This is a genomic window from Myxococcus sp. SDU36, from assembly GCF_030168875.1.
Taxonomy (GTDB): Bacteria; Myxococcota; Myxococcia; order Myxococcales; family Myxococcaceae; genus Myxococcus; species Myxococcus vastator.
The window spans coordinates 8,798,028-8,855,698 of sequence record NZ_CP077414.1 but is presented as its reverse complement, the minus strand read 5'-3'; the positions used below and the strand labels follow the sequence as shown (position 1 = coordinate 8,855,698).

39 protein-coding genes, 6 tRNA genes, 1 other RNA gene and 2 pseudogenes (1 of these 48 only partly in view) are annotated in these 57,671 nt (G+C 69.0%); 31 read left to right on the top strand and 17 right to left on the bottom strand.

The annotated features are described in order from the left end of the window. The first annotated feature begins 95 nt into the window (after positions 1-95). From KGD87_RS36065 to ffs, 9 genes are all read left to right on the top strand, one after another. Positions 96-4,805, top strand: coding sequence for a tetratricopeptide repeat protein (locus KGD87_RS36065; protein ID WP_284665424.1), 4,710 nt, complete (start codon positions 96-98; stop codon positions 4,803-4,805). Between the two features lie 116 nt (positions 4,806-4,921). Beyond that, the gene (gene serS / locus KGD87_RS36060) at positions 4,922-6,202 is read left to right on the top strand and encodes a serine--tRNA ligase (RefSeq protein ID WP_284668737.1); all 1,281 of its coding nucleotides are present in this window, start codon (positions 4,922-4,924) and stop codon (positions 6,200-6,202) included. 93 nt (positions 6,203-6,295) lie between these two features. Beyond that, positions 6,296-6,382 (top strand) — tRNA-Ser (locus tag KGD87_RS36055). 44 nt (positions 6,383-6,426) lie between these two features. Next, positions 6,427-6,516: transfer RNA gene (locus KGD87_RS36050), tRNA-Ser, on the top strand. 29 nt (positions 6,517-6,545) lie between these two features. Then, positions 6,546-6,622: transfer RNA gene (locus KGD87_RS36045), tRNA-Arg, on the top strand. 20 nt (positions 6,623-6,642) lie between these two features. Beyond that, positions 6,643-7,107, top strand: coding sequence for a tRNA adenosine(34) deaminase TadA (gene tadA / locus KGD87_RS36040; protein ID WP_163783333.1), 465 nt, complete (start codon positions 6,643-6,645; stop codon positions 7,105-7,107). Positions 7,108-7,112: 5 nt separating this feature from the next. After that, a tRNA-Ser gene (locus KGD87_RS36035) sits at positions 7,113-7,199 on the top strand. Positions 7,200-7,211: 12 nt separating this feature from the next. Beyond that, positions 7,212-7,298: transfer RNA gene (locus tag KGD87_RS36030), tRNA-Ser, on the top strand. A 30-nt stretch (positions 7,299-7,328) separates the two neighbouring features. Then, positions 7,329-7,421, top strand: an RNA gene (ffs, locus tag KGD87_RS36025) — signal recognition particle sRNA small type. A 65-nt stretch (positions 7,422-7,486) separates the two neighbouring features. On the opposite strand, the gene KGD87_RS36020 is transcribed toward ffs, so the two are convergent. Next, positions 7,487-8,947 carry a glycosyltransferase family protein gene (locus KGD87_RS36020; RefSeq protein WP_502887986.1) on the bottom strand — a complete coding sequence of 487 codons (1,461 nt, stop codon included), beginning with the start codon at positions 8,945-8,947 and terminating at the stop codon, positions 7,487-7,489. A 157-nt stretch (positions 8,948-9,104) separates the two neighbouring features. On the opposite strand from KGD87_RS36020, the gene dnaX reads away from it, so the two are divergent. From dnaX to recR, 4 genes are all read left to right on the top strand, one after another. After that, positions 9,105-10,313: a DNA polymerase III subunit gamma/tau gene (dnaX, locus tag KGD87_RS36015; RefSeq protein WP_284665423.1), complete on the top strand. Its 1,209-nt coding sequence runs from the start codon at positions 9,105-9,107 to the stop codon at positions 10,311-10,313. Positions 10,314-10,335: 22 nt separating this feature from the next. Then, a complete protein-coding gene (locus KGD87_RS36010) occupies positions 10,336-11,244 on the top strand; it encodes a DNA polymerase III subunit gamma/tau (RefSeq protein ID WP_284665422.1) in 909 nt (302 codons plus the stop codon). 94 nt (positions 11,245-11,338) lie between these two features. Beyond that, the gene (locus KGD87_RS36005; protein WP_163783332.1) at positions 11,339-11,656 is read left to right on the top strand and encodes a YbaB/EbfC family nucleoid-associated protein; all 318 of its coding nucleotides are present in this window, start codon (positions 11,339-11,341) and stop codon (positions 11,654-11,656) included. Positions 11,657-11,662: 6 nt separating this feature from the next. Continuing rightward, complete coding sequence (recR, locus tag KGD87_RS36000; RefSeq protein ID WP_163783331.1) at positions 11,663-12,256, top strand: recombination mediator RecR; 594 nt, start codon at positions 11,663-11,665, stop codon at positions 12,254-12,256. Between the two features lie 39 nt (positions 12,257-12,295). On the opposite strand, the gene KGD87_RS35995 is transcribed toward recR, so the two are convergent. From KGD87_RS35995 to KGD87_RS35985, 3 genes are read right to left on the bottom strand one after another with little or no spacing between them, the layout of a single operon-like run. Further along, the gene (locus tag KGD87_RS35995) at positions 12,296-14,152 is read right to left on the bottom strand and encodes a protein kinase domain-containing protein (RefSeq protein ID WP_284665421.1); all 1,857 of its coding nucleotides are present in this window, start codon (positions 14,150-14,152) and stop codon (positions 12,296-12,298) included. A gap of 2 nt (positions 14,153-14,154) precedes the next feature. Further along, entirely contained in the window at positions 14,155-16,125 is a 1,971-nt protein-coding gene (locus KGD87_RS35990) for a FecR family protein (RefSeq protein ID WP_284665420.1), read from the bottom strand. Then, positions 16,122-17,642, bottom strand: coding sequence for an MSCRAMM family protein (locus KGD87_RS35985; RefSeq protein ID WP_284665419.1), 1,521 nt, complete (start codon positions 17,640-17,642; stop codon positions 16,122-16,124). Before KGD87_RS35985 ends, KGD87_RS35990 begins: the two co-directional genes overlap by 4 nt. 327 nt (positions 17,643-17,969) lie before the next feature. Here KGD87_RS35985 and mglB point away from each other — a divergent pair, with 327 nt between their 5' ends. The 12 genes from mglB (at position 17,970) to KGD87_RS35925 (ending at position 31,878) form a co-directional block, all read left to right on the top strand. Then, the gene (gene mglB, locus KGD87_RS35980) at positions 17,970-18,449 is read left to right on the top strand and encodes a gliding-motility regulator GTPase-activating protein MglB (RefSeq protein ID WP_002637270.1); all 480 of its coding nucleotides are present in this window, start codon (positions 17,970-17,972) and stop codon (positions 18,447-18,449) included. Between the two features lie 11 nt (positions 18,450-18,460). Beyond that, entirely contained in the window at positions 18,461-19,048 is a 588-nt protein-coding gene (gene mglA / locus KGD87_RS35975; RefSeq protein WP_002637269.1) for a gliding-motility regulator Ras-like GTPase MglA, read from the top strand. A gap of 121 nt (positions 19,049-19,169) precedes the next feature. Continuing rightward, positions 19,170-19,865, top strand: coding sequence for a dihydrolipoamide acetyltransferase (locus KGD87_RS35970; protein ID WP_284665418.1), 696 nt, complete (start codon positions 19,170-19,172; stop codon positions 19,863-19,865). Positions 19,866-19,876: 11 nt separating this feature from the next. Further along, on the top strand, positions 19,877-22,306 hold the full coding sequence (locus KGD87_RS35965; RefSeq protein WP_284665417.1) for a tetratricopeptide repeat protein: 2,430 nt from the start codon (positions 19,877-19,879) through the stop codon (positions 22,304-22,306). Beyond that, positions 22,306-25,638 carry a tetratricopeptide repeat protein gene (locus tag KGD87_RS35960; RefSeq protein WP_284665416.1) on the top strand — a complete coding sequence of 1,111 codons (3,333 nt, stop codon included), beginning with the start codon at positions 22,306-22,308 and terminating at the stop codon, positions 25,636-25,638. The genes KGD87_RS35965 and KGD87_RS35960 overlap by 1 nt, the downstream gene beginning before the upstream one ends. Beyond that, positions 25,635-27,092 (top strand): tetratricopeptide repeat protein, encoded by a 1,458-nt coding sequence (locus tag KGD87_RS35955; protein ID WP_284665415.1) that lies wholly within the window; start codon positions 25,635-25,637, stop codon positions 27,090-27,092. Before KGD87_RS35960 ends, KGD87_RS35955 begins: the two co-directional genes overlap by 4 nt. A 7-nt stretch (positions 27,093-27,099) precedes the next feature. After that, positions 27,100-27,375, top strand: a complete 276-nt coding sequence (locus KGD87_RS35950) for a hypothetical protein (protein WP_163784540.1) — start codon at positions 27,100-27,102, stop codon at positions 27,373-27,375. A 4-nt stretch (positions 27,376-27,379) separates the two neighbouring features. Continuing rightward, positions 27,380-28,723: an AgmX/PglI C-terminal domain-containing protein gene (locus KGD87_RS35945; protein ID WP_284665414.1), complete on the top strand. Its 1,344-nt coding sequence runs from the start codon at positions 27,380-27,382 to the stop codon at positions 28,721-28,723. Positions 28,724-28,765: 42 nt separating this feature from the next. After that, positions 28,766-29,212, top strand: a complete 447-nt coding sequence (locus KGD87_RS35940) for a cyclic nucleotide-binding domain-containing protein (protein ID WP_284665413.1) — start codon at positions 28,766-28,768, stop codon at positions 29,210-29,212. An 87-nt stretch (positions 29,213-29,299) separates the two neighbouring features. Further along, positions 29,300-29,863 carry a hypothetical protein gene (locus KGD87_RS35935; protein WP_284665412.1) on the top strand — a complete coding sequence of 188 codons (564 nt, stop codon included), beginning with the start codon at positions 29,300-29,302 and terminating at the stop codon, positions 29,861-29,863. A gap of 111 nt (positions 29,864-29,974) precedes the next feature. Continuing rightward, complete coding sequence (locus KGD87_RS35930; RefSeq protein WP_284665411.1) at positions 29,975-31,240, top strand: hypothetical protein; 1,266 nt, start codon at positions 29,975-29,977, stop codon at positions 31,238-31,240. A 23-nt stretch (positions 31,241-31,263) separates the two neighbouring features. After that, entirely contained in the window at positions 31,264-31,878 is a 615-nt protein-coding gene (locus KGD87_RS35925) for a polysaccharide biosynthesis/export family protein (protein ID WP_284665410.1), read from the top strand. A 9-nt stretch (positions 31,879-31,887) separates the two neighbouring features. Here KGD87_RS35925 and KGD87_RS35920 read toward each other — a convergent pair whose 3' ends face one another. The 6 genes from KGD87_RS35920 to KGD87_RS35895 all read right to left on the bottom strand — a co-directional run bounded on the left by KGD87_RS35920 (position 31,888) and on the right by KGD87_RS35895 (position 38,201). Continuing rightward, positions 31,888-32,709 (bottom strand): inositol monophosphatase family protein, encoded by an 822-nt coding sequence (locus KGD87_RS35920; protein WP_284665409.1) that lies wholly within the window; start codon positions 32,707-32,709, stop codon positions 31,888-31,890. 13 nt (positions 32,710-32,722) lie between these two features. Beyond that, positions 32,723-33,253 (bottom strand): TlpA family protein disulfide reductase, encoded by a 531-nt coding sequence (locus tag KGD87_RS35915; protein WP_284665408.1) that lies wholly within the window; start codon positions 33,251-33,253, stop codon positions 32,723-32,725. A gap of 1 nt (position 33,254) precedes the next feature. Next, on the bottom strand, positions 33,255-34,727 hold the full coding sequence (mpl, locus tag KGD87_RS35910; RefSeq protein ID WP_284665407.1) for a UDP-N-acetylmuramate:L-alanyl-gamma-D-glutamyl-meso-diaminopimelate ligase: 1,473 nt from the start codon (positions 34,725-34,727) through the stop codon (positions 33,255-33,257). Next, positions 34,720-35,901, bottom strand: coding sequence for a serine hydrolase domain-containing protein (locus tag KGD87_RS35905; RefSeq protein WP_284665406.1), 1,182 nt, complete (start codon positions 35,899-35,901; stop codon positions 34,720-34,722). Before KGD87_RS35905 ends, mpl begins: the two co-directional genes overlap by 8 nt. Beyond that, on the bottom strand, positions 35,898-36,809 hold the full coding sequence (locus tag KGD87_RS35900; RefSeq protein ID WP_284665405.1) for a S66 peptidase family protein: 912 nt from the start codon (positions 36,807-36,809) through the stop codon (positions 35,898-35,900). Before KGD87_RS35900 ends, KGD87_RS35905 begins: the two co-directional genes overlap by 4 nt. 108 nt (positions 36,810-36,917) lie before the next feature. Continuing rightward, a complete protein-coding gene (locus KGD87_RS35895; protein WP_284665404.1) occupies positions 36,918-38,201 on the bottom strand; it encodes an RsmB/NOP family class I SAM-dependent RNA methyltransferase in 1,284 nt (427 codons plus the stop codon). Positions 38,202-38,252: 51 nt separating this feature from the next. Between KGD87_RS35895 and KGD87_RS35890 the strand changes: the two genes are divergently transcribed. The 3 genes from KGD87_RS35890 (at position 38,253) to KGD87_RS35880 (ending at position 40,563) form a co-directional block, all read left to right on the top strand. Next, positions 38,253-38,325 (top strand) — tRNA-Asn (locus KGD87_RS35890). 436 nt (positions 38,326-38,761) lie between these two features. Then, positions 38,762-39,940 (top strand): AAA family ATPase, encoded by a 1,179-nt coding sequence (locus KGD87_RS35885; protein ID WP_284665403.1) that lies wholly within the window; start codon positions 38,762-38,764, stop codon positions 39,938-39,940. Then, positions 39,937-40,563 carry a DUF4276 family protein gene (locus KGD87_RS35880; protein WP_284665402.1) on the top strand — a complete coding sequence of 209 codons (627 nt, stop codon included), beginning with the start codon at positions 39,937-39,939 and terminating at the stop codon, positions 40,561-40,563. The genes KGD87_RS35885 and KGD87_RS35880 overlap by 4 nt, the downstream gene beginning before the upstream one ends. A gap of 346 nt (positions 40,564-40,909) precedes the next feature. On the opposite strand, the gene tnpA is transcribed toward KGD87_RS35880, so the two are convergent. From tnpA to KGD87_RS35870, 3 genes are all read right to left on the bottom strand, one after another. Next, on the bottom strand, positions 40,910-41,044 hold the full coding sequence (gene tnpA / locus KGD87_RS37130; protein WP_502887985.1) for an IS66 family insertion sequence element accessory protein TnpA: 135 nt from the start codon (positions 41,042-41,044) through the stop codon (positions 40,910-40,912). 163 nt (positions 41,045-41,207) lie between these two features. Beyond that, positions 41,208-42,146 carry an IS21-like element helper ATPase IstB gene (gene istB / locus KGD87_RS35875; protein ID WP_284665401.1) on the bottom strand — a complete coding sequence of 313 codons (939 nt, stop codon included), beginning with the start codon at positions 42,144-42,146 and terminating at the stop codon, positions 41,208-41,210. Further along, the gene (locus KGD87_RS35870) at positions 42,133-42,798 is read right to left on the bottom strand and encodes a Mu transposase domain-containing protein (RefSeq protein ID WP_284665400.1); all 666 of its coding nucleotides are present in this window, start codon (positions 42,796-42,798) and stop codon (positions 42,133-42,135) included. The genes istB (KGD87_RS35875) and KGD87_RS35870 overlap by 14 nt, the downstream gene beginning before the upstream one ends. Before the next feature lie 550 nt (positions 42,799-43,348). Between KGD87_RS35870 and istA the strand changes: the two are divergent. Beyond that, positions 43,349-44,892 (top strand): annotated as a pseudogene (gene istA, locus KGD87_RS35865) (IS21 family transposase). A 142-nt stretch (positions 44,893-45,034) separates the two neighbouring features. Then, positions 45,035-45,793: an IS21-like element helper ATPase IstB gene (istB, locus tag KGD87_RS35860; RefSeq protein WP_284665399.1), complete on the top strand. Its 759-nt coding sequence runs from the start codon at positions 45,035-45,037 to the stop codon at positions 45,791-45,793. A 109-nt stretch (positions 45,794-45,902) separates the two neighbouring features. Here istB (KGD87_RS35860) and tnpB read toward each other — a convergent pair whose 3' ends face one another. Both tnpB and KGD87_RS35855 read right to left on the bottom strand, forming a co-directional pair. Next, positions 45,903-46,052 (bottom strand): IS66 family insertion sequence element accessory protein TnpB, encoded by a 150-nt coding sequence (tnpB, locus tag KGD87_RS37015; RefSeq protein ID WP_350102639.1) that lies wholly within the window; start codon positions 46,050-46,052, stop codon positions 45,903-45,905. Positions 46,053-46,069: 17 nt separating this feature from the next. After that, positions 46,070-46,393: a hypothetical protein gene (locus KGD87_RS35855; protein WP_284665398.1), complete on the bottom strand. Its 324-nt coding sequence runs from the start codon at positions 46,391-46,393 to the stop codon at positions 46,070-46,072. Between KGD87_RS35855 and KGD87_RS35850 the strand changes: the two are divergent. Beyond that, positions 46,387-47,004: pseudogene (locus KGD87_RS35850) on the top strand (phage portal protein); the annotation flags it as partial. The gene KGD87_RS35855 and the pseudogene KGD87_RS35850 sit on opposite strands and share 7 nt — an antisense overlap. An 870-nt stretch (positions 47,005-47,874) precedes the next feature. On the opposite strand, the gene KGD87_RS35845 reads toward KGD87_RS35850, so the two are convergent. Both KGD87_RS35845 and KGD87_RS35840 read right to left on the bottom strand, forming a co-directional pair. Continuing rightward, a complete protein-coding gene (locus KGD87_RS35845; RefSeq protein WP_284665397.1) occupies positions 47,875-48,333 on the bottom strand; it encodes a hypothetical protein in 459 nt (152 codons plus the stop codon). A 70-nt stretch (positions 48,334-48,403) separates the two neighbouring features. Continuing rightward, positions 48,404-57,671, bottom strand: partial view of an RHS repeat-associated core domain-containing protein gene (locus KGD87_RS35840; RefSeq protein ID WP_284665396.1) — the 3' portion only. It continues 59 nt past the right edge of the window; only the last 9,268 of its 9,327 coding nucleotides appear in the window; its start codon lies off the right edge, out of view; the stop codon is at positions 48,404-48,406.

The following is a 57,671-nucleotide window of genomic DNA, read 5'->3' as shown; positions in this document are numbered from 1 at the left end:
CTCCTCGTGCGCGTTCTTTCCGGGCTGGAAACGCCTCTGGTAGCCTGCGCGCACCGCGAAGGCGCTCGGTCCCCCTCTCGCGAGCTCGGAACCCCATGAAAGTCTCCTGCCCGTCTTGCCAGACGAACTACAACATCGATGACAAGCGGATCCCTCCGGGCGGCGCGAAGCTCAAGTGCGCCCGGTGCCAGACCACTTTCCCCATCAAGTTCGAAGCGGTGAGCGCGCCCGCTGCGCCTGCTCCCGCCGAGCACGCCGTTCCGCTGCCGGGTGCCGCCGCGCCCCAGGCCGCCGCCATCCCGCTGCCCGGCGCCGCGCAGGCCGCCGCCATCCCGCTGCCGGGCGCCGCGCCCGCGCAGGCCGCCGCCATCCCGCTGCCGGGCGCCGCGCCCGCGCAGGCCGCGGCCATTCCGCTGCCGGGTGCCGCGTCCGCGCAGGCCGCCGCCATTCCGCTGCCGGGTGCCGCGCCCGCGCAGGCCACCGCGATTCCGCTCCCCGGCGCTTCCGCGTCCACGGGGGCCATCCCGTTGCCAGGTGCCGCGCCGGCCCACGCCGCCGCCATTCCGCTCCCAGGTGCGCCCGCGGGAGCCATCCCGCTGCCGGGCGCCCCCGAGGCGCTCAGCGCAGCACCTCACACCGCCGCGATTCCCCTTCCCGGAGCAGCCGCGCCCCAGCCCGCCGCCATTCCGCTGCCCGGGGGCGCCCCGGAAGCCGATCCGTTCGCCTTCGACATGAGCGAGCCCGCCCAGGCAGAGGCCATCCCGCTGCCCGGAGGCGCTCCGGAAGCCGATCCGTTCGCCTTCGACATGAGCGAGCCCGCACAGGCCGAGGCCGCCTTGCCCCTCCCGGGCGCCGCGCCCGAGGAGGACGCCTTCGCCTTCGACATGAGCTCGCCCGCGGAGGCCGCCGCGGCCATGCCGCAGGCAGGTGGCCCGTCCGGCATGGACGCGTTCGGTGACGACTTTGGCGAGCCGGCCCAGGACACCCACGAGGTGACGCGCGTCGTCTCCATTCCGCTGCCGACCGACGCCTACCGCGAGCCGACCGACGCTCCGTCGTCGGGCTACGGCGTGAATGAGCCCGCCGGAACGGCGCGCGACTTCGACTTCGAGACCGTCGAAGCCCCCGACGAGGACGCCGCGCAGGGCTACGGCGTGAACGCGCCCGCGGGCACCGCCAGGGACTTCGACTTCGCCGAGGACGCCCTGCCCGTTCCCGTCGAGGCGCCTCCCGCCGAGGACGCGTTCGCCTTCGACATCGAAGCCCCCAGCGGTGCCGCCCAGGCCCAGCCGCCCCAGGCGGACCCCTTCGCCCTGCCGCCCCCTGAGGCCTACGCTCAGCCGGCCGCGCCGTTGGACGACCCGTTCGCCCTGCCGCCACCGGAGATGGCGCCCCAGACGGACGCGTTCGCGCCGGACGCGTACGCGATGCCGTCCGCGCCCGAGGCCTCGCCCTATGCGATGCCTCCGCCCGCCGAGGGAGCGCCGTCCTTCGACTTCGCCGAGCTGCCCGTCCCCGCGAACGCGGATCCATACGCGCAGCCCCCTCCGGGAGCGGACTTCTCCGACCTGCCCGCGCCCGCCGCGCCCCAGGCCCTGGAGTTCGAGGACCTGCCAGCACCCGCCGCACCGGACCTGTCGTTCGACTTCAACGAGCCCGCGCCCGGTGCAGATCCGTTCGCCGTCGACTTCAGCGCCCCACCGGCCCCCGCCCCCTCGGCGGATCCGTTCGCCGCCGATTTCGGCGCCGCGCCAGCGCCTGGTGCGGATCCCTTCGCCATCGACTTCGCGGAGCCTCCGGCCCCCGCGCCAGCCGTCGCCGTCAACCCGGGCGTGGACTTCGGGGACGTGGACTTCGGCGCGCCTCCATCGCCCGGCATTCCGGACTCGCTCGAGTTCGACCCCACCGCCCGGCCGGATGACGACCTGGAGGCGGACCTCTCCGACCCGCTGCCGCCGCCGCCCAACGCGGGCCCCGCGGACGGCCTGGAGATGCTGTCCTTCATCGACGACGCGGCGGGCAAGGACGGCGGCGCCCAGGCAGGCACCAAGGTGCGCCGCTTCCACGTCCGCCGGCGCTCGGGCAAGGTGTTCGGCCCGTTCGACGAGGGCGTCATCGTCAAGATGCTCGAGGACGGGCAGCTCCTCGGAAACGAGGACGTGTCGCTGGACTCGGAGACCTGGTCCGCCATCGGCACGATGCCCATCTTCACCGCCGCCATCCAGCGGCTGATGGAAGGCCCCGCCAAGCTGGTGACGCCCACCGCCGCGCCCGCCGCGGACGTCATCGACGCGCCTCGCGTAGACGGCGCCAGCCCGCAGGCCAACATGAGGCGGCTGGAGCAGCTCTATGAAGGCCGCATGGCCGCGGTCTCCGTGGTGGACCGCAGCGGCAACACCGAGAAGTGGAAGAAGCGCGTCCCGCTGATGATTGCCGCGGGCGTCGCCGTGGTGGTGGCGGGTATCGGCGCGGGCACGGAGTTCGGCACGCGCTACGGCGCCTTCGGCCGCCGCGCCCTCTTCCCCGCCCGCGTCTCCGACGGCTCGGCCGAGGCGAAGCAGGTGGCGGACGCGAAGCAGGCGCTGCTCACGGACACCTTCGACAGCTACAAGCAGGCCCGGGAGCTCAGCGCCAAGGTACTCCAGCAGAAGGAGTACCCGGAGGTGCGCTCGCTGTGGTGCCAGTCCGTCTACTACCTCCAGCGCCGCTACGCCGCGGGCAACCCGAACGAGATGAGCCGCTGCCGGCAGGACCTGGAGGACATCGAGTTCCTGGGTGAGAAGGACGTGGACGTCATCAAGGCGTCCGCGGCCATCGCCCTCACCTCCCGTCAGACGGACTCGGTCATCCCCACCCTGAGCGGCGCCTACGGCCGCGAGGACACCCAGGGAGACCTGGAGCTGGCCTTCCTGCTGGCCGAGGCCTACTCGCAGAAGCGCGACGAGAAGCGCGCCCTGGACACGCTGAACAAGGTGCTGGCGAAGAACCCCAAGTCCGCCAAGGCGCACCACGCCGTGGGCAACCTGCACCAGGACGCCGACCGCGCCGACGAAGCCGCCGCCTCCTATGCCGCGGCCCTGGAGGCGGACCCCAAGCACGTGGCGTCCGCGGTGGAGCTGGCCGCGGTGGAGTTGCTGGTCCGCAAGGACGTGGCGAAGGGCACGGAGGCCGTGGAGCGGGCGCTGGCCGCGGACGTCCAGTCCGCCCTGGGCCCCGCGGAGATCGCCCGCGCCCGCGGACTCAAGGGCGTGGCGATGTTCCAGAAGCACCAGCCGAAGGAGGCCGAGTCCGAGCTGAAGGCCGCCCTGGAGATGGACGCGAAGTCCACCTTCCTCCGCGGCCAGCTGGCGCGCGTGCTGCGCGCGCAGCGCAACTTCGAGGGCGCCCTGCCCATCTACAAGGCCCTGGCGACCGAGGAGCCCAACGACCTGGAGTTCGCGGATGGCCACATCACCGCGCTGGTGATGACCGGAAAGATGCAGGACGCGCTGGAGGCCGTGAAGAAGGCCAACGGCGTGTTCCCCAACGAGGCGCGCATCGCCTACCTCTACGGACGCATCGAGGACGCGCTCGACAACCTCTCCGACGCGGAGGGCCACTACAAGCGCGCCATCGCCGCCGACGACAACCTGGTGGAGGCCCGCCTCTACCTGGGCCGCTTCTACCTGGCCCAGCGCCGCAACGCGGAGGCGCGGCCCCAGCTCGAGGAGGCGGCGAAGAAGGCACCGGAGAACGCGGGCGTGCGCGCGGGCCTCGGCGAGCTGGCCCTGGCGGAGAACAACACGCTGCTGGCCCAGCAGGAGTTCGAGCGCTCCGTGAAGCTCGACCCCATCCTGGCGGACGCCCACCTGGGCCTGTCCCGCGTGGCCCTGCTGACGGACGACCTGGAGACGGCGAAGACGGAGGCCAACCGCGCCCTGGAGCTGGACCCGCACCTGCTGAAGGACGGCCGGCTGCAGCGCGGGCTCGTGCTGTGGCGCCTGGGCCAGCTGGAAGAGGCCGTGGCGGAGCTGGAGAAGGCCAAGACGGAGGACCCGCGCTCCACCACCATCCCGATTACGCTGGGCGCCGTGCTGCTGGAGCGGGGCGATTTGCCGGGCGCGGAGAGCAACCTGGGCCTCGCGCTGAGCAACGAGCCCTCCAACCACGAGGCGCTCTACTACCTGGCGCTGGTGAAGGCGAAGCGGCTGGAGTTCACCCAGGCCCTGGACAACATGCGCAAGGCCGTGGAGCGGGCCCCCAACCGCCCCGACTACCACTACGCCTACGGCGTCATCCTGCGGGACGCGAAGAACCTGCCGGACGCCATGAGCGCGTGGCGCAAGACGGTGGAGCTGGATGGCGCCCACGCGGATGCCCACGAGGCGCTCGGTCACGCGCTGCTGGAGGGCAGCCAGTTCGACGAGGCCATCACCTCGTTCGAGGCCAGCCTCAACGCCGACCCCCGCCGCACGCGGGTTCTGGGCTCCATTGGGGACGCGTACTTCGCCGCCGCGCGCTGGAACGACGCCATCAAGCGGTACCAGTCGGCCCTGAAGGCGGACCCCAAGCTCACCTACGTCTATTACAAGGTGGCCCGCGCCTTCACCGAGCAGGCCCAGCACGCCAAGGCCATCGACTGGTACCGCAAGGCCACCAGCCTCGATTCGGAGAACCCCATGGCCTACTACTACCTGGGCTTCGCCTATAAGGAGCGCAACAAGCGCCGGGAGGCCGTGCAGGCCTTCAAGGACTACCTCTCCCGCAAGCCGGACGCGACGGACAAGAAGGACATCGAGGACGAAATCTACGACCTGCAGAACTGAGGGCCCTCCCCACCCCCACGGAGTCAGGACGGAGGAGGGCGCGGCGTCCGGCCTTGAGCACCCCAGGCGTGAGGAACCTTGCTGGCCTCACCCGGGGTGACTACAAGGCGTGCTCCATGCTGGACCTCCGGAACGTTGCGCAGAACTTCGATGCGGTGGTCGCCCGGCTCAAGACGCGGGGCGGCAACCTGGATTTGGGCCCCTTCCAGCGGCTCTTCGCCGAGCGCCGCGAGCTGTATGTCTCCGTGGAGTCGCTGGCCGCGCGCCGCAACGCCGCCAACGAGGAGATGAAGCGCAAGGCGAAGGAGGACCCGAAGGCGCTGGACGCGCTCCGCGGCGACCTCCGCGCCGTCTCCCAGGAAATCAAGGAGAAGGAAGCGCGCCTCAAGGACGTGGAGGAGGAGCTCAACCGCATCCTCCTGCTCATCCCCAACGTGCCCCATGAGTCCGTCCCCCAGGGCGGCGGCGCCGAGGACAACGTCCAGGTGACCGTCTGGGGAGCGAAGCCCGACCTGCTCTTCGCCCCCAAGCAGCACTTCGAGCTGGGGGAGAAGCTGGGCATGCTCGACTTCGAGCGCGCCGCCAAGGTGTCCGGCAGCCGCTTCACCTTCTACAAGGGCGCGCTGGCCCGGCTGGAGCGGGCGCTCGTCACCTTCATGATCGACGTGCACACCAGCAAGGGCTACACGGAGCTGCTCCCGCCCTACCTGGTGCTGCGCGAGACAATGATGGGCACCGGCCAGCTCCCCAAGTTCGAGGACGACGTCTTCAAGACGATGGGCGAGCCGGAGCGCTTCCTCATTCCCACCGCGGAAGTGCCCGTCACCAACTACCACGCGGACGAAATCCTGGAGGGCGAGTCCCTGCCCATCCGCTACTGCGCCTTCAGCCCCAGCTTCCGGGCCGAGGCGGGCGCCGCCGGCAGGGACACCCGCGGCCTCATCCGCCAGCACCAGTTCCACAAGGTGGAGCTGGTGAAGTTCGCCCACCAGGAGAAGAGCCTGGACGAGCTCGAGGCCATGACGGACGACGCCTGCGACATCCTCCGCCGCCTGGGCCTCCACCACCGCGTCATGCTCCTGTGCACCGGAGACATGGGCTTCAGCGCCCGGAAGACGTACGACATCGAGGTCTGGCTCCCCGGCCAGGACAGCTACCGGGAGATTTCGTCCTGCTCCGACTGCGGCGACTTCCAGGCCCGCCGGGCGAAGATTCGCTACCGGGCCCAGAAGGGGGACAAGCCCCAGCTCGCCCACACGCTCAACGGCAGCGGCCTGGCGGTCGGCCGGACGACCATCGCCATCCTGGAGAACTACCAGCGCGAGGACGGAAGCGTGGCCATTCCGGAGGCGTTGGTGCCGTACATGGGCGGTTTGAAGGAACTGAAACCGATTTGAGTCTGAATCCGGCTTGCAACGCGCGAAGAATGAGGTAGAAGGGCGGCCCCACGGACGTCGGTCCGGGGGGTGCCAAGTCGGCCCCGACGGTATGGAGGCGTGGCCGAGCGGTTGAAGGCAGCGGTCTTGAAAACCGCAGAGGGTGAAAGCTCTCCGTAGGTTCGAATCCTACCGCCTCCGAGTTTTTGTTCTTGAGTTTGTTGGCTCTTTGACAGAGAAGAGTTGGAGAGATGGCCGAGAGGCTGAAGGCACAGGTTTGCTAAACCTGCATACTCGAAAGGGTATCGAGGGTTCGAATCCCTCTCTCTCCGCCACTTGTTGTTGTAGCAGCGCCGGAAGAAATGCTCCCTTAGCTCAGCTGGATAGAGCGTCGGACTACGAATCCGAAGGCCGGAGGTTCGAATCCTCCAGGGAGCGCCACTTCTTTCGAGCAGTTCTCCATGAGTGACGAAGCTTTCATGCAGCAGGCGTTATCGCTCGCGCGGGAAGCAGCGGAACTCGGAGAGGTCCCCGTAGGTGCGGTGGCAGTGCTGGACGGTGAAGTCGTTGGCACTGGCTTCAATCGCCGCGAAGTGGACCGCAATCCGCTCGCTCACGCAGAAATGTTGGCAATGGATGCCGCAGCCCGGAGAATCGGCGCCTGGCGGCTCTCGGGTGTCACCCTGTATGTGACGCTTGAGCCATGTGCCATGTGCGCCGGAGGTCTGGTGCAGTCTCGCGTGACACGACTCGTCTTCGGTGCATTCGATCCGAAGGCCGGTGCGGTGGGTTCGCTGTACAACCTGGTCGAAGAGCCTCGACACAATCACCGGCTCCAAGTCACGAGTGGTATCCTGGCGGACGAGAGCCGCCTGCTTTTGAAGACGTTCTTCGGGCGCTTGCGCGCGAAGAAACGTGACAATTGAATACTGGAGAGCTGGCCGAGTGGTCGAAGGCACCTGACTCGAAATCAGGCATACCGGTAACGGTATCGTAGGTTCGAATCCTACGCTCTCCGCTCCAGATTTTTGGAGAGGTGGCCGAGCGGTTGAAGGCGCACGCCTGGAACGCGTGTATATCTGAAAGGGTATCGTGGGTTCGAATCCCACCCTCTCCGTTGTTGTTTCCGCAGTACGTGGTTACATACTTTATGGTCGGGACAACGTGGGGGCGCGAACCCCGCCAGGTCCGGAAGGAAGCAACGGTAGCGTACTTCCGCGTGTGTCCCGGCCGTCTTTTTGAAGAGCCGGTGTCCTGCTAAAGGGCACCGGCTCTTCGCCTTTGCGGGCTGGCCGCTCCCCTCCCCTACTCGCGGGAGAGAATCGTCTCGCGGCCCACCTTCCGGACGATGTGGAAGCCGCCGGCCTGGAGCTCGTCGAGCGCGCGGTCCTCGAAGGTGACGGCGCGGTTGAACGTCCTGTCCCGTAGCGCGCGCTGGAATGCGCCGTCGTGGGGCCAGTCACAGGTGAGCCAGGGAATCCGCTTCCCCAGGTAGAAGAAGCCGCCCGAGCCCCACAGCCCCTCGTTGACGATGAGCAGCCCCCGCGCGTTGCCCCGGGTGGCGGCGACAATCGCCCGGAGCTGGTCTGCCCGCAGGTCTCCGGAGGGGAAGAAGGCCGCCGCCCCCAGGCTGGCGACCAGCGCGAGTCCAGCCAGGGCCCACCGCCCCGCTGGCCGGGCAAGCTGGACAAGGCCCGCCGCCACGGGTGGCGCCGCGGCCAGCACCCCCAGCACCAGGCCGGGATAGAGGAAGCGCTCCTCCTTGTGCGCGGTGGCCAGGAGCACGCCGGTGTACATAGCGGCGCACCACAGCGGCAGGGACAAGGCGCGGCGCCGGCGAAGCGCGGCGATTCCCACGGGCACGGCGGCCCAGGCCCAGAGGGGCACCGCGGTGAACAGCGGCTTCACGTAGAAGCTCGGGGCGTCAGCGCCGAACTGGGCCGCGGCCTTCCCTGAGAAGACGTTGAAGCGGACATAGGCGAAGAAGGAGTGGAACGGCGAGCCCCACGTCGCCCAGTCCAGCGCGCCGAGCGCTACCGCCACGCCCAATCCGCCCGCGCAGGTGAAGGCGAGCAGTCGCCACTGCCGCGCCGCCGCCAGCCACACCAGCGCCGCCAGGACGAAGATGGCCGACGGGTAACGGGCCACCACCGCCAGCCCCAGGGCCATGCCGCCCACGAGCCCTGCCCTCTCGAGCCGCGCCCTGCGGTCCAGCGCCTCCACGGCGACGATGAGCAGCGAGGCGGAGATTGACTCGGCCATGGTGCGCCCCGCGAAGACGAGCACCGGTCCGTAGAGCCCCACGAGCAACGTCGACAGCAGGCCACCCCAGGTCCCCGCTCGGCGCTGGGCGAAGCGGTACGCGGCCCAGAGACTCCAGGCGTGCAAGGCCACCTGCGGAAGGGCCACCACGACGCGGTAGGCCCGTGGGTGGGTGATGCCCAGCAGGTCCGCCAGCTTGAGGAAGCCGGCCAGGACACCGGGCACGGCCCAGTTGCGGAGGCCCTCACGCCACTCCCACGCCAGGACGCCGTAGCCGTGGACACGCCACCAGGCGGGCTCCAGTGATTGGTACACCTCATCCGGGTGGATGCGGCCCAGTTGCACCACCGCGATGAGGCCAGGCAGCAGCGCCACCACCCCCAGGACCCAGCGCATCCAGTTCCGGGCCGGCGCCTCTTGGGGCGTGACCTCGGGCGCGAGGGACGTGGGCCCGGGTGTCGGGTTGGAATCAGTGGTGGGCGTGGCGAGGAGGGGCGCGGACACGGGCGCGGCCGACTCTTCCCGCCCGCGTTCCCGGACGCAAGGTGTGAAGCGTTCGGTTGCCCGCCCTGGGTCCGAGCCCGACGGGAAGTGGAATCCCACCTCGTGGGAGGGCAACGACATGGATCATTCACGCCGCCGTGTTTAGATGACGCCCCCCATGAGCTACCTCGTTCTCGCCCGCAAATGGCGCCCACAGAAGTTCGACGACATGACCGGGCAGGAGCACGTCGTCCGGACGGTCGCGAACGCCATCAAGATGGACCGGGTCGCGCACGCGTACCTGTTCTGTGGCCCTCGTGGCGTGGGCAAGACGACGGCCGCGCGTCTGCTCGCCAAGGCGCTCAACTGTGAGAAGGGCCCCACCGCCCAGCCTTGTGGCGAGTGCCGCGCCTGCACGGAGATTGCCGCCGGCACCAGCGTGGACGTCGCGGAAATCGACGGTGCCTCCAACAACGGCGTCGAGAACGTCCGCGAGATTCGCGAGAACGCGAAGTACCTGCCCCAGCGGGACCGGCACAAAATCTACATCATCGACGAGGTCCACATGCTGTCGGGGGCGGCGTTCAACGCGCTGCTCAAGACGCTGGAGGAGCCGCCCGGGCACGTGAAGTTCATCTTCGCGACCACGGAGGCGCACAAGCTCCCGGACACCATCCTGTCGCGGTGCCAGCGCCACAACTTCCGTCGGATTCCGGCGGCGCGGATGCTTCAGCGGCTCCAGGAAATCTGCAAGGCGGAGGGCGCTGGTATCTCCGACCGCTCACTGTCGCTGGTCGTGCGCCAGTCCGAAGGTGGCATGCGCGACGCGCTGAGCCTCCTGGACCAGGTGCTCGCCTCGTGCGGCGCCAACCCCTCCGACGAGGAAGTGGCCGACGCGCTGGGCGCCATCGACCGGACGCTGGTGCAGGACTTCGCCGATGCGCTCGTCCACAAGGACGCGAAGCGGGTGCTGGAGCGCGTGGAAGAGGTTTTCAACCGCGGCCTGGACTTGAAGCGCCTGGCCGAGGAGCTGGCCTTCCAGCTGCGGCATCTCTTCGTCACCAAGACGCTGGGCAAGGCGCCCGACGAGCTGGCCGAGTCCGAGCAGAAGGCGCTGGTGGCGCTGGCCCAGGACGCGGAGGCCGCGCAGCTCACGCGCCTCTTCGACGTGGTGCACGGCTGCATCTGGGACGTGTCGCGCGCGGCCCAGCCCCGGCTGGCCCTGGAGATGGCGCTGCTCAAGGCCATCCAGTTGTCGCCGGGTGGTTCCATTCCCGAGCTGCTTGCCCGCGTGGACAAGCTCGCCGCGGGGATGGGTGAAGGTTCCGCGAAGTCGAATGCTGGAGCGCAGGGAGGTCGCTCCAGTCCCACGAACTTTCGCGCCTGAGGCACGACACGACGCTTCTGTAATGCAGGCCGCTGCCCCTGCCCCGCAGGGCTACCAGGCCACTCAGGGGGTCCCCGCCGGCCCGGTGATGGAGGGGCTGTCACCTTCCGCCGCGCGCCCGCTCTCGTTCCTCCGCAACAGTGGCTCGGCCCAGGCGCCCACGGCCCCGCCCGCCGTGCCTCCCGCGGGCGCCACGCCGCTGTCGCGCACCACCGAGCCCGCGCCGTCGGTCCGCGTCACCAACATCCGCCGGCCCGAGCCCGTCGCGCCGCCAGAATCGCCGCCCTACGCGGAGGAAGAGGACGCGCGCTACTACCCCGAGGAGAACTCCCCCGAAGGCTGTGCCTCCGGCGAGTGCCTCCCCGAAGTCGCCGCCGCGCCTCCCGCGCCAGCGCCCGAGCCCGTCATCCACCACGAGCCCGAGCCCGAGCCCGAGCCGGCCCCGGTCACCCGCTCCCGGGACAACCCCAACCTGCCCCTCATCGAGCGTTGGCGTGCCGCCGTGGAGACGGTGAAGGCCGCCCATCCCCGGCAGGGCGCGGCGCTCTCCAACGGGCGCCTGCTGTCCATGAAGAACGGCGAAATCGTCCTCGGCTTCCTGCCCGTGGCCGGCTTCCACCGCATGGCCGTCAACGCCACCGCGGGCAAGGCCGCCGTGGACAAGGCCCTGGCCGAGCACTTCGGCCGCCCGGTGAAGCTCACCGTCCAGGATGCGTCTCCGGACGACCCCCGGCTGGGTCCCAGCCTGGCCGAGCAGGACGCGCAGACTCGCGCCACCCACGAGAAGAACACGGACAGCAAGGTCCGCGGCCACCCCGCCGTCCGGGCGGTGCTCAAGTTCCTGGGGGGCGAAATCGAACACATCCAGGTCTACGAGCCCGAGCGCCCCGGGGCCGTGCCAGCGGCCGACACCCCCGACGACAGCGCCTGACAACCGCCTCGCGCAACGGTAGGGTGGCGCCCCATTCCACGCCGGGGCGGGGCCACGTCCATGGCACCCGCTCCCACGAGCACCGAGGAAGCATATGCCTGGCGTCGACCTGAACTACTTCATCCGGCAGGCGAACAAGCTGACGGAGAAGATTGAAGAGCGGAAGCAGCAGCTGGCGGATGAGAGCGTGGAGGCCAAGGCCGGTGACGGCCGCGTCACCGTCGTCGCCAATGGCATCCAGGAGATCCGCAGCATCAAGATCGACAAGGAAGCCATCGACCCCAACGACACGTCGATGCTCGAGGACCTCATCACCGCCGCGGTGAACGCCGCCCTGGCGAGCAGCCGGCAGCACATGCAGCGCGAGCTCGCGAAAATCTCCGGCGGCGTCAAAATCCCCGGCGTTACCTGATACCGGATGACCCCCGATCCGCTGAATCGACTCGTCGCCCAGTTGGCGAAGCTGCCGGGCATTGGCGAGAAGACCGCGCAGCGCCTCGCGTTCCACATCCTGCGGGCGCCGGGTGAGTACGCCGCGGAGCTGTCGCAGGCCATCCACGAGGTGAAGGAGAAGGTGCACCTGTGCGTGCGCTGCTTCTCCCTCACCGACGCGGAGACCTGCAACTTCTGCCGGGACACGCGGCGCGACGAGCGCGTCCTGTGCGTGGTGGAGACGTTCGCCGACCTGATGGCGCTGGAGCGCACCCGTGAGTTCAAGGGCCGCTACCACGTCCTGCACGGCGTGCTGTCTCCCCTGGAGGGCGTGGGCCCCGACCAGCTCCGCATCCGCGAGCTGCTGGAGCGCCTCAACGACAGCCGGGTGGAGGAGCTCATCCTCGCCACCAACCCGGACGTCGAGGGCGAAGCCACCGCGCTCTACCTGACCCGCCTGCTCAAGCCCATGGGCCTGCGTGTCACCCGCATCGCCCAGGGCCTGCCCATGGGCGGCGACCTGGAGTTCGCCGACCAGGCCACGCTCGCCAAGGCGCTCTCCGCCCGCCGCGACCTGTAGGCCCCTCGCGGCGGCGGCGGCGCGAGCCACCTCGCGCCGCTACTGCGTCACCCGCCACGAGAAGGGCATCACCACCGTGACCTCCTGGTCCCGGTGGGGCGGGAAGCGGAGGCGCTCCGCCTGGGCCTCCAGGCAGCGGCCCACGCCCGACGAAGCCAGCGGTCCCCGCGTCCCCGCCCGCACCTTGCCCGACGAGACGATGGTGAGCTGCACCTGCACCTCACCCTGGCTCGAAGGCAGGTCCGCCTTGTAGCGCTCGAAGCACGTGGTGATGCGCGCCCGTCCCCGCGAGACGACACGCTGCACGTCGTCGATGCCCAGCGTCACCCGCTTCTGCGACGAGGCCTTCTTTGACCGCACGGGTGCAGGGTCCGCCACTTCTTCATCCGCCTCCGGCTCGGCATCGGACGCAGCCCCCGCGAGCCCGGCTTCGTCCGGCTCCGGCTCCGTCGCGGCCTCAGCGCCCCCCGCCCCATTCGTCACGGACTCCGTCGGCGAGCCGGCCTGAGCGGCGGCATCCACCGGGGGTGCCACGGCCTCCACGATGGGCGCCGTCGCCGGGACCAGCGACACCGAGACAGGCGTCGTCACCCATTGCCGGTATCCAACGATGCCCGCCGCCGCCAGCAACAAGCCGCCCGCCAATCCCACCGCCAGCGTGCGCCAGCGTCGGCCCCCTGCCGTGGTGGCGGGCTCCGGTGACGCCGGCCCGCGTGAAGCCGCGCCATGGGCAGGCACGCCCGGCGAAGACGGCCGCATGGCCATGCCGGGCCGCTGCGCGGACGTGGCGTCACCGTCCCGGGCAAGCACGCCATACAGATTCGTCCCGTGCGGCTCCGCGCCCTGCGCCTGCGCCCCTTCCGCGGAGCTTCCGTACGTCGCGGTGAGCGTGGCCAACGTGGGGATGCGCGAGCGCTCGGTGAAGCGCTCCTCGCCGAAGTGGCCCTTCAAGAAGGCGCCGAGCGGCATCGCGCCCGAGCCACTGAGGTGCTCCGAGAGGAACGTCTCCAGCGCGTCCGCGAACGCCTCCGCCGTGGGGTAGCGGTCCTCCGGCTTGAAGGCCATGGCCTTGAGGAGGATGGCCTCCAGCTCCTCGGGCAAGTCCGGCCGCAGCTCGCGCGGCGGCTTGAGCTCGCCCTGCAGCAGCGCGTTGAGCACCGCCAGGTCGTTCTCCCGGGAGAAGGGCCGCACATGGGTGAGCGCCTCATACAGGCTCACGCCCAGCGCGAAGACGTCCGCGCGGCGGTCCACTTCCTTGCCGCGCGCCTGCTCCGGCGCCATGTACATGTACTTGCCCTTCACCACGCCGGTGCGCGTGTTGACGAGCCGCGACTCGGCCTTGGCGATGCCGAAGTCCAGCACCTTCACCTGCCCCTGGTACGTCAGGTACAGGTTCGACGGAGAGACGTCGCGGTGGACGACGTTGAGCGGCTGTCCAGCCTCGTTGGTGAACTCGTGCGCGAAGTGCAGCCCGCGCGCCGCGTCGATGAGGACGCGCAGCACCACGGGGAGCGGCACGTAGTGGCGCTTGCGCCCGGCCAGCCGCAGCGTCGTGGAGAAGTCCTCGCCCGCGAGGTACTCCATGCAGATGTAGTAGCAGCCCTCGGCGAAGCCCAGCTCCTGAATCTGGACGATGTTGGGGTGGGCCAGCTTCGCCGCCAGCCGCGCCTCGTCCCGGAACATCTCCACGAAGTCGGGGTTGTTCGTCAGGTGCGGCAGCATCCGCTTGATGACGACGTTGCGCTCGAAGCCGTCGGCGCCCAGCAGCTTGGCGAGGAAGATTTCCGCCATGCCGCCTTCGGCCAGCTTCCGCACGAGCACGTACGGGCCATAGGGCTGCAGCAGGGGAACAAGGCCCGCGTCCGGCACAGGCAGGGTCGTCTGGGGGGGGGACATCCTCACGGCCCTCGCTGTTTCAGGGTGCGCACCGTATGGACCGCCGGGGCACCAGGACGCGTCATCTTAAACACCAATACGGGCGGCGAGCCCACCGGCTCCACCCAGGTGTTGAACCGGTGTTTGCCATCCAGCGCCACCGGGCGTCCATTGATGGACAGGCGGGCGTCCACAGGTGCGACACCGGCCGCGCGCACCCTCGCGCCCGCCGCCTGTCCGTTGCGCGGTGTGGACACCATGAGCACCGGCACCGAGTTGTCGTAGACCAGCTCCAGCTTGTTCATCCGTCCCCCCTTGAGCTGTGCACCCGTGGCGGAAAGCGGCGTGACGGACCAGAGGTAGCTGCCCTCGCGCAGCGCGCCCGCGTCCAGCGCGGCGCGTGTCTCCGTCACGGTGCGCTCGGCCACCGGCGTATCCAATGCCCCCGCGCGGTACACCGCCACACGGTAGCGCGTCGCGGAGCTCTCCGCGGCATAGGTGAAGGTCACCGCCGGGGGCTTGTCCTGGTAGAAGATGGTCGTCTTCTCCGGCCCCTCGGGCACCACGTTGCGCACCCGCGCCAGCGAGCGCACCGCGCGCTCCGGCGCGAACGACGCGCTGCCCGACACCTGCGTCCCATCCTCGCGGCGCACCCGCCAGTAGAGCCTGCCACGCGCCGGCGCCGGCACATTGAGGAAGGGACGGTACACCGTGCCCGAAAGCACCGGCCGCGTGAAGGCCGCGTCCTCCGCGACCTCCACCGTGGCCTCGCCCTCCCCTTCCCAGGTGATGGCCACCTCCCGCAGCCCTGGATGGAACACCTCCGCGCCGTTGACGACGCCCAGGGCCAATGGCGCGGGCTCGAGCGGCTCGACGCGTGGCGCCTGCGCGGAGGACGCCTCCACCGTGGCGCGCTCACCCGCTCGCAGCGCCTGCCGGGCGTCTCCGCGCACCAGCGTCACCTCTCCGGTGAGGGCATCCACCAGATAGCCCGCGGCCGTGCGGCGCACCGCCAGCCGCGCCTCGCCGCCGCCCTCCACCCGCAGCCCCGGCAGCACCAGCCGGCTAGTGCGCCCGCGCGAGAGCTGCAGGTTCAGCCAGCCCCTCAACAAGTCGAAGCGCGCCTCATCCGTGGCGCCGCCCTGCTCCGCCGACGTCAGCACCAGCTCCGCGTCCGAGCCCAGTGACGCCACCGTGGCCGAGCCCTCCAGCGCGAGCACCGCGGAGCCTCCACGCCGGGTGCGCACGCTGCCTCCCGGCGACAGCACCTCGCCCTGCTTCGCCACCGGACGCCAGGCCGACGCCCCCTTGGCCCGCACCTCCGCGCGCCCCGTCCCCAGCCGCACCGTCACCGGAATCGGCGCCAACTCCAGGACCCGCGCGCCGCGAACCACCAGCTCCGTCCGGCCGGACGTCGCCTCCACCGTCTCGCCTTCGGATGCGCGCAGTGTCTTGCCGTCACGGCCCACGAACTCGATGGCGCCCAGCCGCACCTCCACGCTGCCCGCGTCCTCGGCCACCTGCACGCGCACCTCACTGGGTTCATCCGCCCCCACGCGCGTGAGGCCGAAGGGCGTGCGGATGGTCAACGCCACCTTCGCGCCCTGGCCCGCGCGCTTCTCACCCGCGGGCACGCGCGACAGCAGGATGCCGCGCTCCACCTGGAGCACGATGCCTCCCGATTCCGCGCCCAGCGCGAAGCGGGCATCCGGCCCCACCTCCACGGAACGGCCATCCGGGAAACGCACCGTGGCCGCGCCGCCCGAGGCCGTCTCCACCGCGTCGCCTCCGTACAGGGGGCCTTCCTGAGCGGGCCCCTGCTTGCCACCTCGCTCCAGCCGCACGTCGCCGCGCAAGCCCTCCAGGCGTCCCAGCACCTCGCCCGCGCCAGCATCAACCACCTCCAAGGAGCCGGGAGGCGGCGCCACGGCGTCATCATCACACCCCGCGACGAGGAGCAGCAGGACCAGGAACCAACGACACGGGGCACTCACCGTTTCCCCCTCGGGAAGAGGTCGACATTCAGGATGGTCCGCTCACCCTCGCGCAGGGTGATGACCTTCGTCTGGGACAGGTGCCCTCGCGCGGAGAGGGTGATGCGGTAGGTGCCACCCCGCACCTGGACATTGAAGGCCCCCTTCGAATCCGTGCGTGCGCGCACCCGGGCCTTCGTGATGAGGAGGGTCGCCGCCAACGGCTTGCCCCCTCGCACGCTGCGGACCTGTCCCACCAGCGTGGCCCGCGTCCCCTGCTTCTCCGTCGCCAGGGGCACCGACAGCGTGGATTCCTGCCCGGCGATGACCACCGCGGCTTCATCCGCGGACTGGAAGCCCGAAGACGCCACCGCGACGGCCACGGGCCCTGGAGCCAGGTCCTTCACCACCGCCTGCCCCGTCAGGTCCGTGCGCACCTGCGCCGTGCCCACCGACACGCGAATGTCCGGCAGCGGCACGCCCGTCCGCGCATCCACCACCGTCACCCGCAGCGCGCCCGTCGGCGGCGGCAGTGGCGCGGCCCGGACCTCCAGCTCCGCGCGCCGGCCCTCCTCCACCGTGGCCGTCGCCTCCGCGGACGCGTACCCCTCCGCCGTCACCCGCGCGGACACCGGCCCGGGCGACAGGGACGCCACCTCGACGAGCCCTTGCGCGTCCGCCACGTGCGCCTCGCCCGCCACCATCACCCGCGCCCCGGGCAGCGGCGCGCCCGTCCGCGCGTCCAGCACGTGAAACCGCACGCTCCCGGGCACCACCGCCACCGGTACGGGCACCTGCCGCGCCACCCGGGCACCGTCATGCCACGCCAGCTCCAGCGCCGCGCCCATCCGCCGCAGCCGCTGCCGGGACTGCGTCCCATCCGCCAGCGTCACCGTGTCCTGCACGTGCTGGAAGTCCAGCACCAGCGTGCCCGTCCAGCGCTCCGCTCGCCGCAGCGGCACCAGCAGCGCGCCCCCGGCGGAGAACCCCGTCGCCTCCGCCCGGGCGCCCGTGGCGTCGCGCACCGACAGCGAGACGGGCAGCTCGCCGCGCGCTTCCAACCGCAGCCCCAGCATCAGTGGAAAGCGCACCGAGCCCCCCACCACCGCCGCATGCCGCACGCCCCGGAGGAGCACCGGCTCGGTGGAGTCACTGAAGTGGGGAAGCTGCGAGAAGCCGTAGCCCGCGCCCAGCTCCGCGCGCACCGGGCCCAGGAAGAAGCGCGCCCGAGGGCCCGCCGAGCCCCGCCACAGGCTGCCGCCGGTGATCCGCAGCGCGCCCTCCCGCAAATCGAAGGCCTCCCGCTGCACCCCGGCCCACGCGCCCAGCCAGGACGTGCCCAGCCACGCCGTGCCCACGGCCGCCACGTCGTTCGGCGTGAAGCCCTCATAGGTGAGCCCGGGCCCTACATCCGCCTGACGGCCGTCACGCAGGGACAGCCCGTAGCGAAGGCGCAACGAGGCGTGCTCGGCCACCGCCTCCGCGTGGGCGGAGGGCGTGGCCAGCATGACGAGGAGCACCAGCGCCAGGCGCGCCACGGAGCAACGCGGGAGAAGCAGGAGCGGCAAAGCGCGGCGGAGTATAGAGAAAGCCGGGAAGGCCCCCAACTCCATGGGCCAGGCCCGCTCCACCCTCCTCGCGCGCAGGGTGCGGATCCGTGGCCTCCACCCCACAGGGCGTCCGGAGGGCATGGGTACGGGCACGGAACATCCTCCAGGAAGCGGAAGGCTTCTTGCTGGAGTGGAGACGCTTTGCTAAGCATCCTGACGGTCGGTAGCGCCTCGTCTAACCTCGTGGATTCACTCTAGAAACATCGGAGCGTCGCCATGAGCGGGACGAGCGAACGCTGAGGAGCGCATACGCCCATGGGCACGCAACTGGTGATGTACGAAGAGGAGTTCACCAAGATCAACGCCGTTTGCGACCGGCTTACGAAGGACGCGAACGCGAAGGTGGTCTTCCTCGTCGACAAGAACGGGCAGCTCATCTCCTCCGCGGGTCAGACGCAGAACATCGACACCACGTCACTGGCCTCGCTGACGGCCGGCAACGTGGCGGCGATGGGAGGCCTGGCCAAGCTGATTGGGGAGAACGAGTTCCCCAACCAGTTCCACGAGGGGGCCAAGGACTCGCTGTACATGACCATCGTCGGCAGCCGGGTCGTGCTGGTCGTCATCTTCGACAACCGCACCAGCCTCGGCCTCGTCCGCCTTCGCATCAAGAAGGCCAGCGACGAGCTCACGAAGATCTTCGAGAGCCTGGTGAAGAAGACGGACAGTCCTGGAGCTGGGTCGCCCTTCGCCGAGATCTCCGACGACGATATCGACAACCTCTTCAGCGAGTAACCCGGGAAGCCATGTCCTTCATCAATTACTCATCCCGCGAAATCAACTGCAAGATTGTCTATTACGGGCCCGGGCTCTGCGGGAAGACGACGAACCTTCAGTACATCTACAACAAGACCGCCGCGGAGACGAAGGGCAAGCTCATCTCCCTCTCCACGGAGACGGACCGCACGCTCTTCTTCGACTTCCTGCCGCTGTCGCTCGGTGAGATTCGCGGCTTCAAGACGCGCTTCCACCTGTACACGGTGCCCGGTCAGGTCTTCTACGACGCCAGCCGCAAGCTCATCCTCAAGGGCGTGGACGGTGTCGTGTTCGTGGCAGACAGCCAGATTGAACGTATGGAAGCGAACATGGAGTCGCTCGAGAACCTCCGCATCAACCTCGCGGAGCAGGGCTACGACCTGAACAAGATTCCGTACGTCATCCAGTACAACAAGCGCGACCTGCCCAACGCGGTGACGGTGGAGGAGATGCGCAAGGCGCTCAACCCCCGCAACATCCCGGAATACCAGGCCGTGGCGCCCACGGGCGTGGGCGTCTTCGACACGCTCAAGGCCGTGGCGAAGCTCGTCCTCACCGAGCTCAAGAAGGGTGGTTGAAGCAAGCGCCCAGGCGGGCGACCCCGGTCCCCGCCCACGGCGTGGCAAGACGTCCTACAGGCAAGGGTGCTATGTCCTCCCTTGCCGTCAGGTCGGACCGTCTGCCCACTGAGGTCGTACCGTGCGTGTCGCCGCCCCCTTCCCGCTCCTCGCCCTGCTGGGCGCCGCCCTCTGTGGGCCGGCGCTCGCGCAGGAGCCCGCCGCCGCCGCTCCTCCCTCCGCGCAGGCCACTGCGACCGCGGACGAGGCGTTCGACACCCGCGTGAAGACGCTGGAGGAGAACGTCGTCGACCTGAAGGAGAAGATCTACCGCTCCAAGGCGCGCCTGCTGCTGCTGCAGGAGACGGTGCTGGGCGGTGACGTCTCCACCGGCGCCCGGGCCGTCATCGTCCACAAGAACGAGATGGGCGGCTCCTTCGAGCTGGAGTCGGTGGCCTACGCGCTCGACGGCACGCCCGTCTACACGCAGGTGGATGAAGAGGGCCAGACGGACCTGGGCAAGCGCGAGCGCTTCGAAATCTTCAACGGCCGCATCGTCCCCGGGCAGCACCAGCTCGCCGTGCGCCTCGTGTACCGGGGCAAGGGCTATGGCGTGTTCAGCTACCTGGAGGGCTACAAGTTCAAGGTGCAGTCCAGCTACACCTTCAGCTCGGAGCCGGGGAAGACGTCCACCGTGCAGGTGGTGGGCTACGAGCAGGGTGGCATCACCACGGACCTGAAGGACCGGCCCGCGGTGCGCTACGACGTCTCCGTCGCGCGGGAGTCGGGCCGCAAGGCCGCGCCGCCGCCCGTCACCCGCTCCACTCCCGGGCAGTAGAGGGCCAGACGGTGAACGCGTCTCTCCGTGCCCTCGCTCTCGCGGCGACCCTGCTGGGGCCGGCGGCCGTCCGTTCCGCCGAGCCCGCGCAGGTGCCCGCGCCCCCGCCGACCGCGCGTGCGCTGTCGCCGCGGCTCGACGCGGTGGAGACGAGACTGCTCGGCATCGAGGAGAGCCTCCACTTCGTGGAGACGCAGTTCACCCAGCGGGCCGAGCCCAGTGACGACGACGCCCGCGCGCGCCGCTACTCCGACGGCGAAATCCACTACCTGCTGGGCGACTGGCCGGCGGCGTCCGTCCTCTTCTACGACCTGGTGAGCGACCCGCGCTTCCGCCCGCATCCGCGCTATCCGGACGCGCTCTTCTATCTGGCGGACTCGCTCCTGGCGCAGCGCAACTACATTGGCGCGCGCCTGTACCTGCGCGAGCTGCTGGCGCTGCCCCCCACCTCCGGCCACTACCGCGAGGCCCTGGCGCGCTACCTGACGGTGGCCGGCCGCCTCAACTACTTCGACGGTATCGAGGCCTACGTGGCGCAGGCCCGCGCGATGTCCGGCGGGCAGCTGCCCCCGGAGATTGCCTACGTCCACGCGAAGTGGCTGTTCCGGCGCACGGACCTGGCGCCCGCGGACCGCATCGCCCAGGCCCGCGCCGCCTTCACGCTGCTGGCGCAGGCGCCCGACGGCGCCTTCCGGCTCCAGGCCGCCTACCACCTGGGCGTGTTGTCCATGCAGGAAGGTGACCTGCCCGCGGCCATCACCCGCTTCCAGCAGCTGGCCACCCCACCCTCCGCCCAGGCCGCCCAGGCCGCTCCGGGCAGGACGGGGCCTCGCCGCTCCGCGCCCACGCCGGAGGAGGAAGCCCGTCGCGTGCGCGAGCTGGCGCTGATGTCGCTGGGGCGGCTGCTGTATGAGACGGGCCGCTTCGACGACGCGCTGGACCGCTACGGCCAGGTGCCGCGCGACAGCGAGTCCTTCCCGGACGCGCTCTACGAATCCGCCTGGGTCCACGTGCGACAGGGCCACTACCGGCAGGCGAAGAACGCCATCGACATCCTGCTGCTGGTGGCGCCCGACTCGCAGCTCGCGGCCGAAGGCCTCATCCTCCAGGGCAACCTGCTCCAGAAGCTGCGCCGGTACGACGAGGCCACCGACGCCTACACCCACGTCATCGACACCTTCCAGCCCCCCAGGGAGCAGGTGGACGCGCTGCTGAGCTCGCACAGCGACCCGGTGGCGTACTTCGACCGGCTGCTGGTGCGCGCGGACGGCCCGCTGGACCTGCGCACGGTGCTGCCGCACCTGGTGCTCAAGTACGCCACCACGCAGCGCGAGGTGACGGACGCGGTGCGGCTGGTGGAGGACCTCGACAGCGGTCGCCGGGGCCGGAGCGAGGCCGCGGCCATTGCCCAGCGCATCCTCCACGCCCTGGACACGCGCGGCCTGGAGACCTTCCCGGAGCTGCAGGAAGTCAACGCGCGCGCGGACGCGGTCGACACCTCCCTCACCCAGGCGGAGGCGGAGCTGGTGCGGGTGGAGACGCTCGCGATGCAGGGCCTGCTCACGCCTGACGAAGTGGCACGGCTGACGGAGGCCCGGCAGGCGCGCGAGGCCCTGGAGCTCCGCTTCTCCGCGCTGCCCACCTCGCTGAAGGCGATGGAGGACCGCCGCGAGCGCATGCAGCGGCGCGTGGATGCGCTGGACCGCGAGGCCCACCGGCGCGACGTCGAGCTCCAGTCGCTCCACGCCATCGCCGCCTCGGTGCGCAAGTGGGTGGATGACTCGCGGCCACTCCGACAGACGCCTCCGGACGAGGAGCGCGAGTTCCTGCTGCAGTTGCAGGCGGAGGTCCAGACGCTGAAGGACCTCAAGGCGGAGCTGACCGCCACGCGCGCGCGACTGGCGGACGAGCGCAACGCCGTGGACACCACCCTGGCCGGCGAGCGCGCCATCCGCACCGCCTATGCGGATTCCCTGCGGCGCGAGCACGGGCTCCTGCGCCAGGCGGAGCCCCGGGCGGACGCGGAGGTCCTGGCCACGCTGCGGCGCACCCAGGGCGTGCGCGGCAGACTGGACGTCCTGCGCGGACGGGTGACGGCGGCCCGGGTCGTGGTGCGCGAGCGGCTGGAGCGCCAGGGCCGCGTCATCCGCGAGAAGGTCGTGGCCGAGCAACAGCTCCTGGAGCGCTACGAGGCCGAAGTGGCCACCGTGTCCGGTGACGCCCGGCAGCTGGTGGGCCGCATCGCCTACGACAGCATCCGCCGCGTGCGGCAGCAGTTCTACGACCTGGTGCTCAAGGCGGACGTGGGCGTGGTGGACGTGGCCTTCAACGAGAAGCAGGACAAGACGACGGCCATCCAGACGCTCTCCGCACAGAAGGACGAGGCCCTGCGCGAGCTGGACGCCGAGTTCCAGGACGTCCTGTCCGAGGTGAAGGAGTGATGCGCACCCGTCTCCTCGCCGCGCTGCTCGCCCTGGGGGGCCCCGCGTCCGCCGCGGAGGCGCCCGCCGCGCCCGCCTCCCCCTACCTCCTGGGCATGGGACGCACGCCCGAGCAGGAGGCGCTGTTCCAGGAGGTGAGCAGCGCGCTCGAGCTCTATGAGTCCGAGGCGCGCGAGTTCCACCGCGAGGTGCAGGAGCTGGTGGAGCAGCGCTACGAGCAGAAGCGTGGCGCGCTGGCGGCCTCCTACGAGAAGCGCATCAAGGACCTGGAGGCCCAGGAGCGCCGCGAGCGGCTGGACGCCATCGCCCGGTTCGAGGCGTTCCTGCGCCGCTACCCCGCCGAGCCGCGCTTCACGCCGGACGTGATGTTCCGCCTGGCGGAGCTCTATTACGAGCGCTCCTCGGACGACCACCTGCTGGCGATGCGGGACTACGCGGAGCGGCTGGAGGCGCACGACAAGGACCCGGGCGCGGAGTTCCCCACCGAGCCACGCGTGGACTACACGCCGTCCGTCGCGCTCTACCGCAAGCTGCTGGCCACCTTCCCGGACTACCGACTCAACGACGGCGCCTGGTACCTGCTGGCCTACTGCCTGGAGAAGCAGGACCAGTACGACGACAGCCTCCACGCGTACGAGCAGCTCATCGCCCGCTACCCACAGAGCCGCTTCGCCACCGAGTCCTGGGTGCGCATTGGGGAGTACTGGTTCGACAACTACGAGGACTCGCAAGCCCTGCCCAGGGCCGCGCGGGCCTACGAGGCCGCCACGCGCGACGCCTCGCACCCGCTCTACGACAAGGCGCTCTACAAGCTCGGCTGGACGTACTACCGCATGGACCACTTCGAGCCGGCGGTGGCGTCCTTCCTGACGCTGGTGGAGTTCTACGAAGCCCAGCGCGTGGCGAAGGGCGACGCGGCGGCCGGCGGCGACCTGCGCGAGGAAGCGCTCCAGTACGTGGCCATCTCCCTGGCGGACGACACCTGGGGCGGCATCGCCCGGGCGGACGCGCTCTTCGCGGAGCGGGGCCCGCGCCCCTACGAGGCCGAGGTGTACCAGCGGCTGGGCAACGTCTACTTCGACCAGACGAAGCACGCGCAGGCCATCGAGGCCTATCGCCGGGTGCTGCAGAAGGCGCCGGACGCACCGGACGCGCCCATGGTGCAGCAGCGCATCGTCCAGGCCTACGAGCGGGACCGTCTGCTGGGCCTGTCCTTCGCCGAGTCCGAGGCCCTGGCCAACCTCTACCAGCCCGGCGGCGCCTGGCACGAGAAGAACAAGGGCGACACGGCGGCCATCACCCGCGCCAACACCCTGGTCGAGCGCAGCCTGTACGGTAGCGCCACCTACCACCACCAGCAGGCCCTGGTCTTCAAGCAGGAGGGCAAGTTCGAGCAGGCCCGGAGCGCCTTCGACGTCGCCGCCCGCGCGTATGGCACGTACCTGGAGCGCTTCCCGCGGACGAAGAGCGCGGGCGACATCCGCTTCTATTACGCGGAGTGCCTCTACAACGCCTTCCAGTTCGCCGCCGCCGCGCGTGCCTATGAAGAGGTGCGCGACACGGACGCGGCCAACAAGCACCGCCCGGACGCGGCCCTCAACGCGGTGCTCGCGTGGCAGCAGCAGCTCACGCTGGAACGCCAGGCGGGCACGGTGCCGGAGTCCAGGACGCTGCGCTCGACGGAGCGGCCCCAGGGCCAGGCGGTGAAGCCCCGCCCCTTCGCGCCCACCGAGCAGAAGCTGGTGGCCGCCGCGGACGCCTACGTGGCCCTGCTGCCCGCCGGAGAGAAGGCGCCCGGCATCGCCTACCAGGCCGCGGAGCTGTACTACTCACACGACGACTTCCCCGAGGCCCGCCGCCGCTTCGAGGCCATCATCCAGGCGTACCCGAGCCACGAGGTGGCCCGCTACGCCGCCAACCTCACCATCGAGACCTTCCTCATCGACGAGGATTGGCGGAGCGTGGAGTCCGTCAGCGCGCGGCTGGCCAGCAACGACAAGGTCATTGACCCGTCCAGCGACCTGCACAAGCAGTTGGTGAAGTTCAAGCTCGCCGGCCGCTTCAAGCTCGCCGACCAGCTCATGGCCGAGTCGAAGTACGAAGAGGCCGCGGCGAAGTACATTGAACTGGTGGACGAGTCGCCCCGCCACGAGTTCGCGGACAAGGCCCTCAACAACGCCGCGGTGGCGAATGAGAACACGCGCCGCTTCGACTCCGCGCTGAAGCTGTACGAGCGCATCTACCGCGAATACCCGTCGTCGCCGCTGGCTGGCGGGGCGCTGTTCCGCGTGGCGGTGAACGCGGAGAACTCCTACGACTTCGACAAGGCCGTCGTCAGCTACCAGAAGCTGGTGAAGGACTACCCGGGCTCGAAGGACCGGGAGGCCGCGCTCTTCAACGCCGCGCGCCTGTTGGAAGGCCAGCAGCGCTACCCGGAGGCGGCCGCCGCCTTCATGCGCTATTCGGACCTGTTCCCCAAGGCGGAGGACGCGCCGAAGAATCAGTACCGCGCCGCCATCATCTACGAGAAGCAGGGCGACCCCCGCGGAGAGGTCCGCGCGCTGCAGGAGTTCGTGCGCAAGTTCGCCTCGCGGTCCAGCCAGGTGGAGCTGGTGGTGGACGCGCACCGGCGCATGGGCGACGCCCATCAGAAGCTGGGCAGCACGCGCGAGGCCCAGCGCGCCTGGGAGCGCTCCGCCGCGGAGTTCGACCGGCGCAAGCTCCAGCCGGACACACACCCGCTGGCCGCGGATGCCGCCGCCTACAGCCGCTTCCAGTTGGCCGAGCTGGAGTTCCAGAAGTTCGACAAGCTGAAGATTGGCGGCAAGGGCAAGGCGCTGGAGCGCAGCTTCACGGCGAAGCGCAACGGCGTGAAGTCCGTCAACACCGCGTACGCACGCGTCTACCCGTACAAACAACTGGAGTGGACGCTGGCCGCGCTCTACCGCCGGGGGTACGCGCTGGAGCGCTTCGCCAACACCATCATCGAGACGCCCGTCCCGGTGGAGGTGAAGCGGATGGGCGAGGAGGCGGTGGTCGTCTACCAGGACGCGCTGGTCCAGCAGACCACTTCGCTGGAAGAGGCCGCCGTGGAGAGCTACGCCGCCACGCTGGCCGAGGCGCGGAAGAACCGCCTCAACAACGCGTGGACGCGCCGCACGCTGGAGTCCCTCAACCGCTTCCGGCCCAAGGAGTATCCGGTGCTCAAGGAGCCCAAGCAGGCGCTGGCCGCGGACGCCACCTATCCGGATGGGCTGGTGGGCAGCCTCACCGGGCCCGTGCGCTCCACGACGCAAGAGGGCCCGCGCCTGTCCGGGGAGGGAACGAAGTGAGTCCTGGCCCGCGTCTTTCCCGCGCCTGCGCGCTGACCTCCGGGGTGCTGGCCTCCAGCCTCTGGCTGTCCGCGTGCGCCACCACCCCCGCCGTCACCCGGCCAACGCCCGAAAAGGCTGCCTCCACCGAGGACGCGGGCTCCACCGCGACACCGCCAGACGCGGGCGCCCCCACGGAGCCGCGGTCGCCGCCCCTGCCCCGCCTGGAAGCGCCGCGCGGCCCCGAGCGTGACTTCGTCGAGGCGGTGGAGATTGCGCGCCGGGGAGAGCTGACCGCGGCCGAAGCGGCGCTGCGCACCCTGGTCGAGCTGGACCCGAAGCTGGACTACGCGTGGACGAACCTGGGCATCGTCCAGGAGCGGCTGGGGAAGCCGGCGGACGCGGAGCGCTCCTACCGCGAGGCGCTGGAAGTGGCCCCCGAGCAGCAGTCCGCGTGGGACTGTCTGGCGCGCCTGTATGGCCGCACCGGCCGCACGGCGAAGCTGGAGGCCGAGCTGCGCGAGCGGCTGTCGTCCCAGCCGGACTCGGTGACGCTGCGCACCGCGCTGGCCATCACCCTGCTCCAGGCGAAGAACCACGCGGGCGCCTCGGCCGAGGCCAAGCAGGCGCTGAAGGGCGACGAGCGGCACGTGCGCGCCATGCAGGTGCTGGCGCAGGTCTACTACCGCGAGGGCAAACACGAGCTGGCGCGCATGGTGCTGGAGAACGCCCGCGCCATCGACCCAAAGGACGCGGCCACGCACAACGCGCTGGGGCTGGTGTCCCTGGCGCTCGACTCGCGCCCCCAGGCCCTGGAGTCCTTCAAGACGGCCGCGCGGCTGCGGCCGGACTTCGCGGAGGCGCGCAACAACTTCGGCGCCATGCTCAACGAGGCCCAGGACTACGCGGCCGCCGTCACCGAGCTGGAGGCCGCGGTGCGCGCCGCGCCGGACTTCGCGTCGGCCCGCCTCAACCTGGGCAACGCCCACCGGGGCCAGGGGAGCTTCGCGCGGGCCCGCGCCGAGTATGAACAGGTGCTGCTGCTGATGCCGGGCGCCGCGGACGCGTACTTCAACCTGGCCATCCTCTACCTCGACGTGGAGCCGCCGGGGATGGAGACGCTGAAGCGCTACAAGACGGCCCTCACCCACTTCGACAGCTACCAGGCGCGCGGCGGACGCGATGAGCGCATCCCCCAGTACGTGAAGGACGCCCGCAAGCTCATCGACCGCGAGGAGCGGCGGCTGGAGCGCGAGCAGAAGGACCAGCTCCGCAAGGCCGCCGAGGCCACGCCGCCCGAGGGAACACCGCCCGCCCCCACGGTGTCCAACCCGGCGCCAGGCACGCGCGTCGCGGCGCCTGGCGCCTCACCTTCCACCACCTCCGCCCCAAGCAGCCCGGCACCGTCCCCGGACGGTGCGTCCGCTGCCCCGGTGCCCACCGGCTCGGGTAGACTCACCACCGACGCCCAGTGACTCCGCCATGCGCTCCGCCTTCGCCCTCATCGTGCTGCTCGCCGCCGCGCCCGTGCTGGCCCAGGACGCCAGTCAGGCCTCCTCGTCCAGCAGCGGCGCCGCGGCGCCGAAGAAGGCCCCGCGCAGGGTCATCCGCCTGGAAGCCCTCACCGTCGAAGGCCGCATCCAGAAGCCCCAGGCCATGTACATCCTCCAGCGCTCCAACCTGAGCTTCGACGACCTCAGCCGCACCGAGAGCTTCGTGCCCAAGGTCGAGAAGAGCGTGGAACAGGAACCCTTCTAGTCCCATGGCCGCCACCTCGCAGAACAAGCTGCTCCGCGTCGGCGTCATCCAGAACGGCCGCATCGTCGAAGAGCACCACATCCGCCGCGAAACGGTCACCATCGGCCACGACGCGAAGAACACCATCGTCCTGCCCTCCACCGAGGGCCAGCCCGCCCGCTTCGCCCTGCTGGAGAACCAGAACCAGCAGTTCCAGCTCGTCATCGCGCCGGACATGAAGGGCCGCGTCAACCTGGGCTCGTCCGACGTGGACTTCGAAGCCCTGCGCGCGCAGGGCCTGGCCACCCGCCGCGGCGACCTGCACGTCCTGCCCCTGCCGGAGAGCGCGCGCGGCAAGGTGGAGCTGGGGGACGTCACCCTCTTCTTCCAGTTCGTCACGCCGCCGCCCGACGAGGCGAAGCCGGTGCTGCCCGCGGACGTCATGGTCAGCCGGTGGAAGACGATGGACCGCGTCTTCTTCGGCATCCTCGCCGCCTCGCTCCTGGTCCACTTCTCCGGCGCCGCCCTCATCATCGCCTCGGAGACGCCGCAGGTGGCCGAGCTGGAGCTGGACGAACTGGATGACCGCTTCGTGCGCGCCATCATCCCCCAGCGCCCGGTGGAGGCCCTCAAGCCGGCGGACACCGGCGCCGCGGAAGCGCCCAGGAGCGACAAGCCCGATGCCGCGCCCAAGGAGGACACGCCCGCGCAAGACAAGCCCGCGGGTGACGCCGCCCAGCAGCGCCGCGCGGAGGTGGTGAAGAAGGTCTCCGGCAAGGGCTTGCTGAAGATTCTGGGCTCCAACAGCGGCGGCGGCCAGGGGGCCTTCGCGGACGTGCTGGGCGGTGCCAGTGGCGGCGGTGACATCGCCGAGGCCCTGGCGGGCGCGGGCGGCGTGGGCGTGGCCCGCGAGGCCTCCGTGGGCGCCACCGGCGGTCCACGCGGCGGTGGCACGGGCACGGTGACGGACATCGGCGCCATCGGCACCCAGGGCGGCGGCAAGGTGGACCTGGGCGACAAGAAGGAGACGGTGGTGAGGGGCCGCGTGCAGGACGCCACGCCTGAAGTCGAAAGCTCCGACGTGGACCGCGACGCCCTGGCCCGCTACGTCCGCGCGCGCAAGGCCGCCATCCAGAGCTGCTACGAGAAGGAGCTCAAGCGCAACCCCCGCCTCAAGGGCAAGGTCGTGGTGCGCTTCACCATCAAGACGTCCGGCCGCGCCGGGGACATTGAAATCGAGGAGAACACCCTGGGCAGCGAGGCGGTGGGCAGCTGCATCCGCACCACCATCCGCAGCTGGGTGTTCCCCTTCAAACCCGACGACGAGACAGCCGTTTCCTACCCCTTCGTCTTCGCGCCGGCGGGCTAGGCTCCCGGTGTCGGGAGCATCCAGCCGGGCCCCGGGGGGAGCATGGAGAAGCTGTCCGTCATCGCCGCATCGCCGCTCTTCGAGATGCTCTCCTCCGCGGAGCTCGGCCACCTCGCCGAGCTGGCGCGCGCGCGGCGCTTCGCGGCCGGGGACGTCATCTTCGAAGAAGGGGACCTGGGCGACAGCCTCTTCGTCGTCGTCCGTGGCCAGGTGGAGGTCGCTCGCCGTCAGCCGCAGGGCGGCCTGCATCCGCTCGCGGTGCTGTCCCCGCCCGAGTTCTTCGGGGAGATGGGCCTCATCGACAAGGACTTCCGCTCCGCCACCGTGCGCGCGATGACGGACGTGGACCTGCTTCAGCTCCGCGCGCAGGACCTCCGCGAGTTCCGGAGGACACATGGAGATGGGTTCACCTTCATCGTGGTGAATATCGCCAGGAGCCTGTCTGCCCGGCTGCGCGAGGCCAACGTCCGTCTCGCGACGAAGGTCTGATTGGTCAGTGATGAGCACTTTCATCGCCCTTGCGTTGGTTTGACACCCCCCACCCCTGCCTCTACGCTCTGCGGCATCGTGAGTCGCATGCAAACCGTCGGAATGATTGCCGTCCTGGCCGCCGGCATGGCGACGGCACAAAGCCCGTCCCCCACCACGCCGCCCGCCCCTCCCGTAGCCACCGCGGCGCTGGAGAAGGCCCGCGACGTGCCGGACGCGGCGAAGCTGGCGCGCAGCACGCAGGCCCTGGGCGGCATGCGCGAGGTGCTGCGCTCGGTGTTGGGGAAGGTGGAGGAGGCCCGGCGCACCAAGGACGTGGTGAAGCTCAACTGCGCCAACGAGAAGCTCACCCAAATCAAGGGCCTGCTGCGCATCTCCGAGCAGGCGGACGTGTCCCTCCAGGAGGCGGTGTCCCGCCAGGAGTCCTCGTCCAGCGAGCACGAATTCACCAAGGTGATGATCGCCCAGCAGAAGGTGGGACAGCTCCGCTCGGAGGCCGAGGACTGCATCGGCCAGCTCGCCTTCCGCACCGATGAGAACCTCTTCGTGGAGGTGGAGGAGCCCAACAACCTCCCCGGAGGAGACCCCAGCCGTCCCCTCACGCCCGACATCGTCCTGGTGCGCCCACCTCCCGCCAGCCCCGTCCGGTAGCACCGCCAACAAACGTTCGGTCCGGCCTGACTCGCATGTTATGACGCCGCCGGCCGCAAGCACGAAAGGTGGGAGGAGATGCGCCTCACACCTGGAAAGCCCTCCTGAGCCATGAAGCAACCCGCGACATTCTGGGGAGGACTTGGGGCGCTGGCGCTGCTCGCGCTGGGCGGCACGGCCTCCGCCCAGGGCATCGCGGCGCCTCCCACCGGGGGCAACGGCTTCAAGGTGGGCAACGGGCGGCTGCACCCCTACTTCGACCTGGAGACGCGGCTGGACAGCGGCGCGGGCTACTTCTCGCCCACCGGCAACGCGGAGCCCAACAGCGACCCGGTGTCGGCCAACCTGGCGAGCGACGTGGCGCTGCGCTTCCGCCCTGGCTTCCGGCTGGAGATTCCGTCGTCCACCCTGGCGTTCAACCTGGGCGCCAACCTGGACTACGTGATGTACACGGGCCTGGTGACGAAGAACTCCAGCGCGGCCTCGCGCATGGAGGGCGCGGCGGACCTCAACGCGCGCTTCAACCCGGACGCCCCGCTGTCGCTGGAGGTGTCGAACCAGTTCGCGCGCTCGGACCGCACGCGCACCGCGGCCGTGGGCGTGGGTGTGCTCAGCCTCTTCAATGAAGCGCGCGTGAAGGCCCCGTGGCGCCCCGGCGGCGGCGCGGTGGAGCTGACGCCCAGCGTGGCCTACGCGGTGGAGTTCTTCCAGCCGCTGAGCTCGGTGAGCCCCATTGGCTGTACCGAAAGCGTCTGTGACCCGGCCGCCGTGGAGCGCTTCGACTACGGCAACCTGCGCGTGGGCGCGGAGGGCCGCTGGCGCTTCCTGCCGAAGACGGCGGTGGTGCTGGACACGAACCTGGACGTGCGCAGCTACTTCAACGACAGCACGCCGGGGGCCTCGCTGCTGCGTGTCATGGGCGGCGTGGCGGGCCTCGTGTCCCCCAAGGTGGCCGTCACGGCCAAGGCGGGCTGGGGTCAGAACTTCGGCAGCACCGGCGGCGGCACCATGCTGGGGCAGTTGGAGGGCACCTACCTCTACAGCCCCACCCTGAGCTTCAAGGCGGGCTACCTGCGCGCCCTGGAGCCCGTGGCCGCCTACGGCTTCTTCACGGACAACCGGGGCTACGGCGAGGTGCGCGCCCTCTTCGGCGGCAAGCTGACGGTGGCCGGTGGACTCGCGGTGGACTTCCTGCGCTTCGACGGCGGCCGGAAGGACACCGTCGTCGGGGTGAATATCGGCCCGGAGTACCAGTTCTACCCATGGCTGACGGGCGCGGCCGGCTACATGCTGGGCCGCCGCTCCTCCTCGGTGGATGGCGGCGGCCTCAACTACTCGCGGCACGAGGGGTACGCCCGCCTCTCCGTGACGTACTGAGTGAGCGTCTGTCCCTCCTGGCGATGAACCGCTTCCGCGCCGCCCTCACCGTGCTGTCCCTGCTGACGCTGTCCGCATGCCTCGGCGCGTCGCGGCGTCCGCCGCCGCCCGCGCCGACTCCCGCGGCGGAGGCCGAAGCCGCGCGCTCCACGGGCGGCAGGCTGGGCCCCGGGGACGTGGTGGAGGTGCGCGTCTTCCAGGAGCCCGAGCACTCCGGCACCTGGCGGCTGTCCGGAGAGGGCACCATCGACTACCCGCTGTGCGGCAAGGTGCCGCTGTCGGGGACGACGCCCAGCTCCGCGGCGGACCAGCTCCGCGACTGCCTGGCGCGCTACGTGCGCCGTCCGCAGGTGTCGGTGCTCATCCGCGAGTACAACTCGCAGAAGGTGTTCGTCTTCGGCGAGGTGCAGAAGCCGGGCACCTTCCCCGTGGACAACGAGATGTCCATCGTCCAGGCGATTACGCTGGCCGGCGGCTTCTCCAAGCTGGCGGCGAAGAACAACACGCTGGTGACGCGCGTGGTGGACGGGCAGGAGCGCAAGATTCGCGTGCCCGTGGAGGACATCGGCGTGGGGCGGGAGAAGAACTTCATGCTCCAGCCCGGCGACATCGTCTTCGTGCCGGAGAGCTTCTTCTAGCCTGGGGCCTCAGCCGCGCGGAGGCTGTTCACGCAGCCCGTCCACGAAGCGCTTCGACTCGGCCAGCAGCGCCGGGGCCAGCGCGGGCGCGGAGGCAAGCACGTCACCGCGCAGCACGTCGAAGGGCTCGCCGGAGATGTGGCGGATGACGCCGCCCGCCTCCTCCACCAGCAGCGAGCCCGCGGCGATGTCCCACGGCTTCAAGCCGAATTCGAAGAAGCCGTCGAAGCGGCCCGCGGCCACGTAGGCCAGGTCCAGCGCGGCGCTGCCCGTGCGGCGCATGCCCTGCGCGTGGAGGATGAGTCGGCTGAAGAGGCCCACGGGCCCCTCCGGGCGCTCGCGCACGTCGTAGGGGAAGCCCGTGCAGAGCAGCGCCCGGTTGAGCGAGGCCACGGTGCTGGCGCGCAGCGGACGGCCGTTGAGCGTGGCGCCCTGCCCGCGCGCGGCGGAGAACAGCTCGTCCAGCATCGGGTCATAGACGACGCCGGCCAGCACGCCGCCGGGGCCCTCCACCGCCACGCTGACGCAGAAGTGCGGCACGCGGTGCGAGTAGTTGGTGGTGCCGTCCAGCGGGTCCACCAGCCAGCGCAGGCTGTCGGTGCCATGCGTGGCGCCGCTCTCCTCCGAGAGGATGGCGTGGTCGGGGTGGCGCTCGCGGATGAAGGTCAGCAGCGCCTCCTCGGAGGCCTTGTCCGCGTCCGTCACCAGGTCGATGCCCCCCTTGAACTCGATGGTGCGCTCGCCCAGGAACCGGTCCGCGAGGATGCGGCCGGCGAGCCGGGCGCCCTCCTCGGCGGTGCGGCGCAGGCTGTCGGGCGAGTCCTGGGACATGACGCGCACTCCTCTATGGGGTGGGCTCGGCGAGCAGCGCCTCGAGCTCTGTCTGGTACTTCGCGAGGAACTCCTCGGCGAAGCCTTCATGGACGTGGCGCACCACGCCCTTGCGGTCGATGAAATACGTGGTGGGCATGCCCCGCACCTTGAGGGTGCGCTCGGCCACCTGGGCGTTCTCGTCCATGAGGACGGGCAGCGTCACCTGCGTCTCCTCCAGGAAGGTGGGGATGGCGCGCGGGTCCTCGTCGATGTTGAGCGCGTAGACCTTCAGGCCCTGGGCCGCGTACTCGTTCGCGAGGTCCTGGTAATAGGGCAGCGCGTCCTTGCAGGGCTCACACCAGGTGGCCCACACGTCGAGCACCACCACGCTGCCCCGGTCCGAGGCGATGTCGTACGGCTCGCCGCCGGGGTAGCGCTTCACCTGGAAGTCCAGCGGCTTCGAGGCCCCCTGCCCCTCCGGCACGGGAGGCGGCATGGCGGGGCGGCTCGCGCAACCGGACAGCGCGAGCGCACCCACGACGACGAATGGCAGGCGCGGCATGTCAGGCTCCCTTCCGCGCCCGGGCCGAGAGGGCCGCGAGCACCTTGTCGATGAAACCACCGAAGGCCCCGTTGCTCATCACCAGCAGCACGTCGCCGGGGCGGGCCTCGCGGGCGACCAGGTCCACCAGGGCCTGCACGTCCGTAGCGCCCTCGCCGGGGATGCCCTGGGCCTGGAGGTCGGTGACGAGCTTGCGCACGTCCAGCTCCTCGCCCACCGGCACCTTGTCGTGGCGCTCGGGCACCTTGAGGCTGGCGCGGGCCGCGCCAGTGAAGGCGTGGGCGTAGTCCTCCTGGTGGATGTTGCGGCGGCTGGTGTTGGAGCGCGGCTCGAAGACGGCCCACAGCCGCCGCTCCGGGTAGCGGTGGTGGACGGCGGCGATGGTCTCCCGCACCGCCGTCGGGTGGTGCGCGAAGTCGTCAATCACCATGACGCCGTCCGGCTCGCCGCGGAGCTCCTGCCGGCGCTTCACGCCGCTGAAGGTGGCCAGCCCCTGGGCGACCTCGTCGAAGGTGAGCCCCAGGCCCTGCGCCGCGGCGATGACGGCCAGCGCGTTCTCCACATTGTGCGCGCCGCCCATGGGGAGCTGCACGGTGCCAAGTGATTCTCCATGGGCCACCACGTCGAAGCGGGCGCCGTCCGGGCCGAAGGACAGGCCGCGCGGCGTGTAGTCCGCGTCCGCGCCCTCCTTCGCCACGTACGTCACCACGCGCCCCGGGCAGCCCTCGCGCGCCAGCTTCACCGCGTTGGGGTAGGCGGCGCAGACGACGAGCTGCCCGTCCTGGGGGATGAGCCGGACGAACTTCTCGAAGGTCGCCTCGTAGTGCGGCAAGTCGCGGAAGATGTCCGCGTGGTCGAACTCCACGCTGGTGAGGATGGCGGTGCGCGGCCGGTAGTGGAGGAACTTGGAGCCCTTGTCCCAGTACGCGGTGTCGTACTCGTCGCCCTCGACGACGAAGTGCGGCCCCTTCCCCACGCGGTAGTTGCCCGCGTAGTTCTGGGTGACGCCGCCCACGAGGAAGGACGGGTCCTTGCCCGCCGCCACCAGCACGTGGGCCATGAGCGAGGACGTCGTCGTCTTCCCGTGCGTGCCGGCCACGACGACGGAGTGCGCGCGGTCCAGGAAGAGCGAGCCCAGCGCGGCGGGGAAGCTCATCTGCTTCAGGCCGCGCTCGCGCACGGCGGTGGCCTCGGGATTCACGCGGCGGATGACGTTGCCGATGATGACGAGGTCCGGCTTCGCCGCGTCCAGGTTCTCCGGACGGTACGGCGTGGAGGCGGGGATGCCCCACGTCCGGAGCATGTCGCTCATGGGCGGGTAGACATTCTCATCGCTGCCGGTGACGTCGTAGCCGGCGGCCTTGAGCATGCCGGCGAAGGAGCCCATGCCCGTGCCCGCCACGCCCACCAGGTGGATGCGGCGCACGCTGCCGGGTTCGAGGGTGTCGAGGACGTTTCCGTTGTCGTCAGCCATGGTGTCCCTGCTTCGTTTCAGTGAGCTCGAGCGCCTCCACGACGAAGTCATGGAAGAGCGGTCGAAAATCCCGGATGCGCGTTTCCTGGCGGCCGTTGGCCACGCGGTTCGTCACCAGCGCCACCACCAGCGAGCGGCGCAGGTCCACCCAGAGGCTGGTGCCGGTGAAGCCCAGGTGCCCCACCGCGCCCGGCGGGGTGTCGCCGATGTAGTGCCCGGCGCTGGACACGCCTTCTGACGGCGAGTCGAAGCCCATGGAGCGGGTGCTGGCCTGCACCTTCGGGTCCGTGGCCAGCGCGCGGTGCCACAGCGGCCCCGGCGCGATGATGGCCCCGCCCGCGCAGCCGTCCAGCACGGCCTGGCCGAAGCGAGCCACGTCCACGGCGGTGCCGAAGAGGCCCGCGTGGCCGGCGACGCCGTCCATCACCCAGGCGTTGTCGTCGTCCACTTCGCCCGGGCGCGTGGGCTGGGTGGGCACGTCCTTCCACAGCGTCTCCTGCCCCGGCGCGGGCTCACGCGGGCGGGTGGCGCCGGTGGGCGCGGGCATGGCGTCCGCGGGGAAGTCGGTGAGGCGGTGGAAGCGGGCGCCGAGGCCCAGGGGCTCGGCGACGTGGCGGGAGAAGAGCGTGTCCAGCGGAGCGTCCGCGGCCCGCGAGAGGATTTCACCCAGGAGGATGAAGCCCACGTCGCTGTAGGCGGCGCGCGTCCTGGGCTCGGCGGCGAGCGGCGTGGCGGCGGCGGCCTGGATGACCTCGTCGCGGACGCGGGCGCGCAGGGCGGAGGGACAGTCCGCGTCCAGCAGCTCGGGGTGCGTGGTGAGCGCCTGGGCGAAGAAGGGCACGAAGGGCGGCAGGCCGGAGCGGTGGTAGAGCAGGTCCGCCACGGTGACGCCCGCGTCGCCCACGGGTGTGCCCGGGAAGTAGCGGGAGACCAGCGTCTCCGGGCCCACCTTCCCTTCCGTCCAGAAGCGGAGGAAGAGCGAGGTGGTGCTGATGACCTTGGTGAGCGACGCCAGGTCGAAGCGCGTGTCGCCGGAGACGTTGCCCGCGACGCCGCCGAACACCTGGACGCCCCGGTGCAGGACGACGGCCTGGGCCGAGGGGAAGACGCCCAGGGCACAGGCGTCATCGAGGACCTTCTGCAGAATCGCGATGGGGTGGGTACCGCCACTCATGCGCGCACGGCTCCTTCGAGGAAGGTGAGGCACGCGGCGTCCGCGTCCAGACGGACCTGGGTGCCGAGCGCCACGGGGTAGTTGAGGTCACCGTGGCCAATGGGGAAGCCCGCGGCGCAGGGCAGCCCCGCCTCGCGCGCGAGTTCACGGAGCACGTCGGCGCTGGAGTAGTCCGCGCCCTTCTCCTCGCAGCCCGTGAAGTCGCCCAGGACGATGCCGCGCACGCGGGAGAAGACGCCCGCCAGGCGCAGGTGGGTCCACATGCGGTCGAGGCGGTACGGGCGCTCGGTGACGTCCTCCAGCAGCAGCACCGCGCCGTCGAGCGGCGGCAGGTACGAGGTGCCGATGAGGCGCGACAGCACGGACAGGTTGCCGCCCACGAGGTGCCCCTCCGCCATGCCGGGCACGTAGGTGGCCGAGCCCGTCAGCGCGGGCGGCGCCTCGGGGGACTCGAGGAGGCGGAACAGGTACTCGCGCACCGCGGGAGGCTGCCGGCCGAGCTGCGTGAGGACGGGCCCGTGGAAGGAGACGCGCCCCAGCGCCTGGAGCGCCCCGTGCACGGAGGTGAGGTCGGAGAAGCCGACAAAGGCCGCGTGCGAGGCGTCCGCGAAGGGGAGGTCCGGCAGGAGCCGGGCGCTGCCGTAGCCGCCACGAGCGCTGAAGATGGCGCGGGCGTCCCGGTCCAGCAGGGCGCGCGACAGCTCGCCGCCCCGGCGCGCGTCGTCACCGGCGAGGTAGCGGTGGGCGGAGAAGAGGTCGGGGCCGTGGAGGGGGCTGTAGCGCTCGGCGATGACAGCCAGTCCGGCTTCGAAGCTCGGACGGTCGAAGGGCCCGGAGGGGGCGACGACATGCACGGCGTCGCGAGGACGGAGCGGAAGGGGCTTGAGCCAGCGCACGGTGCGCTTCATAGCACCCGGGGCTCGGGCGGCACGGTGATTCGCGGCCCGGACGGGCGAAGCGTTGAGTTCCCCCGTCCGTCGGGACACGGACACTGCGACCGCCTGGCGTCCCCGCCCCTACCCTGCCGAGCGCTCCAGGACGGCCGCGAAGAAGGCGTCCGTGCCATGCCGGTGCGGCGCGACGAAGAGGAACCCGTCGCGGAGGCACGCGGCGGGGAGCCACCCCGCCCCGGGCGTCGCGAGGTGGAAGTCCGGGCGGGACGCCAGGAAGGCGGCGACGACGTCCTCGTTCTCCGCGCGGTTGACGGTGCAGGTGGCGTAGACGAGCCGCCCGCCGGGGCGCACCAGGCGGGCCCCGCGCTGGAGGATGTCCTGCTGGAGCGCCGGGAACCGGGTGAGCACCTCGGGCTGGATGCGGAAGCGCTGGTCGGGGCCCCGGCGCAGGGAGCCCAGCTCCGAGCACGGGGCGTCCACGAGCACCCGGTCCGCGTCGAGGTGCTCGGGGAGGCTCCGGAGCACCTGGACCCGGGTGAGGTGCGCGCGGGCGGAGCGCTGGAGCAGCCGGTCGAGCCGCTCGGGGTCCGGGTCATAGGCCAAGAGCCGCCCCGAGTCCTTCATGTCCGCGCCCAGTTGGAGCGTCTTGCCCCCCGCGCCGGCGCAGAGGTCCAGCACCGTCTCCCCAGGCTGGGCGCCCACGAGGAGCCCCAGGAGCTGGCTGCCCTCGTCCTGGACCTCGAACAGGCCCTCCTGGAGGGCGCGGAGCCCATAGAGGTTGGGCCGGGGCCCCTCGACATGGAGCGCCAGCGGACTCCAGGGGCCAGGGCGCGTCTCGACGCCCTCGGAGCGAAGCCGCTCGGCGAGGGCCTCCCGGGAGGTGCGCAGGACGTTGGCCCGGAGGGTGATGGGGCCCGGGACGTTCAGGTGGGCACAGAAGTCGTCGGCCTCGGGCCCGAGCTCCCGGGTGAAGTGGGCGGCGAGCCAGTCCGGCAGGGAGGCCCGGAGCGCGAGGGAGGGGGGTGGAGCTGTGTCCAGGGAGGGCGGGGCCCCCTCCCCCAGCCCGGCCAGGGAGGCGGCTGCCGCGGCTGGGACGCCAGCGAGGCCGTGTAGCAGGGCATGGAGGAGGGATTCAGGCGAGGCGTCCTCCCGGCCCAGGAGGAAGCCCAGGCGGCGCCGCCAGAGCCCGACGTTGAAGACGGCCTCCTTGAGGGCCTGGCGCTGCTCGCGGGTCAGGGAGCGATGGTCACGCAGAGTGCGGTCGAGCACGCGCTCAGCGGCGGAGCCCGTGAGCACCTGGGCGATGGAGTCGGCCGCCACGGGGCCCAGGCCGGCGAGTGCGGACCAGGGCTGGAGGCGAAGCCGGGAGAGCGGATCAAAAGGGACTGTTGACAGAGCGGGCACCATTCTCTAGAAAGCGCCTCATCACGGCAACGCGGTTCCGCCGGGACGACATATTCCCCGATAGCTCAGCCGGTAGAGCGGGTGACTGTTAATCACTAGGTCCGAGGTTCGAGTCCTCGTCGGGGAGCTGAAAATTGAAGGCCCTGCCAGTTTCTGGCAGGGCCTTTTTCTGTTGGCAGCGTGCTGAAATCGTGGGTGTGCACCACGAAATTAGTCGCTGTAATAGGACTGAGGCGCAACATCCTTCATGATGGCGAGTGAGCGGCGGTGCACGATGGGCCACCGCACCGTATTCGCGAGTCTTGAGCGATGCCGCGATGTCCAATCTCCTCGATACAAAGTCACTCTCGGGCCGCAATGCAGAAACCGAAGCCGATCCGGGACGCTTTCACAGGGTGATTGAGCAGTTGGTCAAATTCCTTGAGCCAAAGGTGCCGTCGTTCAGCATTGAGCGATGCACGATTGAGACAAAGGAGACCGTTGACATCTGCGTAGAGCGCCAAAGAAGACTCTCGTCAAGGCCAGCAACAATGGCCCCGTGCTCGTGAGGTAGGGAGAGAGCAATGTTCATCGAATCACTGAGAATAGACGGCCTACTCTCCTTCGCCCCTGGAACTCCAGCGGTAGAGCTCCAGCCGCTCAATGTTCTCATTGGCCCCAATGGCTCGGGCAAATCGAACCTTATCGAAGCCATCGAGCTTCTGCATGCAACGCCAACAGCCTTCGCCTCCGCGATTCGCGACGGCGGAGGTGTTCGGGAATGGCTTTGGAAGGGCGATGGCGGCACGTTATCCGCCACACTCGACGCAAGACTGAAGCGAGACGCCAAGACCGCGCTCCGCTACCTGCTCAAGTTCGCAGCCAGCGGGGCTCGCGTCGAGGTCATCGACGAGGCGATCGAGGAGGCTGAAAAGGACAAGCCTACCGCCAAGGACGTCTACTTCTATTACAGGTTCCAAGACGGACACCCCGCGCTGAACGTGCGCGAGGCGGTCAGCGGTAAACGCACGCCTCGTCGTCTGCAGCGCGAGAGCCTCGCCTCCGACGAGTCGGTGCTCTCGCAGCGCAAAGACCCCGACCTGTACCCCGAACTGACGTGGTGTTCGAATCAGTTCACGCGCATCCAGACCTTTCGCGAGTGGAGCTTCGGACGCTACACGGCACTCCGCCAGCCGCAACCAGCCGATCTGCCGACGGACGTCTTGCTCCCTGATGCGCGTAACCTCGGTCTGATCCTCAATCAACTCGAACACACAGGCGCGGGCCCCGAACTGAATGCAATGCTGCGTCGGTTCCTTCCCCGCTTTCAGCGGGTGAGCACCCTGGTTCAGGCCGGCACTGTGCAGTTCTTCTTGCATGAAGATGGGCTCAAACAGCCGGTCTCCGCGACTCGCCTTTCCGACGGCACGATACGTTTCCTCGCAATGAGCGCGATCTTACTCATGCCGAACCCACCTCCGCTCATATGCATCGAGGAGCCAGAGCTTGGCCTTCACCCCGATGCGCTGTCTCTGGTGGCTGAGCTTCTCGTCTCCGCGAGTTCGCGCACACAACTCGTTATTACAACCCACTCCGACACGCTGGTCTCCGCGCTCACCGAGCACCTCGACTCAATGCTTGTCTGCGAGCATCGCGGAGGCACGCAACTGACGCGCCTCAAAGCCAACGACTTGAGCCACTGGCTCGACAAGTATCGATTGGGCGATCTCTGGCGCATGGGTGAACTCGGAGGCAACCCGTGAGCAGCATCGCTATCTACATCGAAGGCGGCGGCGACTCCGAAGCAGGGAAGGCGGCCCTGCGCCAGGGCTTTGATGCGCTTCTCGCTGAGCAGAAGAACGCCGCGCGGGTTCGCCATATGAGGTGGAAGACAGTGCTGTGCGGCGGGCGCGGCGCAACCTTCGATGCGTTTCTGAACGCGACCACGAAGTGCACTTCGGACATCGTCGTGCTCCTTGTTGACGCTGAAGGAGCCGTCGCCAAGTCGACGCCCGCAGGACGCGTCGAACATCTTGCAAATCGAGACAACTGGACTTTCAATGGTCTCAATGCGGAACGCGTCCACCTCATGACCCAGTGCATGGAGGCGTGGTTAGTCGCCGATCCGAAGACTCTGGCCGAATTCTACGGAAAAGACTTTCGAGAGAAGGCGCTGCCCAAGCGCACAGTACTTGATGGTGAGCCCAAGACTTCGGTATATAACGCACTCGAAGCCGCAACCAAAGACACTCAAAAGGGAGGCTACGGCAAGATCAAGCACGCGAGCGAGCTTCTTAAACGCCTCCAAACCAACACGCTCGCCACACGTTGCACCTCATTTAAACACTTCATAGATCACCTCAACTCTTCAATCGCAAGCGCATAATTGAGCTTGCCTCGATTTCGCATGGAGTTGCCCCTTGTGCCTACCCAAAATTCAGTCGCTGCGTCATGCGTGCGTCAAGGCTGCGTCAAAACGTGCGTCATGACGCGAGCGATGCGCATGACGAGCCGCTGGGGCCTCCCTTCCGCTTGATAGGGGTCGGAATCATGCCCGGCGCAGACGCCTCAACTCCTCTCTGCCTGCGTGTGGACACTCCCAACCTTCCTGCGAACGCAGGGAGGCTGGTGCAGCACGCGCGGGTCTACGAGGGTGTTGTTGGAAAGACCGCGACTCCAGGCAGCGCGGCGCTCGTACCTGTGGTGGAGCCCGAAGACTTCCCGTAGCTCTATCACCTTGGCTCCATGCTCCGGGCCCTGCACATTACGCGTCTCGGGCGCATCTTCCCACGGCAGTACTCCTCCGCGCTCAGCCCACTGGTGCGCCACTCCTCCACTCGCTTCTTCCACAGCTCCGCATTCGCCATGCGCACCGCCTTGCGCGCTCCGGCTCATCCCCTCCAGACGGGGCTCATGCTGCGGATACCCGTTTTCGGAGTGGGCCACCATCTTCCCCAACGCCGCGTGCGCCATCGCCCTCATGGACCGCGTCATCCACCACGCGAGCATCATCAGCATCGAGGGCGACAGCTACCGCAGGCGCATGGCCGAGGAGTCACGCGCGCAACGCAAGGCCAAGAAGAGCTGAGCATCCCCGCTACTCTCTGCTGCCCACCGGCCTCGCTCCGCGCCCCTCAACCGGGGCAGGAGCGAGGCCGTCTTGCATTGGCTCGACTCGATACCCGCGCCTGCCGATGACCCGAATCCCGCGCTCCGCGATGACCGCGTCGATGACCAGAATCCCGCGCTCCGCGATGACCGCCAACATTCGATGACGAGGACGTGGGCGTGGTGGAGGAGTCGGTCCATGGCGGCGCTGGCCATGAGTGGGTCGCCAAAGAGAGGCGGCCACTCCTTGATGGAGCGGTTGGAAGTGATGACGGTGCTGCGGCGCTCGTAGCGCTGACGGACCACCTCGTAGAGGTCCATCGGCTCGTCCTGAGTCAGTCCGCGCAGGCCGAGGTCATCGATGATGAGCAAGTCGGGGGAGGTGAAGCGCAAGAGGCGCTTGTCGTAGCTGCCCTCGCCCCGGGCGGCCCGCAGTTGCATGAGCATTTCATGGGCGCCGACGTAGAGGGCGCTGAAGCCGGCGCGGCAGGCGCGGTGGCCGAGGGCCTGGGCCAGGTGGGATTTGCCGACGCCAGTGGGGCCGACGATGAGGACGTTGTCGTGGCGCTCCAGGAAAGAGCAGGTGCCCAACTCCAGCACCTTGGCCTTGGGGACGCTGGCGTTGAAGTGGAAGTCGAAGTCCTCGAGGGTGCGGGCATGCTCGAAGGAGGCACGGCGCACGCGCTGGGAGAGTTGCTTGGAGTCGCGACGCTCCACCTCGTCGCCCAGCAGGCGGTAGAGGAATTCGGAGTGGGAGAGGTTGTCGTCCACGGCCTGCTGGGTGCGCAGTTGGAGGGACTGGAGGACGCCGGACAGGCGCAGCTTCTTGAGCATGGGAATCAGCTCGTCAGTGGGACTCAATTTCGGACTCCTGAGGCACGGCGGGGTGGTGAAGCAACTCGGCCACGCTGCGTGCGAAGCGCGGCTGAGGCAGGGAGGACGTCGCGGGGGCCGCGAGGACAAGGGGCAGCGGCTGCAAGTCGAGGCCCTGGCGCAGCAGATTCTTGAGGCCGCCGTAGGCGTAGGTGCCGTAGTAGTGGGCACGCCGGGCGGCGGCGCGGGCGCGCTCGGGTGGGAAGCCTTCCAGGTGCGTGACGATGGCCTGCACGGCGCGCAGTTGAGAGAGGACTTCGTCGGAGTCGAAGACGGCGCGCACGTAGGTGAGGACGTCCTCGCCCAACCGTGCGGCGCGCTCCTCCCAGTAGCCGCGGCTGCGGTGGCGCAAGTCGGCGCGGTGCTGGGGCAGGTGCTCCTCGCGGGTGGCGTAGAGGCCCGTGCCGCGCCGGGCGTGGGTGGCGACGCGGACGTCCTGGGCGTACACCTCCAGGCTTGCGTCGGTGACGCGCAGCCACACGTCGCTGCCCACCAGGCGCCAGGGCACCGAATAGAAGCGCCTCTCGAAGAGGACGTGGCTGTCCTGGTGGACGCGCGTGGGCTTCCAGACGACGGGGGTGAAGCGCTTCTCGGGCAGGGGCCGCAGCGAGGGCGATTCCTCCTCCCGGAAGACGTCCACCGGACGCCGGCCCGTGCCGCCGCACGTTGGCCACCTCGGCCAGCCACTCTTTCAACTCCGCGCGCACGACGTCGACGTCCTGCCCCTGGCGCCCCTTGAAGAAGCTGGACTGGACGTATTTGACGCCCGCCTCCACCTTGCCCTTCTTCTGGGGCGCGTACGGCGGCGTCGGGTCGACTTTGAAGCCGTAGTGCCGCGCCACCTCGCGGTAGCTGCGGTTGAGGGCCGAGGGCACGTCCGGCGTGAAGGCCGCGCGCAGCACCGCGGCCTTCAGGTTGTCGGGCACCACCGTCTCCACCACTGCGTGTTCCGGGGCAAGCCGAGCACCGATTCCGGGCCAAGCCGAGCAGCGATTCCGAAGCAAGGTGAGCAGCCGTTCCGGGGATGCCGAGCAGGCATTCCGGGCATGTCGAGCACCGATTCCGGGGATGCCGAGCAGGCATTCCAGTGAAGCCGGGCACCACTCGTAGTGAGGAGTGGGCGGTCGACAGAAGCGTTGACGGCGCTGGGCAGCAGCAGGCCACTCCGCCCTCCCGATTTGGAGGTGGAGATGGCGGCACAGAGGCTGTCCATGCGGAAGTTGAGAGAGCTGTTCCGGTTGCGGTTCGAGGCGAAGCTGACGACGCGGTCGATTGCGGCGAGCCTGGGCATCGGCAATGGCACGGTGTGCGACTACCTGGGGCGGGCGCGGGTGGCGAAGCTGCCGTGGCCGCTGCCACCGGAGTTGGACGATGATGCGGCGCTGGCCGCGCTGCTGTTCCCCGACGACGCAAAGGCGTTGGCGGAGCGTCCGGAGCCGGACTGGGCCCGGGTGCATGCGGAGCTGAAGAAGAAGGGCGTCACCAAGCTGCTGCTGTGGCAGGAGTACCTGGAGGCGGTGCCGGGCGGCTACCAGTACAGCCGCTTCTGCGAGAGGTACGGGCGGTGGCTGGCCACCGCCAGCGTCACCCTGCGCCAGGAGCACCGTGCCGGTGAGAAGTGCTTCGTGGACTTCAGCGGGGACGGGGTGCAGGTGGTGGACGCGGCCACCGGCGAGGTGCGGGTGGCGAAACTCTTCGTGGCGGTGCTGGGGGCCAGCAACCTGACGTACGCGGAGCCCGTCTTCAGCGAGGACGTGCCCACGTGGGTGGGCTGCCACGTGCGTGCCTTCGAGTACTTCGGCGGCGTCAGCGAGTTGGTGGTGCCCGACAACCTCAAGGCGGGCGTCACCCGGGCGCACCGGTACGAGCCGGACTTGAACCCCACGTACGCGGACCTGGCGCGGCACTACGGCTTCGCGATTCTGCCCGCGCGCCCGCGCAGGCCGAGGGACAAGGCGAAGGTGGAGGTGGGCGTGCTGCTGGCCGAGAGGTGGATTCTGGCGGCGCTGCGCCACCGGCACTTCACGTCGCTGGCCCAGGTGCAGGAGGCGGTGAAGCCGCTGCTGGAGAAGCTCAACACGCGGCCCATGCGCAAGCTGGGCAAGTCGCGCTGGGAGCTCTTCGAGCAGGTGGAACGCGCCACGCTGCGGCTCCTGCCGGCGCGGCCGTACGAGCTGGCCTTCTGGAAGAAGGCGCGCGTCAACATCGACTACCACGTGGAGCTGGAGGGCCACTGGTACAGCGTGCCGTACACGCTGGTGGGCAAGTCGGTGGACGTGCGTCACACCGAAGCGTGCGTCGAAGTCTTCCTCGGGGGCCGCCGCGTGGCCAGCCACGTGCGCAGCCAGCAGAAGGGGCGCTTCACCACGCAGGCCGAGCACATGCCCGCCTCCCACCGGCAGCACGCCGAGTGGACACCCTCGCGCCTCATCCGCTGGGCCGAGAGCGTCGGCCCTCGTGCGCGAAGCTGGTGGAGGAGCTCATGACGAAGCGGCCCCACCCGCAGCAGGGCTTCCGCTCCGCGCTGGGCGTGCTGCGCCTGGCCGACGAGAAGAAGTACGGCAAGCCTCGCGTGGAGAAGGCGTGCGCCCGGGCGCTGCGCCACCGCGCCGTGGGCTACAAGTCCGTCCTCGCCATCCTCCAGCACCGCCTCGAGGACGTTGACGAGACGACGGCCGACAAGGGCCCGCTGCCCGAGCACGAGAACGTGCGCGGCGCCCACTACTACCACTGACAGCACGCGCGGCTTGACGGCCGTGCGCGGACATTCCCCGTCGGTGCTGGCCTCAAGTCTCCCAGCATCGGAGGTAGCCGGCGCGCGCCCTGGCAGCCGGGCGCGCGCCGGCCGGACGACGAGACTGCAAGGAGCGCAAGAGATGCTGGTGGAACAGACGCTGGAGAAGCTCAACGCGATGAAGCTGTACGGCATGGCCAACTACCTGCGCAGCTGGGTGGAGAGGCCGGGGGACAAGGGGCTGGGTGCCTCGGACCTGGTGGGCCTGTTGGCGGACGCGGAGTGGATGTACCGGGAGAACAAGAAGCTCACCTCGCGGCTGCAGCACGCGAAGCTGCGCCAGCAGGCGTGCCTGGAGGACATCGACTACGCCCATGCGCGGGGCCTCACCAAACCGCAGGTGCTGGAGCTGTCCACCTCGAAGTGGGTGGCCGACAAGCAGAACGTGCTGCTCACCGGGCCCACCGGCGTGGGCAAGAGCTTCCTGGCATGCGCGCTGGGACAGAAGGCGTGCCGTGACGGCTACAGCGTCGTGTACCGCCGCGCCTCACGCCTCTTCGACGAATTGGCCCAGGCCCGCGCGGACGGCACGCACCCGCACGCGCTCAAGCGGCTGGCCAAGGCCCAGGTGCTCATCCTCGACGACTTCGGCCTGGAGCCACTGGGCTCGGCTGAGCGCAAGGAACTGCTCGAAGTCCTGGAGGACCGCTACCACCAGTCCTCCACGGTGGTGACGTCCCAACTGGAGCCCAAGGACTGGCACGCCGTCATTGGCGACGCGACGCTGGCCGACGCCATCCTCGACCGGCTCGTCCACAACGCCCACCGCCTCCGGCTCGCCGGGGACTCCATCCGCAAGGCGGACGCGAATTTGACGAAGGCGCGTAAGCAGGTGAAGTGAACGAACGTCCCAGCGTCGCTGACGCTCCGACTGCTCGCCATGCCCGGAACGGCTGCTCGGCTTGAGCTGGAATGGGTGCTCACCTTCGCCGGAATACGCAGCTGTCGCTCTACAACTTCACCGCCGTCCGCTGCCGGTTACGGAAGACGAATACCGTTCCGCTGAAAGGGTTTTCCGCGAGGGCCGCACGGCACTGTTGCGCCAGCCCATCAACGCCCCGGCGGAAGTCCACCGGCTCAATGGCCACCAGCACTCTCATTTGAGGAGTGATTTGAATCATGGGCCCCGCAGCGCGGCCACCAGGGCCGGCACGTCGACGCCCTGGCACGAGGCGGGCACGGTGAGCGTCAGTCGGTTGCCCTCCCGGGCCACGTACTCAATGACGAGGTTGGCGGCGGGGGCCGGCCCCAGCAGTTGCGCGGCGCTCACCTCAAGGAAGCCGTCCGGCCCGCTCGCCGCGCCGGCCTGACGCTTCGGCGGGTGCGCCGCCGACGTCCGGGCCTTCAGCCCGGCGTGGCCCACCCCCAACGCGCGCGCGACATGGGACACCCCGTAGCGCTGCGCCGCCGAAACCGCCTCCCTCCACAGCGCCTCTGGCATCCGTCCCTGCTGGCTACGCGTCAGCCGCCACTGCTGCACCCGCCCGCGCAACGCCTCCAACTCTTCCGCTGCTATACTGCCTCTCGCCACCGTGTCTCTCCCGGTCCGCTCCAATGGGCCGTGGACGGTACCGGGGGGCACCAGGGCCCTTCACGCACGTCTGCCGGAAGGACACGGTAGGGGCGCGCGTCGACGAGCCCGCCAGCCGCCCGGGGGGGGAGGAGTCCGTGGCCTTCAGTGAGGCGGGCGCCCTCCAGCCCCCGTATGAGCCGGAGGCCCTCTGCCTCCTCGTCGAGCACTCCAACTCCCTTCGCCAGAATGTCGACGCCTACGCCACCAACATCGACGGCTTTGGGTACCGCTTCGAGCCCGCCATCGACTTCGACGGGGATGGGGCGCAAGAGAAGGTGGCCGACGCCATGGCCCTGGAGCGCCTCGCCGCGCGTGACGCCGGCACGCTTCCTTCCGGGACGCCCCTACTTCCCACGGACGAGGAAGTCGCTGCGCATGCGGAGGAAGTGCGCCAGCAGGCCCGGGTGGAGAAGGCCCGCCTGGAGTCCTTCTTTGACTTCTGCTGCTTCGACTCCAGCTTCGTCGAGCTGCGCCGCCGCATTCAGCGCCTGCTGCTGCGTCGCATTGGCCACTGCCCACTGCTCCTGCGCCGCATCGGCGCCCGTGCACCTCTTCGGGGGCCATCACGGATGTGACCGGGTAGTAATACGGACACGACCCGAAGTTCGGCTGCAACTCACCAATCTTTTCCCGGTCCGAGGATTAGGATCTCGGGTGCGGTTACAATCGAAGGCGCTGGCCGCAGGTCAGGTGGCGAGAGCCATCCCATCGGGCTGAATCAGTGAGGCTGAAGGCTCGTTCACAGAATGGGCAGACGACAAAGCGGTCTGGCCTGACGAGCGCGGGCTGCTCGGGCAGGTCCCAGGCGGACCGTGGTGGAGGCTCCCACCTGGGTGGCATTGGAGGTACCTCGAAGATGCGAAAGTCAGGCTGGATGCACCCTGGGCGATTCACCCGCAGGAGGAACTCCGAAGTGGAGCCCCCCTCCTCTAGCGGGGCGAAGAGCTGGAGCAGGACCTGCACTCCGTGCACCACCCAGACCTGTCGTTTCGAGTCAGTGACGGGTCCAAAACCAAAGCGGTGCGCGAGCGCGTGCACGCAGGGGAGGGCATCCACCACCTCCTCCTCTGAGTCTTCGCTGAGGACGACGTACTCCACCCCCCGGGGGCCCAGAAAGAAGTAGCCCCTCACCCGCACGGGGCCGACGCCCTCTACAAGGTTCGGAACGATAAGGGGCGCTCCGACTCCTGGCATGTGGCGGATGTAGGCCTCCGGGTGGAGTTCCCGGAGGGTCGCCTCGTCGTCGCCCCACCGGGTCCTGCCGAGGCCCTCGGCCAGATTGTCCGTTACCGCGCGCCAGGGCCTCATCGCCCGTCAGCGCCTCGTGCGTGTAAACCGCTCATGAGGAATCACTCCACAGGGGGGTAGTTCTGAATGATGAATCTGCGCAGTGCCATATCCGAAGGGAAGAGCCTCGGCAATCCCATGGCTTGACGGAGGGCTTCCTCGGCACGAAACGCGCGAAGCTCAAGCAGCCGTGTTCGGGGCTTGCCCCCCACCGGGGTCATCTGCCCGTTGATGTTCAGTTGCATGCCAGGGGGGAACCTCAACTTCATCCCGGGCAGAGAAAGATTTCTCATGTAATCAATCTGGTGAACGCCTTCATGTAGCACATCCCCAATGTGGACGTAGGCCGGACCATTCGGAGCCTGCTCGGTGGCGGCATAGACCGTATCCTGATACGCGAAGGCCCGCGTCCCCACCTGCCCGCCGATCTCAAGGGACTTGTTATCGAGAGTCGCCTGCGGAGCAAACTTGAACTTCGTCTTTTCGCCGGGAGGGACCTTGCCTTCCAGCAGGTCAGCCACCTGATCAGCCTCTGGCGTCTTCCCTCGCAGTTCCTTCGCGAGGGCCTGCTTAGTGGCGCGCACCAGATCGTCATTCGGAGGCGGGCCTGCCTTGTTTGCATGGTACGGCGTCCGAACCGTTCCTCCGCCGACTGACTCTACAACTTGAGTCACGCCTCGCGTGGGAGCCGCCCCCGTCCCCACGTCTCCACCAACGCGATTGTCCGCAAAGCCAATTACAGACCGCTTCACAAGCAAAACATCCGATGATGGATTCCACGGCCCGTTGGCGAGATCCAGCGCCGCTACTGACGCGTCCAGACAAGCCGAAGGGTCCCGGTACACATAACAGCCAGTAGCTCCGGTCACGATACCAACGGTGTCCAGCGCGGCCTCCCCGACTACGACCCCCCCCCCCCGCCAGCCCTAGCTTGACCATGGCCGCATGGAAAATCGCTGGCCCTATCGCAACCCCGCTCAGCACTGCAGCCCCTATGGCCGCGCCGATGCCACGCCCCTCCTGCATGACCTCGTACTGCTCGTCGCCAATGGTCCCATCCGCGAGCATCTGCGATTCGATGATTGCGTCACCGCTCCATGGGTCATGCCCGTTGACATCCCTCCACTTCAGCGGATTGGTGAATGCATACGCGTACCGATGCAAGCTCGGCGCATCGTCCAGCGAGCCCTCGTAGGAGTCGCGGCTGATGAAGATGCCCGACTCGGCGTCGTAGTACCTGGCGCGAGCGTAGGTAAGACCCGTCTCGGTGTCATACTGGTGCCCCGTGAAGCCCAGCTTGAAATCCCCTGCGGAGGGAGCCGTCTCGTTGCGGTGATTGCCCCAGGCGTCGTACTGGCGCACGTCAGTCACCGCGCCACCGGCGGACATAGCATCCGTCACACTGCCCAGTGCGTCTGTTCCGAGGAAGCTCGTCGTGGTGGTTGAGGCCAACTCGCTGACGGCCAGAGGCCCCTTGCCGTAGTGGTAGCGCCGCCGTGTCGGGTGTTGCGCCTGGCTGCCGTCCGCCTCCTGCAGCACGAAGGCCTCGTCCAGCACGTACTCCACATTCTCCGTGGCCGTGCGCCGCTTCGTGCGCTGCAGATTGACATCGTAGTCGTACCGCCCGACTTCCTGGCCGCCCTCGTAGACAGTCGTAAGGGTGTTGCGGATGTCCCAGGCCAGTTGCCGCGTCACACCCTGCTTTTGCCGGGCGATGAGGTTGCCGTTGTTGTCCCAGGCCAACGTCACGTCGCGCGTAGCGTCCTTCGCGTCCGTCTGGGTCAGCGCTCGGTCCGCCCTGTCGAAGGCCGTTGTGACATCTACCAGCACGTCGGCAGGTGCCAGCGCGAAGAATGCCGCAGCAGTCAGGGATGCTACCGCCGAGCCTGGTGCCTTCCTCTCCCCCAGGCGGTTGCCCACGTCGTCCAGCCGGTACAGCGTCGCTTGGCCGTCCGGGTACTTCACCCCCACCAACCGGTCCAACGCGTCATACCCGTACGTCGTCGACTCGGACGTGCCCAACGTCTGCGTGGCGGGGAGGGTGCGCTGCTCAACCTGTGACGTCCGGTTGCCATTGGCGTCATAGCCATAGCCGTACCGGCTCACCACCGCGGCGGGCGTGCTGCAGGCGTCGGTAATGGCTCCCTTGGCGCTGAGGACGTCAGTGAGGCGCCCCACCGCGTCATAGCAGCGCCGCTCCTCGATTCCGTTGGGGTAGTCGGTGCCCTTCAGCAGCCCGTCCGGCCAGTACGTGTACGTGGTGATAGCCGCGCCCATGGTGGCGGTGCGCACCCTGTCCAGCGCGTCGTAGGTGTACACGGTGGCCACACCGTCCGCATCCTCCACCCGCTGGCGGTTACCCTTCGCGTCGTACCCGTAGCCGACGCGCTTGCCATCGTAGCGCAGTTCCTCCTTCAACCTGTCCAACCCGTCGAAGGTGCGCACCGTGGTTTCCACCGCCAGGCCCGCCGCGGCCTGCTTCGTCTCCACCACGGACGTCACGTTGCCATTGGCGTCGTACTCGTACTCCTCGCTGTCCACCGAGGGCAACTCGCGCGGCTGCTTGTGGCTCAGGTACGTCCGCGCCTCCAGCCTATTGAGGACACCATGCGTCTCCAGCGTCAACTGGCCTTCGGCGTCCTGTCGCGAGGAGACATTCCCCTCGTCGTCGTAGCCTACGTGCCAGTGCAGCGTATTTACGCCTTCCGCGCCCGGCACGCTGCCGCGCTGCTGGGGCGTCAGCCGCGCGTGCGCGTCCAGGTGCTGGTATTCGTCCGTACGGCGATTGAGGGCATCATAGGCATACGTTGTCAGGTTGCCGTTGGCGTCCTGCTTCGCCATCAAGTTGCGCCGCGCGTCATAGACGAAGGAATAGACGCCCTCCAACGCATCCTCCACAGACAGCAGCTTGCCCTCCTCGTCGTACGCGTAGCGAGTGACGAAGTCGCCTGCGCATGCGTGCGACTTCACCGCCGCCACGTCCAACCCGCTCGCCGCGTTATGCGCCAGCGTTGCGCCGCCCAGCGGCCGCTTCTCGCACTCCTTGTTGCCAGCCGCGTCAAAGGCGCGCGTCGTCACCTGGCCCAGCGAGTCCTCGCTGCGCACCGCCCGGTTCAGGTCGTCGTACGTGTGGCGAACGTCGTACGCCACCCCCGTCACCCGGGCACTCTTCACCTCGAGCACGTTGCCCACTGCATCGTACTTCGAGGTGGTTCGCGCGGCCTCCGCCGTCCCCAAGCCTTGTGTCGCCTCGAGAAGCCGGCCAGCACCGTCATACACGGACTCGGTAACGTGGCCGTTAGCGTCCGTCACCCGCGTGGGGTGACTGCTGGCGTCGTACCGCGTCTCGCCCGTCTGCGTATCCACCCCATCGCTTCGAACGGTGCGCTCCACGCGGCCAAGGCCGTCCATGTAGCGCACTTCCGTCGCGACACCGCGCCTATCGCGAAGCGTCTGAGTCCTGGCGACATCGTCGTACTCGTGGCTCTGCGTGTAGACAGCGGACGTAGACTGCAAGTCAAAGTCCCACTGGAAGCGCAGCCGGCTAGCGGCGTCGTACGCGTATGTCGTGACGTACCCCTTCCTGTCCTTCTCCTCACGCTTGTCGAGGAAGTCGAAGCGGGTTTCCCGCTCGTGGCCTAGCGCATCCACCGTCCGCACCTCACGCCCTAGCGCGTCCAGGTACCGCCGTGTCACGTGACTTCGCGCGTCCGTCTCCTCCACTTGGACGAGGCCAGCCTCGGGCACGTCGACGTAGGCGCGCGCCGTGCGCGTCAACTCCTGCCCGCCCGCGGAGAGGCTTTCCACCAGTACGTCTCGCGTCTGACGGCCCAGCGCGTCGAAGAAGGCCTTGCGCAGAATGCCACGCCCGTCCACCTGGGCAATGCCGTGGCCCTCCCCGTCATAGGTGGAGGACTCCGTCACTCCCATGGGGAGGCGGCGCAAGGTGCGACGGTTGAGGCCATCGAAAACCTCCTCCGTGCGCCGGCCCAGCGCGTCCACCACCGCACTGCGGTTGCCATTGGCATCATACTCGTACCGCGTGACGAGCCCGAGGGCGGGCCCCACGCGCGCGTCGTCGGGGTTTCGCGTCAGCGGCGAGGCGCCGTCATCCACCACCTGGGTGAGGACGCGGTCCAAATCGTCCAGCTCAACGGTGGTAACGAAGCCACGCCTATCTCGCACGTGGGCCCGGTGCTGCTCGTCGTCATATTGGCTTGCCTGCGAGTACGTCCACGTTGTCGGTGTGGCGCCCCCGCTTCTCACCACAGACTCCGTCACCCCTAGCGGGCGGTTGAGGCCGTCATACGTGGTAGTGCGCGCCAGGTGCACCACCGCCCCCTGCCGACTCTCCACTCGGGTGACGTTGCCATTGCCGTCGTACTCGCGGCGCTCCTCACGGCCCACCGCGTCCACGGTGGAGGTCCGCCGGTTGGCGAAGTCATATGCATACGTCGTCGTGTGGCCGTTGCCGTCCGTCTCCGAGAGGAGGTTGCCTACCCTGTCATAGCGCCGCGTCACCTCGTACCGGCGCTGCGTGGAAGTCGTGAAGGACTCAGAGGGCACCTCTGGCGTCGTCACGCCTACCATGCGGTACAGCGAGTCCAGCCGGGACTCAGTCCGGAATCCGTGCTTGTCCTCCTCCCAGACGCGGTTGCCCGCGGCGTCGTAGCCGTAGCGCGCCACCACGCCGGCCAGGCCCACCTGGGTGGACTCCCCGCCCTGAGCCTGGAAGCGCGCGCCATCACGCACCGCCACAGTCACCTTCGTCGGCCGGTCCGCGAAGTCATACGCCGTGTAAGTCACCACCCCGCGCCGATCCACCACTTCCGTGCGGTTGCCGGCCTCGTCGTAGAAATAGGACGTCCTCAGCTCCGTCGTGAGGTCTCCTCCTGACTCCGTCACCTCCTTGACTCGATTGAGTCCATCCAGCGTCAACCGACGCGTCAGGCCCAGGCCATTCGTCTCCACCTCCACCTGCCCGCCCGGGTAGTACTGGTACTCCGTCGTCAGCCACGGCCCCTTGTCGTTGCGGCGCTCGTTACGCACCATGCGGTCCAGGCCGTCGAAGACTCGGTGCGTCTTGTGGCCCAGCGTGTCCGCCTCATCCTCCAGGCGGCCGCGCGCGTCATACCCGTATGTCGTCTCAATGAACCTTCCGCCGAACGTGGGCGTCCGCTTACGCGCTGCATGGCCGAATGCGTCGTACTCAAGAATGGAAACGACATTCCCATTTCCATCAACGACAGCGGACACGTCCCCCCTGAGGGCTCCCGAGGGACAGGTGCCACCCGGCAACTGGCAGTACCGCTGGCCCGTCACAATGTCCTGGGGAGAGGGCGCCACCGTCTCAGCCAACTCAAGGCAGCCCGCCGCCCCCAGCAACGAAGAACTCGCCACGGCAGTTGCAAGCGTCCGCGTTTCCAGTGGCAATCCAGTCCCAGTGGGCGTCGCAGTCCTCGGGTCCATCCCAGCCGAGTCCAGGGTGATGCGCGTGACGCGGCCTTCCGCATCAATGTGGCACGTCGGGATGCTGAAGGACGCGTCATACGCCCAGCGCTCCACCACCGCAGGCACAGGCTGCCCCTGGGCATCCCGCACGACCTCCGTGCCCACCGCATCGTCACCCGACGCGGCCAGCATCGGAGTCTCCACCCTGCGCTCCACCATGTTGCCGAAGGCGTCGTAGCGATAGCGCGTCACCCGGCCTCGTGCGTCTTCCTCACTCTCCTTGCGAAGGTGCGTCGCGTCCCATTGAGCGCGGGTACGGGCCACCAGCGTTCCACTCAGCGGGCGCTCCACCTGCACGGCGGCGCCGTACGGATTCATCCGGTACACCGTCTCCGGCACGTCAGGCCGCGGGCCCTTCACCCGCGTCTCATACGTACGCACGGGCTGACCGAAGATGGGGAGCGTGTTGGGCTGCAAGGCGTACACGAATTCTGTCGCCGCGCCCTCCGGCTCAAGCACGCGCTTCACGCGCTCTCGCTTGTCTCCGAAGCGGAGGAAATCCGCCTCGCCAGGCAACGTGTCATTCTGGGTGTAGTACTCGTACCGCGTGGTATTGCCGTTAGCGTCAGTGTACGCAGCGAGGTTGCTCTGTAGCCGCTCGTCGAAGCTGTCGACGTATTCGTACTTCTCTTCACGCAGGATGGGGGCCCCCGCCTGCGAGCAACTTCCGTCCAGGCGGCGCACGCCAGCCAGGTTGGCGCGCAGGTCATAGGAATAGGACACGCAGACGCCCAGAGAGGTAGCAGTGCCGTCCTCGGGCACCTGCGAGGGCGCATATGGGTTTTCCATCAACTCCACGTCGGCCAGCAGCGCGTGGGGCGCCCCAGGTGGACGCACATAGCCAAGTCGCAAGAAGCGTTGGTTGCCAGCCTCGTAAATGCGCGAAACGTCGCCGTCGATATCCGCGCCGCCGTACTCCAATATCGCGGCGTGCCCTGAAGTATCCGTCACCGACAGCAGCCTGTGCCGCGGCGGGCTGATGGACGCATCCACCTGACCGTAGCGATACTCCACGCCGCCCGGCGCACGGAAGACGAGTCGCTCCTGAGAGGTGCCCCCCACCTGCGCCACCTCGCGACGGAACGTGCCATGAAAACCACGCTGCGCTGTGCATTGCCCATTTGCAGCACACGTAAACACCTGACCACTGCCCTCACCACCCACCACCATGTAACGGAATTCACCGCTGCGCCTGTCCGGCACCACGAAACTGCGGTAGGCGTGCGTCCAGCCGCGCCCCAGTGGCCCACGCTCAAAGCCCTGGTTGCTGTAGCTACGCGTAAAGGCCAGCGCGGGGCCTCGTCCCTGGACGCGCAAATCCTCCGCCTGTTTGACGAGGTGACCGTCCACCACGCTGACGCCCTTGACGAAGGTGTGCCCCACGGGGAGCGCCCCCGCGTCTTCCACCGCCGTCTTCAGCGTGAGGCGCTGCGTCTGCGTCTTGTCCGGGGTCGACGTCGGAGTGAAGTCGATACGCACCTCCTGCCCCGACGGGTCTCCCGGCGGCACCTGGAGGCTCAGCACTCCCATTTGCGACACCAACTCTGGCGGCGGAGCATTGCCCGCAATCGCCTGAATCTCCAACTGCCCCGCGCCATTACGCACCAGCCGGCCACGACTGAGCATTGTGGGACCAGAGGTGACAGTCACGTCCCCCTCATCCCCCACGCAGAACTCCAGTCGCGCTGGGACCAGAATGGGCTTCTCGGTGGCCGTAACCGCAACCACGTCCGTGCCGGTAGGCGTCGCCGCCGACTCGAAGTTGCGCACCGGGAGAATAACTTTCGCGCCCAGCTCGCCGCCGCTGGCCAGCAGACGGCTGCCTGCGGGCGCGAGGCGAATGACACCGCCGCCAACGACCTCGGTGATGGCGTTGGAGATACTGAAGCGAATGGAGTGTATCTCCACCTGGATTTCTCCACCGTGTGTCCCCGGCCGCAGCGGTAGGTTGACGGTTTGGAGGGTGCTTGGCAGCAACTCGATGAGGGAGGCATCACCGGGAAGGCGGGGCCGGCCAGCGAGGCCTCCTTCTCCGAGGAGTACCTCCCCAGCCACGTCAGGCTTCTCGATGAAGCGCACGTAAATGGGGTAGCCCGCGGGATTGGATACCGAGAGCTGCGCGAAACCGTCATCCACGGAGGCACCACTACAGGGGCTGGCCACCGGCTCACCTGCTGGCACTCCCGTCTCAACCTGCACCTTCGCTTCTTCTGAGCCGAACGAGTAGACGACCCCACCAGGGTTCACCAACGCGAGTTGCTCCCCCCGCTCGGTTCGTTCAATCACCGACGCATTCACGTAGATGTACTGCCGCCCGCTGCGCACCAGGTACCTGGGCCAGAACACCACGCGCTGGTCGTCGTCGATTCCTCCACCGATGCCACTTTCGGTCAACGGCGTCTCCACTTGGTCGGAGAGAGTGGAGGACTCCGACGCGACCCGGATTCGCACCTGGACGCTCGCGAGGTCCGGCTCATCTCCCTTTACCGGCTGCCAGGAGGTGCCGTTCTCCGTGGTGCGCAACACCTGCGCCACCAGGGGCTCGGGGAACTCGCCGCCAAAGACGCCACTGAAATGGGTGCCCAACGTCTCCAGGCTGAGCGCGTAGCGCATCCGGTTTTCAGAGACTGGGGGTAGCAGCGCCTCGACAACATAGCTGGCGCTCACCGGACCACCGGGAGACTGCGCTGCGGCCGTCACCACGTAGTCGCCCGGAGTGGGCCCCGGAACATAACCCGCCGTTACCTCGCCAAGCGTCGGCGTCTCAAGCGTCAACGTGGGAGTGACATTCGGAGAACTCAACAACTGCGTCTGACCAGGAGGCACTGCGGCAGGACTGAAAAAGCGCCCAGTTCCTGGATCTCCGGACCAGGTGACCGACACGTTGGCCAGAGGATTGTCATACCGGTCTACGGCCTTGGCCCTCATGGAGCGGTTGGTCTCGATGCCAGCGATGGTCCGCTCGATGCGCAGCGCGCCTTCAGTCTGGATGCGGGCCAGGGGGCCCGGTTTACCAAGGACTGTGAAGGGGCTCGCGAGCAGGAGAGTGACGTCCCCATTCGTCGTCTGGGCCATGACCTCGTTGAGCCCCCAGAGCTGGCTGGCGGGGCGCGGGATTGTCGGCGTCGGCGCCACCGGCACCTCAATAGCCCACTTGCGGATGTCTGTATCCGGAATGACGAGAACTCGGGCACGCCCGGTCCTATCAGTCATCACCGTAATCGAATCCACCTGCGTGCCTGGCGCGCCCTCCGCGGCAAAGCGAGGCACCGCCCTGCTGGACTGCGTGTTCGGCCTGAAGGTGACAGGCGCCGAGCTGACCGGCACGCCTTCCGAAGTAGTGACGTACACAGCCAACGGCACCGCACCAGGAGAGCCCACCTCCACTTCCTGAAAGTCGGTTGCAGGCACCTTCACGAGGTTTGCGATGCGCGATGAATCATCCGTGGACTGGGGTGCATCCGGGCCCGCGAGCTGCTCCACCAAAGTGGCATCCAACCAGGAGCTGGGGAGTACAATCGTCTGTCCACCCGAAAGCCGTCCAGAAAGGAAGTAGCCGCCTTCTTCCGTGAGCGGGTTCCTGGCGATGTAGCCCGTCCCTGTCCAATCCCGAAGCTGGAGGGGCTCCTGAGGAATACGTACCTCCCATCCACGTGCAATCAGGTCCTCCACATCGCGGCGCACTTCATCCGAGGCAGCAAGGAGGGGCAGCTCCGTCGGCGCGTTGTTCGGGGTGATGGAAAGGATGGGCATGCCCTGCGCATGGGCCCGCTGAATCACAGTCACTGCGGCGACCGCGTCTTCTTGCGTGCCCTCAGTGAGTACCCTCGCTTCCTGGTAGCTTCCTTCGTAGCCCGCCATGCGGAACAACGCCCTGCCCCGCCCCGCCACAAGCTCCAGCGGCGTCATGGTACGCAGGTCCGCATCCACCTCCAGGCCCTTCCAGATGAGCCGCTGCGGAACACCCATCGTCTGCTCCAGCTCGAGCTGGTTCTGCACCAGCACCACGCTGGCGGTCGGATGGAGGGGCACCACCTGAAGCAGGCGTGCCAGTTCGCGCTCTCCTGCTGTCCACGCGTTCACGTAGGCCGCAGCGCGTTCGTAGAGAAAGCGCGGTGCGTCTCCGTCCTGCGGGTCGTCCACGTCCAGCAGCACAGGTGAGTACGCGTTGCCAGGAGCCCCCACGCCGAGGGCCACCATATTGCCGGCGAGAATGCGGTTCTCCAGCCGTCGCTTCGAGCCATCCGGCAGGAGCAACTCCACTGTCCAGGTATGTTCCACCCCCAGGCCGACCGGCCGGGTGCCGAGGGCTTTCTCCTTTCCGTCCACGCGAAGTTGCGGCAGCACC

What these genes read in the sequence shown, in the direction of transcription:
- tnpB (WP_350102639.1), bottom strand. Translation starts at nt 46,052, where the DNA reads ATGAGAGTGCTGGTGGCCATTGAGCCGGTGGACTTCCGCCGGGGCGTT.
- KGD87_RS35940 (WP_284665413.1), top strand. Translation starts at nt 28,766, where the DNA reads ATGGAGAAGCTGTCCGTCATCGCCGCATCGCCGCTCTTCGAGATGCTC.
- KGD87_RS35945 (WP_284665414.1), top strand. Translation starts at nt 27,380, where the DNA reads ATGGCCGCCACCTCGCAGAACAAGCTGCTCCGCGTCGGCGTCATCCAG.
- KGD87_RS35950 (WP_163784540.1), top strand. Translation starts at nt 27,100, where the DNA reads ATGCGCTCCGCCTTCGCCCTCATCGTGCTGCTCGCCGCCGCGCCCGTG.
- mglA (WP_002637269.1), top strand. Translation starts at nt 18,461, where the DNA reads ATGTCCTTCATCAATTACTCATCCCGCGAAATCAACTGCAAGATTGTC.
- KGD87_RS35995 (WP_284665421.1), bottom strand. Translation starts at nt 14,152, where the DNA reads ATGTCCCCCCCCCAGACGACCCTGCCTGTGCCGGACGCGGGCCTTGTT.
- serS (WP_284668737.1), top strand. Translation starts at nt 4,922, where the DNA reads ATGCTGGACCTCCGGAACGTTGCGCAGAACTTCGATGCGGTGGTCGCC.
- dnaX (WP_284665423.1), top strand. Translation starts at nt 9,105, where the DNA reads ATGAGCTACCTCGTTCTCGCCCGCAAATGGCGCCCACAGAAGTTCGAC.
- KGD87_RS35960 (WP_284665416.1), top strand. Translation starts at nt 22,306, where the DNA reads ATGCGCACCCGTCTCCTCGCCGCGCTGCTCGCCCTGGGGGGCCCCGCG.
- KGD87_RS35905 (WP_284665406.1), bottom strand. Translation starts at nt 35,901, where the DNA reads ATGAGTGGCGGTACCCACCCCATCGCGATTCTGCAGAAGGTCCTCGAT.
- KGD87_RS35935 (WP_284665412.1), top strand. Translation starts at nt 29,300, where the DNA reads ATGCAAACCGTCGGAATGATTGCCGTCCTGGCCGCCGGCATGGCGACG.
- KGD87_RS35895 (WP_284665404.1), bottom strand. Translation starts at nt 38,201, where the DNA reads ATGGTGCCCGCTCTGTCAACAGTCCCTTTTGATCCGCTCTCCCGGCTT.
- KGD87_RS35855 (WP_284665398.1), bottom strand. Translation starts at nt 46,393, where the DNA reads ATGCCAGAGGCGCTGTGGAGGGAGGCGGTTTCGGCGGCGCAGCGCTAC.
- KGD87_RS36010 (WP_284665422.1), top strand. Translation starts at nt 10,336, where the DNA reads ATGCAGGCCGCTGCCCCTGCCCCGCAGGGCTACCAGGCCACTCAGGGG.
- KGD87_RS36065 (WP_284665424.1), top strand. Translation starts at nt 96, where the DNA reads ATGAAAGTCTCCTGCCCGTCTTGCCAGACGAACTACAACATCGATGAC.
- istB (WP_284665399.1), top strand. Translation starts at nt 45,035, where the DNA reads ATGCTGGTGGAACAGACGCTGGAGAAGCTCAACGCGATGAAGCTGTAC.
- tadA (WP_163783333.1), top strand. Translation starts at nt 6,643, where the DNA reads ATGAGTGACGAAGCTTTCATGCAGCAGGCGTTATCGCTCGCGCGGGAA.
- tnpA (WP_502887985.1), bottom strand. Translation starts at nt 41,044, where the DNA reads ATGGCGAATGCGGAGCTGTGGAAGAAGCGAGTGGAGGAGTGGCGCACC.
- KGD87_RS35925 (WP_284665410.1), top strand. Translation starts at nt 31,264, where the DNA reads ATGAACCGCTTCCGCGCCGCCCTCACCGTGCTGTCCCTGCTGACGCTG.
- KGD87_RS35915 (WP_284665408.1), bottom strand. Translation starts at nt 33,253, where the DNA reads ATGCCGCGCCTGCCATTCGTCGTCGTGGGTGCGCTCGCGCTGTCCGGT.
- KGD87_RS35920 (WP_284665409.1), bottom strand. Translation starts at nt 32,709, where the DNA reads ATGTCCCAGGACTCGCCCGACAGCCTGCGCCGCACCGCCGAGGAGGGC.
- mpl (WP_284665407.1), bottom strand. Translation starts at nt 34,727, where the DNA reads ATGGCTGACGACAACGGAAACGTCCTCGACACCCTCGAACCCGGCAGC.
- KGD87_RS35885 (WP_284665403.1), top strand. Translation starts at nt 38,762, where the DNA reads ATGTTCATCGAATCACTGAGAATAGACGGCCTACTCTCCTTCGCCCCT.
- KGD87_RS35900 (WP_284665405.1), bottom strand. Translation starts at nt 36,809, where the DNA reads ATGAAGCGCACCGTGCGCTGGCTCAAGCCCCTTCCGCTCCGTCCTCGC.
- mglB (WP_002637270.1), top strand. Translation starts at nt 17,970, where the DNA reads ATGGGCACGCAACTGGTGATGTACGAAGAGGAGTTCACCAAGATCAAC.
- KGD87_RS36005 (WP_163783332.1), top strand. Translation starts at nt 11,339, where the DNA reads ATGCCTGGCGTCGACCTGAACTACTTCATCCGGCAGGCGAACAAGCTG.
- recR (WP_163783331.1), top strand. Translation starts at nt 11,663, where the DNA reads ATGACCCCCGATCCGCTGAATCGACTCGTCGCCCAGTTGGCGAAGCTG.
- KGD87_RS35930 (WP_284665411.1), top strand. Translation starts at nt 29,975, where the DNA reads ATGAAGCAACCCGCGACATTCTGGGGAGGACTTGGGGCGCTGGCGCTG.